Here is a 56,358-nt window from a genome sequence, read left to right on the forward strand (position 1 = left end):
GCCCGCATCGAGCAGGCACTGGGGCAGGCCGGCATCAAGCCGCTGGCCATCGCGGTCGACCCCAACTCGGTCAAGGCCCGGTTCGAGAACACCGACATCCAGCTCAAGGCCAAGGATGCGATCCAGCGTTCGCTGAACCCGGACCCGAACGACGCCGGCTACGTGGTGGCGCTCAACCTGCTGTCCAAGACGCCGCAATGGATGGCGTCCATCAATGCGGCGCCCATGTACCTGGGCCTGGACCTGCGCGGCGGCGTGCACTTCATGCTGCAGGTCGACATGCAGGCGGCGCTCACCAAGAAGGCCGAATCCTTCGCGGGCGACCTGCGCAGCATCCTGCGCGAGAAGAACATCCGCCACGCCGGCATCGAGCGCAGCAGCCAGGCGGTGGTGGTGCGCTTCCGCGACCCCGAGGCGCTGACGGGCGCCCGCAACGTGATCGCCGACCAGTTCCCCGACCTGCTGGCGGCGGAGAAGGTCGAGGGCGACACCACTGTCATCACGGCGACGATCAAGCCGGAAGCCGCGCGCCGCATCCAGGACCAGGCGCTCAAGCAGAACATGGTCACCCTGCACAACCGGATCAACGAGCTGGGCGTGGCCGAGCCCGTGATCCAGCAGCAGGGCGTGGACCGCATCGTGGTGCAGCTGCCCGGGGTGCAGGACACCTCGCGCGCCAAGGACATCCTGGGCCGCACCGCCACCCTGGAAGTGCGCATGGTGGACGAGAGCACCGAGGGCCGGTCCGCCGAACTCGGCACCGGCGCGGTGCCCTTCGGCGCCGAGCGCTACATGGACCGCGAAGGCCGCCCGGTGATCGTCCGCAAGCAGGTGATCCTGACCGGCGAGAACCTGACCGACGCCCAGGCCGGCTTCGACAACCAGACGCAGGAAGCGGCGGTGCACCTGACGCTGGACGCCAAGGGCGCGCGCATCTTCCGCGACGTGACGCGCGAGAACGTCGGCAAGCGCATGGCCATCCTGCTGTTCGAGAAGGGCAAGGGCGAGGTCGTGACGGCGCCGGTGATCCGCACCGAGATCGGCGGCGGCCGGGTCCAGATCTCCGGCCGCATGACGACCAAGGAAGCCAACGACGTGGCGCTGCTGCTGCGCGCCGGCTCGCTGGCCGCGCCCATGGAGATCATCGAGGAGATGACCATCGGCCCCAGCCTGGGCGCCGAGAACATCGCCAAGGGCTTCCACAGCGTGGCCTGGGGTTTCGCGGCCATCTGCGCCTTCATGATCGTCTACTACATGCTGTTCGGCGTGTTCTCCAGCGTGGCGCTGGGCGTGAACCTGCTGCTGCTGGTGGCGATCCTGTCGATGCTGCAGGCCACCCTGACGCTGCCCGGCATGGCGGCCATGGCGCTGGCGCTGGGCATGGCCATCGACTCGAACGTGCTGATCAACGAACGGGTGCGTGAAGAATTGCGCAATGGCGCCTCGCCGCAGGCGGCGATCCACGCCGGCTACGACCGCGCCTGGGCGACCATTCTCGATTCGAACGTCACGACGCTGATCGCGGGCGTGGCGCTGCTGGCCTTCGGCACCGGCCCGGTGCGCGGCTTCGCGGTGGTCCACTGCATCGGCATCCTGACCTCCATGTTCTCCGCGGTGTTCTTCTCGCGGGGTCTGGTGAACCTCTGGTACGGAAGGCAGAAGAAATTGAAGGCGGTCTCCATCGGCACGGTCTGGCGGCCGGGCGCCGATGGCGCTATAACCAAGGCAGAGTAGGCGTTGCGCCAACGGGCGGCTATCGCCTGCATAAGGACAAAGTAGTGGAGTTCTTCAAGATCCGGCGGGACATCCCGTTCATGAAGAATGCGCTGGTCTTCAACGTGATCTCCCTGGTCACGTTCCTGGCAGCCGTCTTCTTCCTCGTCACGCGGGGGCTGCACCTGTCGGTGGAGTTCACCGGCGGCACCGTGATGGAGGTCAGTTATTCGCAGCCGGCGGACGTCGAGAACGTGCGCCGCACGGTCAGTTCCCTGGGCTTCACGGACGTCCAGGTGCAGAACTTCGGCACCGCCCGCGACGTCATCATCCGGCTGCCGGCGCAGAAAGGCGTCAGTTCCGCGCAACAGAGCGAGCGCACCCTGCAGGCCCTGAAGGCGACCGATCCGGCCGTCACCCTGCGCCGGGTGGAATTCGTCGGGCCGCAGGTCGGCGAGGAACTGGTCTCCAACGGGCTGAAGGCCCTGGCCATGGTGGTCGCGGGCATCATGCTCTACCTCGCGGTGCGCTTCGAGTGGAAGTTCGCCGTCGCGGCCATCATCGCCAACCTCCACGACGTGGTGATCATCCTCGGCTTCTTCGCCTTCTTCCAGTGGGAGTTCTCGCTGGCGGTGCTGGCCGCGGTGCTGGCGGTGCTGGGCTACTCGGTCAACGAGTCGGTGGTGATCTTCGACCGGATCCGCGAGAACTTCCGGCGCTACCGCAAGATGAACACGGTCGAGACGATCGACAACGCGATCACGTCGACCATCAGCCGCACGATCATCACCCACGGCTCGACCCAGATGATGGTGCTGTCGATGCTGCTGTTCGGCGGCGCCACCCTGCACTACTTCGCCCTGGCCCTGACCATCGGCATCCTGTTCGGGATCTATTCCTCCGTGTTCGTCGCCGCGGCCATCGCCATGTGGCTGGGCATCAAGCGCGAGGACCTGGTGAAGGGCGACCGCAAGCGCGAAGGCGATCCCAACGACCCCAACGCGGGCGCCACCGTCTGAGGCAGGCCTGATGTCTTCCACGCTCGGTCCCGCAGCGGCACCCCTGGCACGGCAGGCGCGCGAGCGCTTCGTCACGCACATGGAAGGCGTGCTGCCGGAGATCTCGGAGGCGATCCGGACCTCGCTGAGCGAGCAGATGAACAACGCCGAGAGCAGCCGCGAGATGCAGCAGCGCCGCGATGCCCTGGTGGAATTCGAGCAGTCCGCCACCCGCTGGGTGGACCTTGCCGGCAAGGCGTGGCGGCGGGCGGTGGTGCCCCCGACGACCACCGGCCGGGCCCGGCTGGAAATGGGCACCCTGGAGCTGATCGGCGACGACGTCGTCGAGAACAAGATCCTGTCCTCCCGCCTGGCGATGGCGGTGCAGGAGAAGGCGGTCTGGGAACTCAACGACCTGAAGCTGCGCATCACGCACCTCGAAGGCGGCGAGGAACTCGCCAGCGAGGACGTGCTGCGGCCCGAGGCGCTGGCGCAGACGCTCGTGGAGCAGTGGACGGCGGCGGCATTGCCGCGCGACACGTGGGTGCTGGCCAAGGAGGTGATCCAGAAGCTCATCGTGCCGCGCGCCCTGGAGGGCTACAAGAAGGCCAACGAATTCCTGGTCCAGAGCGGCGTGCTGCCGCACATCGACCTGAAGTCGCGGGTGAAGCGCCCGCCGCGGGGCCCCGGCCGCGGGCCGGTGCCGCCGCATGCCGGCGAGGCGCCGCAGGGCGATCCGACGGCCGCGGGTGCCGACCTGGGCTACGGCGGCTACGGGGCCGCCGGCGGTCCGGCGGGTCCCGGCGGACCGGCCGGCGCCATGGATCCGGGGGCGGGCGGCGGCTACGGCGGCGGCCATGCAGGCGGAGCGGGCGCGTATGCCGGTGGAGCGGGCGCATATGCCGGCGGAGCGGGCGGCCATGGGGCCGCGGGGGGCGGCTGGGCGCCGGGTGCTCCCGGTGCTCCCGGTGCTCCCGGTGCTCCCGGCGGCGGAGCCTGGGGCCACGGAGCCGGCGGCGCCGCCGCGGGTGGAGGCGCTGGCTACCACGGTCCGGCCGGTGCGAACGGCGCACCGGGCATGGCCAACGGCAATGGCATGGGGAACGGCGGCGCGGTCGATTCCTTCTTCGGCCCCAGCCCGGCCACGGCCGCCGCGGGAGCGGGCGACACGATCAGCGCGACCGGCACCTCGCCGCTGGCGCGGGCGCGCATGCGCGCGACCGGCGTCATCGGCCAGCTGAAACGGCTGCTGCGCGAGCGGGTGGCCGGCTACGACAGCGTCGAGGTCGGGACGATGCAGCCCTCGGCCTCGCTGGTCCAGGCGGTCACGCACCACCAGACCCAGGTGCAGACCCAGGTCCAGACGCGCCAGAACGACGCGATCACGCACGGCGACGTGGTGATCTTCGACGACGACGCCGTCGAGGAAGTCGCCCTCGACCTGCGGCAGCGCACCCAGCAACTGAAGCGGCAGGCGGCCACCCATTCGGAAAAGGCCACCATCGAGATCGTGGCCCTGATGTTCCAGGCGATCCTGTCGGAGGAACGCATCCCGGCGGCCATCCGCGTGTGGTTCGCGCGGCTGCAGATGCCGGTGCTGCGCGTGGCCCTGTCCGAGCCCGAGTTCTTCGGCTCGCTGGAGCACCCGGCGCGCCAGCTGATCGACCGCATGGGCGCCTGCGTGATGGGATTCGACGCCAGCGCCATCAGCGGCAGCGCGCTGGAGACCGAGGTCAAGCGGGTGGTGCAGGTGATCGAGCAGTATCCCGAGACCGGCCGCCGCGTCTTCCAGCTGGTGTACGACGAGTTCCAGCGCTTCCTGGCGCGCTACCTGACCGAGAAGGGCCCGACGCAGAAGCTGGTCAGCGTCGCCCAGCAGGTGGAGCAGAAGGAGACGATGGCGGTCCAGTACACCATCGAGTTGCGCAAGATGCTCAACGACGTGCCGGTGCGCGAAGAGATCCGCGAGTACCTGTTCAAGGTCTGGGCGGAGGTGCTGGCCGTGGCGGCGGTGAAGAACGGCCCGCAGCACGAGGAAACGCTGGCGCTGAAGAAGTCCGCGTCCGACCTGGTGTGGGCGGCCAGCGCGAAGCCGAACCGCAACGACCGCGCGAAGGTGATCCAGGACCTGCCGGACCTGCTGACGCGCCTGCGCCGCGGCATGTCGCTGCTGGGGCTGGAGGCGGGCGAGCAGGAGAACCACATCAAGGTGATCGGCGACACCCTGGCCGACGCCTTCCTGTCCAAGACCGAGGCGATCCCGCACGCGCGCATCGAGGAGATGACGCGCCGGCTGGCGAACCTGGAGGACTTCGTGTCCGACGACGCGGCGGGCGAGCTGCCGCTGGACCAGGAAAGCATCGAGATGATGCTGGGCATCGACGCCTCGATGATCGAGGTGATCGGCTCCGGCGGCACGCAGCCGAGCGCGGCGATCATGTCCTGGGCCAACGAGCTGACCCTGGGCAACTGGTTCACGCTGGACCACAACGGCCGGATCGTCCAGGTGCAGTACGCCTGGTGCAGCGACCGCCGCCAGCTGCACCTGTTCGCCGCCGGCGACGGCTACTGCTACCTCATGCCGGTGCGGCGCCTGGCTTCCTACCTGCAGGCCGGCCTGCTGGTGCCGACCGAGGAGGAAGCGCTCACCGTCCGTGCCACGCGCGACGCGCTGGCGAAGCTGGATGCGAATCCGGAACGGCTGCTGCAGTAAGCGCGTCCTCCCGAAACGGAAAAGTGTTGACGTAACCGGCACAGACCGCACAGCACCTTGCTGTGCGGTCTTTCTCTTTGCTGAAGAAGCCTTCTCGGCAGCAGTACGCCATGGACGGCCGCTTTCAGCTGCTCAAGGGGCTACCGCGAAGGCCGGGCGAGTCTGGTCAGGCTACGCCGCGTACAAGCCGAGAACCCGTGGCTGACCCGTTTTCGGAAGTCGTGTTCTCGCATCGTCGGGTCTCGGTCAGGCCCTGCGCAGGGGGACCGTGACAAAAGTCCGCCGAATGCGCCGACAGGCGGGCACCTCCTGGTCGACCCAACTGACAACTGTCAACACAACGTCAATTGGTTCCCAAAGCCCATCCAGGTGCCGTGGAAACGCCAGTGCCAAGCTCAACAATGCGTGCGGCAAGTGCAAAAGGCACGACGCAAGCCCAAGAGGCATTCGATTAGAAGCGGAGAGTGTGCAGTGGCAGAAGGAAGTGGAAAGTCGAGAAAGGTGTCGCTCTATGCGGCAATATTGACGACGGCAATCGTATTGAGCGGTTGCGGCGGATCGGATGGAACGGATGGAGCGACCGGCCCGGCCGGCCCGGCCGGATCACCGGGCCCGTCCGGCCCCCCGGGAACGGGCGCCGTGACAACGGTCAAGGCCAATTTGCTGTCGGCCTCCCAGTGGCGAGTCCTCTCGCTTGGCGGGGAAGTCACCGCCGTCGACATGAGCAAGGGCGCGCCCGTCATCAGCTTCAAGGTGACCGACGCGGCGGGCACCCCGGTCAGCGGCCTGGCGCAGAAGAACGCCGCCGGCGCGTATCCCAACTTCAGCTTCGGCATCGCCAAGCTGATGCCGGCCACGGCAGGCGCACCCAGCCGCTGGGTCAACTACAACGTGTTCGGGGCCACCCCGGTCGCCGACAAGCCTCCAGTGTTGATGTTCCCGGAGCCGGAGAATTCCGGATCGATGGTGGACAACGGTGACGGCAGCTACGTCTACACGTTCGGCGTTGACATCACCAAAGTCAAGAGCTATGTGGATGCGGGCGCCTTCAGTGCCACCAGCATCAAGGCCGACCTGGACGACCTGAGCTACAACCCCAGCCTGCCGCACCGCGTGATCGTCGCCATCGGCGGCAAGATGCCCGACGCGACCACCCTGCTGAAGGGCTCAGCCAATTTCACCTACGACTTCGTCCCCGCGACCGGCAAGCCGACGACGGATGTAGACCCGCAGCGGCTGATCGTCACCACCGCGTCGTGCAACAGTTGCCACAGCAATCTGAGCTTGCACGCGAACATGCTTCCGGTGATGCACGACACCAAGATGTGCGTGGTCTGTCACACCGACCAGGTCAAGTTCGGCAGCGGCGAATCGGTGCCGGCCTCCGGCAACACGCTCGTGCCCGCTGGCAAGTACGCGGCCTACGGCGCCACCATGAAAGTGATGGACCGGGCGGTGGGCGTCTTCCCCAACATGGTCCACAAGATCCACATGGGGCAGAAGCTCTACTACAAGGGCTACAACCAGTTCGGCGTCAAGTACAACGAGATCACCTACCCGCAGTCGCAGACCAACTGCGTCAAGTGCCACGACGGATCGGCAACGGCCGCCAACCCGACGCCCCAGGGTGACAACTGGAAGACGAAGCCCAGCCGGGTGGCGTGCGGCGCCTGCCATGACGGCATCAATTTTGCAACCGGGCTGGGCAAGACCGTCACCGGCAAGTTCGACGCCTATGGACACGTGGGCGGCGCGCAGGCCGACGACACGAGGTGTGCGCAGTGTCACAGCGCGGCCGCGATCGAAAAGATCTACCACGTGACGGTCGACCGGACGGGCTCCGCAGACCGCGGCGGCTATCCGATCAACACGGCACCCAACGTCCCCACCCCCGGACTGCCTGCCGGCATGGGCCCGGCCATTCCGCTCGCCTCGCAGCTGGGCAACCTGCCGTCCGGCGTCTACAAAATCAACCTCGAGATCGCCAAGGCCACGGTGACCGGCGCCTCCGGCGCGAAGCACCTGAACGTGACCTACCGGATCCTCAAGGACGGTAGCCCGGTCACGCTGAATCCCAGCGGATTCCTGATCGACGGCGTCGACGGCTCACCCAGCATCATGGTGGCGTACGCGGTTCCTCAGGACGGCATCACGGAGCCGGCTGACTGGAACTTCGTGCAGGACCTCGGGGGCGGCGTCACGGTCAAGAACATCCGTGACGGCGTGGGCGGCAACGCGCAAACCGGCCCGGATGCCAATGGCTTCTACACCGCGACCCTGGCCCTGGTGATTCCCGACAACGCCAAGATGGTCACGGCTTCGCTGGGCGTTTCCTACCAGGGTTTCGTCCAGACGAACCTGGCGACCTATCCGAAGGGAATCCGCCTGCGCGAGCCAGCCTTCGTGATCAAGACGGCCGAGGGCTACACACCGCGCCGGCAGATCGTCTCGAAGGACAAGTGCAACAGCTGCCACGGCCAGCTGGGTGTCGAGCCTTCGTTCCACAGCGGTGCCCGCAACAACGGCGAAGGGTGCGCTGCCTGCCACACGGCCAACTACTCCACCGGCCACGGCGGCCCTGGCGACAAGGGCGGCGGCTGGAACGTGTCCGAGAAGAACATGGTCCACTCGATCCACGCCTCAGGCAAGCGCGAGCAGGCCTTCAACTGGATGGCCACCGCCGACAATCCCAACGGCTTCAAGGAAGTCACCTACCCTGGCGTGCTGAGCAACTGCGAGCAGTGCCACGTGCCGGGCAGCTATGACTTCAGTGCCGCGGCGAACAAGGCAGCCGTGCCCAACCTGCTCTGGTCGACCGATGCCAACAAGAACATGACCAACCCCGACGCCGCCACCCTGGGCCTTTCCCCGTGGGTGACGACGCTGGGCCTCGGCCTCATCGACTACTCGACGAGCCCCAATGCCAACCTGGTGTCCTCGCCGATCTCCTCGGCCTGCTTCGGCTGCCACGACAGCAAGGCGGCGGTGGGCCACATCCAGGGCAACGGCGGCACGCTGTACAAGCAAGCCTCCAGCGTCGCTGTCGGCGCCGACCGGGCGAAAGGCTTTGCCGTTACGGAGACGTGCCTGGTGTGCCACGGCACGGGTCGGGCGGCGGACATCAAGGCGATGCATGCCAAGTGACATGATCGAGTGAACGATCTCGGGCACGCAAAGCCGTGCCCCAACCCAGCGACTGAAAACAGCCATCGACCCGAACATCGCGAGATGTTCGGGTCTTTCCTAGCCGAGCATCAACACACTAAGTGAACGCCTAGCAGATGCAGCGATGCAGCGGCCTTGTCTTTGTAGGCTGGGCCTCAGCCCATCGACACGTCAAGTGAACGCCTAGGCCCTCGGCCGCTTTTTCTTTCTCCGGGTGAGGGGGCTAGTGCGCGATCCGGTCCTCCGCGTCGTCGCACAACTCGTCGAGGATCAGAGCGTCCGGCTCGTGGCCGAAGCGCCAGTACACCATCAGCACGACGATCTTCAGGGCGTCGAGGCAGACCGTGTCGCCCGGCGCGGCCATCGCGCGGTCCACCACGATCTCGCGCAGGGCCGGCGGCAGCACACCCGAGCTTTCCAGGAAGGTGATGAAGCCGAGGCACGCGGCGCCCAGCTTGTCCTGCTCGGCGACCGAGTAGACGCGCATGCTGGCCGTGCTCGGCTCGGGGGCCCATTCGAGCTCCAGATCCGCCGAATCGCAGACGTTTTGCGCCGCGAGATTGAGGCCGTCCAGCCAGGCCAGGGCCTCCTGGATCTCCTCGGGTTCGAAGCCATGGGCGCTGAGCTTGCGTTCGAGCGCGTGCGGCTCGGGACAGGCATCGCCGCGCCAGTAGTTTTCGTAAACGAATACCAGCACTTCAAACATGATCCCAATATAGAAGAGGAGCGCGGCGAACGCCATCGGTTTTACGCGGCCACGTTGCGCGTCGGCACCAAGGTGCCATGCAATCGCGAAGCTCAGGCGCTGGCCTGCCGCTGGAACCGGCCGCCCGGCAGGCGCGCGACCTCGCCCGCGAGCTCCAGTTCGAGCAGCCGCGCCTGCAGGCGCGGCGCCGGGATGCCGGTGCGCGCGATGAGGTCGTCGAGCCCGATCGGGTCGTAGCCCATGGCGGCCAGCAGCGGGTCTTCCGTGGCGGTCGTCCCGCCCTCGGGTCCTTCGGCCTCGCCATCCGGCGCGGGGGCTGGCGCTGCCGGCAGCACGAAGCGCAGGTCCTCCAGCACGTCCTGCGCGCTTTCCACCAGCTTGGCCCCCTGGCGCAGCAGCGCGTGGCAGCCGCGCGCATGCGGCGAGTGGATCGAACCGGGGATGGCGAACACCTCCCGGCCGCATTCGGCGGCCAGCCGGGCGGTGATCAGGGAGCCGGACTGCAGCGCCGCCTCCACCACCAGCGTGCCCTGGCCCAGGGCCGCGATCAGCCGGTTGCGGCGCGGAAAGTTGGGCGCCAGCGGCGGGGTGCCGATCGGGTATTCGCTCAGGATCATGCCGCGCGCGGCGATGCGGTGCGCCAGTTCCAGATGGGGCTTCGGGTACACGCGGTCGAGCCCGGTGCCGACGACGGCGATGGTGGCCACCGCGTCCGGTGCCGCGCCGTCCATCGCCCCTTCGTGGGCGGCGCCGTCGATGCCCAGCGCCATGCCGGAGACGACCGTCACGCCCGCTTCGGCCAGCGCGCTCGAAAAGCGGCGGGCGTTCTGCAGGCCCTGCGGGGTGGCGTTGCGGCTGCCCACGACGGCCACGGCGCGCTGCGGCGCCGCGGCGATGCGCCCCATGCGGTAAAGCATCAGGGGCGGGTCCGCGATCGTCAGAAGGGCGGTGGGGTAGTCCGGGTCGCCGAGGGTGAGCACCTGCCGGTGGTCGGGATCCGCGGCCAGCCACGCGAGCGTGGCCTCCAACTGCGCCTCGAAGCCTTCCGGCGGCTGGCGCAGCGCCTGCGCGAGCGGGCTGCCGACGGCCTTGGCCAGCGCCGCTTCGCCCTGCGCCAGGATCGCCTCCGGCAGCCCGAAGGCGGCGAGCAGCCGGCGCGCGGCGACGGGGCCGAGCTGCGGGGTCAGCGCGAGTCGCAGCCAGCCGGCCAGCTCGTCGCGCTGCACGGGATCAGCGCGGGTTGATCACGCGATCGCCGATCGCCACCGTGTCGTTGATCTCCAGCACCAGCGCATACGACAGGTGCTCGAAGGCGCGGAACACCATCAGGAACCCGCTGCGCTCGTCGGGCAGCTTGAGGTTGGCGCGCTCGCGCGGCTCGGAGCGGTCCAGCACCATGCGGCCGGCCTTCAGGATCGACAGCACGTGGCCGTTCTCCAGGCCTTCGGCCGTTCCGCGATTGAGCACCACGACTTGGTTCTGGCCGACCATGGCAACGGCGTCGCCGTAGACGGAAATGATGCTGCCGTCGACCGGCAGCGTCGGCGCCCGCGGCACGTAGGTGCTGAAGACCCGCGGCGGTTCCGGCAGCAGGCGGTCGCCCACGCGCATTTCTTCCTTCGCGCGGGTGATGTCGACCGTGGCCGGGACGATGGTGGGGACCAGCTTGCCGTTCGTCGCCTGGACCGGTTGCACCGACTCGCTGCGCACCAGTTCGGCGCTGCCCAGGTAGGCGGCCTGGTAGCCCAGCACCTGGCCGGTGACGGGGTCGTTCAGGGGCACGGCGTTGCGGAAGACCCGGAAGGCTTCGACCCGGCGCGGATCGTTCTCGACCATCGGCGTGCCGGCGCGGCCGCGCACGTAGGCGCGGTCGCCTTCGGTGATCAGGACGCGGTCTTCCGGGGCCGACACGATGCGCGGCGCGCGGTCGAGCAGGCCGGCGTCCTCCACCAGGATCGCCTCGTTCAGGAAGGGCTCGATCAGGTGCGGCGGCAGGGTCGGGATGGCCGTGTCCGGCAGCCCGTTCATGCGCACGCGGGGGGACACCCGCACGGTTTCGTCCACCGGCGGCATGCCCGAGGGCGGCACGCCCGCGCGCAGTCGCGCCCTTCCGTCGACCTTTTCCAGGTACAGGGTCTGGCCCGGGTAGATCCGGTGGGGGTTATGGATCTCGTCCATGTTCATCCCCCACAGCTCCGGCCAGCGCCACGGCGAGCGCAGGAACAGCCCGGAGATGCGCCACAGCGTGTCGCCGCGCTTGACCGTATAGGAATCCGGCGCGTCGGGCGCCAGCTCCGACAAGGGGACGCCAGCGGCGGCGACCTGCTCGGCCGTGGAACGCTGGGACGGGGTGATGGGGAAGTTCTGCGCTACCGTCGTGGAGGCCAGGCCGGCACCCAGGAGAAGCGCGGCACAAACCGCGATACTGCGGGTGGCCAGGCGCTTGGAAGAAGCCATCTGTGATGAGTCCGCTCTTGACAAGTTGCTGCCGATTCTGGGCCCAAGTCCTTGATCGGGCAATGAATATTCCGTTTGTCGCCGTCGGGCGGCAGCAAAAGTGGCGAAAATAAGCGACAACCCCATCTGTTCCCCATGGCCGTCCTGTCCATCCTGACCTATCCCGATCCCCGCCTGCACACCGTCGCCAAGCCGGTGCAGGCTGTCGACGCCCGCATCCGGGGCCTGATCGCCGACATGCTGGAGACGATGTACGACGCCAACGGCATCGGTCTGGCCGCCACCCAGGTGGATGTGCACGAGCGCCTGGTCGTGATCGATGTGTCGGAAGAACGCAACGAACCCCTGGTGCTGATCAACCCGGAGATCGTCTGGGCCAGCGAGGAAAAGCAGGTCGGCGACGAAGGCTGCCTGTCGGTGCCGGGCATCTACGACGGCGTGGAGCGGTCCCGGTCGATCAAGGTGCGGGCGCTGGACGGCGAGGGCCAGGCGCGGGAGATCAGCGCCGAGGGCATCCTGGCGGTCTGCATCCAGCACGAGATGGACCACCTGATGGGCAAGGTGTTCGTCGAATACCTCTCCCCGCTGAAGAGGAATCGGATCAAGACCAAGATGCTGAAGGCCCGCCGCGATCCCGAGCGGGTCTGAAGAGGAGGCTCGCATGCGTGCGTACGTCTTGGCTGCCGCCGCGGTGCTCGGCGGCTGCGCCCATCCCTGGAACACCATGAACATCCCGCCGGGCACCCCGCACGACGAGGTGATCGCCCGCGCCGGCCCGCCGATCCGCGAGTTGCCGCTGCCCGGCGGCGGCCAACGCATGCAGTACACGCTGCAGCCCCTGGGCCGCTATGCCTTCATGGTGGATCTCGATCCCTCCGGCCGCGTGGTGCAGACCCGCCAGGTGCTGACCCCGTCCGAATTCAACCGGATCCAGCCTGGCTGGACCCGCGATGACGTGCTGCGCGAGTTCGGCCCGCCGGCCGAACTCACCCGCGTCACCAGTTTCTACGGCGACGTGATGACCTATCGCTGGGCCGAGGGCAACAACCCCATGTTCTATTTCGTCTACGTCGATCCGAACGGTATCGTGCAGCGCTCGCACCAGGGCATGGAATTCATCAACTCCCCGGCCGATCGCAAGTAGATGCGGGTGATCTTCGCTGGCACCCCGGAATTCGCCCGGGTCGCACTGGAACGCCTGCACGCCGCGGGTTTCGTCATTCCCCTGGTGCTCACGCAGCCGGACCGGCCGGCCGGCCGCGGCATGAAGCTGCAGCCTTCGCCGGTGAAGCAGTTCGCCCTGGAGCACGGCATCGCCGTGGCCCAGCCGCGCAGCCTGCGCCTCGATGGCAAGTACCCGGAGGACGCCGCCGCCGCCCGGGCCGCCCTGCTGGAGGCCGGCGCCGACGTGATGGTGGTCGCCGCCTATGGTCTGATCCTGCCGCAATGGGTGCTCGACCTGCCGCGCCTGGGCTGCCTCAACATCCATGCCTCCCTGCTGCCGCGGTGGCGCGGCGCCGCGCCGATCCACCGGGCGATCGAAGCGGGTGATGCCGAGACCGGCGTCACCATCATGCAGATGGACGCGGGACTCGACACCGGCGACATGCTGGTGGACGAGCGCATCGCCATCGCGCCCGAGGACACCACCGCCACGCTCCACGACAAGGTGGCAGCGCTGGGCGGCCGGCTGATCGTGGAAGCGCTGGAACTCGCCGCCTGCGGCGGGCTGAAGCCCGTGAAGCAGCCGGCCGAAGGCGTGACCTACGCCCACAAGATCGAGAAGGCCGAGGCGGCGATCGACTGGAGCCAGCCGGCCGAGGCGCTCGCGCGCCGGATCCGGGCCTTCGACCCCTTCCCCGGCGCCACCGCGCAGGTCGGGGGGGAGACCGTGAAGTTCTGGAAGGCGCGCGCGCTGCCCGGTCGCGGCAGCGTGGAGCCCGGGACGATCGTCTCGGTGGACGCGGCCGGCATCGGCGTGGCCTGCGGCGACGAGGGCCGGCTCGAAGTCACCGAACTACAGCGCGCCGGCGGCAGGCGCCTGCCCGCTTCCGAGTTCCTGCGCGGCTTCCCGCTGCAGGCCGGCCAGCGCTTCGAGGCCTGATGTTCTTCCTGCGCGCCATCCGCAGTCATCCCGAGTTCCGCAGTGGCATGCGGGCCACCGCGCCGGTGGCGCCGGGGCTGGCCGCCTGGGGGCTCATGACCGGCGTGGCCATGGTCAAGTCCGGCATGAGCGTTGCCGAGGCGGTGGCGATGACGCTGTTCGTGTATGCGGGCAGCTCGCAGCTCGCGGCGATCCCGCTGATCGTCGCCGGCGCGCCCTTCTGGGTGATCTGGATGACGGGCTTCTGCGTCAACCTGCGCTTCGTGGTGTTCAGCCTGCACCTGCGCAACTACCTGATGCACCTGCCACGCTGGCGCCGTCTCGTGAACGGCTTCCTCACGGCGGACCTGAGCTACGCCCTGTTCACGAACCGCTTTCCGGAGCCGGCGACGGACGACCAAGGGCGGCTGGCGCAGGAGTCCTATCTGGCGGGCAACTACTTCCTGACCTGGCTGTCGTGGAACGTCGCCAGCCTGCTCGGGATCGCCCTGGGCAACTGGATCCCGAGCGCCTGGGGGCTCGGCTTCGCCGGGGTGCTGTGCCTGCTGGGCGTGCTCTGCTCGCTGGCCAACACGCGGCTGCGCCTGCTGGCCGCCGTTCTCTCCGGCCTGGTCGCGGTCGTCGCGTATGCGCTGCCGCTCAAGCTGAACATCGTGGCCGCGATCGTGGTGGCGGTGCTCGCCTGCTTCTGGCTCGACGGCCGGCGCCCGGCGCCGCCGCGGGAGAAACTGGCATGAGGGGCGCCACCGACCTGTGGACGCTGTTCGTGATCGCCGGGCTGGCCGGCGTCACGGTGCTGGCGCGCTGCTTCTTCTTCATCCTCGACCGGCCCTGGACGCTGCCGCCCTGGGCCCACCGCGCGCTCTACTACGCGCCGGTGGCGGCGCTGGCCGGCGTGGTCCTGCCGGAGGTCGTCATGACCAACGGGCACGTGGTGCCCGACTGGCAGGACGCGCGGCTGTTCGGAGCGGCGGTCGGGGCGGCGCTCTACTTCTGGCGGCGCAGCGTGTTGCTGACGCTGCTGGCGGGCATGGCGGTGTACCTCCCGCTGCACCTGATGCTCGGCTGGTGACGCCTGCGCGGATGGCGCCGCGTGATCCGAGTAGGGTCGGTCAGCTCCCCGTTCGCCAGCCTTCCTAGAATGACGGGTTTCCCCTCATTCGAAAAAGACCCGCCATGAATGTCCTGCGCTTTTCCGACCTCTGCGACGAAGGCCGTGCCCGCGGCCGCCGCGTCTTCATCCGGGCCGACCTGAACGTGCCGCAGGACGACGCCGGCAACATCACCGAGGACACCCGCATCCGCGCTTCGGTGCCCTGCATCGAGATGGCCCTGGCCGGCGGCGCGGCCGTGATGGTCACCTCGCACCTGGGCCGCCCGACGGAGGGCGAGCTGAAGCCGGAAGACTCGCTGGCGCCGGTGGCAAAGCGCCTGTCCGAGCTGCTGGGCCGCCCGGTGGCGCTGAAGCAGGACTGGCTGGCCGGCGTGGACGTGCAGCAGGGCGAAGTCGTGCTGCTGGAGAACTGCCGCGTCAACAAGGGCGAGAAGAAGAACAACCCCGAGCTGGCGCAGAAAATGGCCGCCCTGTGCGACATCTACGTCAACGACGCCTTCGGCACCGCGCACCGCGCCGAGGCGACCACCTACGGCATCGCCCAGTACGCCAAGGTGGCCTGCGCCGGCCCGCTGCTCGCCGCCGAGATCGACGCGATCTCCAAGGCGCTGGCCAACCCGAAGCGGCCGCTGGTCGCGATCGTCGCGGGCTCCAAGGTCTCGACCAAGCTCACCATCCTGCAGTCGCTGGCGAAGAACGTCGACCAGCTGATCGTCGGCGGCGGCATCGCCAACACCTTCCTGCTGGCCGAGGGACTGCCGATCGGCAAGTCGCTGGCCGAGGCGGACCTCGTCGACGAAGCCAAGTCGGTCATCCAGGCCATGAAGGCGCGCGGCGCCGAGGTGCCGATCCCCACCGACGTGGTCGTGGCCAAGAGCTTCGCGGCCGATGCGCCCGCCACCGTGAAGAAGGCTGCGGAGGTCGCCGCCGACGACCTCATCCTGGACATCGGTCCCGAGACGGCGCAGCGCCTCGCTACGCAGCTGAAGGCCGCCGGCACCATCGTGTGGAACGGCCCGGTGGGCGTGTTCGAGTTCGACGCCTTCGCCAAGGGCACCGAAACGATCGCTCGCGCCATCGCCGGATCGAACGCCTTCAGCATCGCGGGCGGCGGCGACACGCTGGCGGCGATCGCCAAGTACGGCATCGAGAAGGACGTGGGCTACATCTCCACCGGCGGCGGCGCCTTCCTCGAGGTGCTGGAAGGCAAGAAGCTGCCGGCCTTCGAGATCCTGGAAAAGCGCGCGCAGGGCTGACCGGGGCCCTCAGGGCGCCTCGATCTCGCGCGAGGTGGCGAGCAGCGGCTCGGGCGCCGGCGCGGGTGGCGGCGGCACGGGTTCCAGCGTGGGCTCCGGCACGGGGCTGGCGGGCTTCTGCCTGCGCGCCGACTTCGCGGCGGGGGACTTCGCGGGGACCTGCCTGGGCGCGGCCTGTTTCGCCACCGCCGGCCGCGGCGCGGCCACGGGCGGGAGAGGCTCCCTCCACGCGCTGTCCTGCGGCGCGTCCTGCGTGGCCGCAAGCTCCGTCGCGGCATCCTTCGCCGGCGGCGCGTAGACGCACTGCACGTCCTGCTGCACCGCGAACTGCCGCAGGATCGCGCACCGTTCCCAGAACCGGCGCTCGTGCTCGGTGTCGTCCCAGGTCTTCAGGCCCCAGGCCGCGCCGAGCGCGAGGCAGGCGGGCGCGAGGCCGCCGCCGGTGAGGAACACCACGGTGATGCACACGTTGCTCACGGCGCTGCCCAGCCACATCGCCGAGGCGGCCGAATAGGCCGCGGGCTGCTCGGTTTCCGGCAGCGTGCTGGCGTGGTGGAAGGTGACCGCCTTGGTGGCGATGGTGAGCAGGCCGCCCAGGGGGTTGATGGCGCCGCTGCTGGCGGCCACGCCGAAGGCGGTGGTCATGCCGTCCGCGAGCGCGGCTTCGACCGCGTTCTCGCGCGGGTCCAGCGCGAAGGCCGGCGCAACGCCCAGCGCCAGCACGGCTCCCGCCAGCCGCCTCGCGGCCGCGCCCCCGCGTCGCCGGAATGCGGCGTTCCTGTTGCTCGCTCCCTCGCGCATCGCGCCCTCCCAGGTCATCGATGACGCATTGCAACCTGCTCATCCGCCGGACGCCAAGGTCCTTTTCCGCGGTCGTTGGTACGGAGTCACCGATCCTTGTAAGGGACCGCGTCCGCACGCCGCCCATCCCTGCATGGCTCCCGCCCGTCCGACTGCTTTGGTAACCGGTGCGTAACTCGTTCATGTGAGAATCGGCGACGTTCACGAGGAGATCGCCTTTTATGGCCCGTCGCGCCACCAAGATCGTTGTCACCCTGGGTCCCGCGTCCAGCGAGCCCGCCGTCCTGGAGCGCATGATCCGCGCCGGCGTGAACGTGGTGCGCCTGAACTTCAGCCATGGCAGCGGGCAGGACCACATCGACCGGGCGCGCCTCGTGCGCGAAGTCGCGCAGAAGGCCGGCCGCGAAGTGGCCATCATGGCCGACCTGCAGGGCCCCAAGATCCGCGTCGGCAAGTTCGCCGAAGGCAAGGTGATGCTGGAGGCGGGCGCGAAGTTCGTGCTCGATGCCGGGCGCGCGGAACCGGGCGACATCAACGCGGTGGGCCTCGACTACAAGGAGCTGCCCCGCGACGTGAAGCCCGGCGACCACCTGCTGCTGAACGACGGCCTGATCGTGCTGACGGTGGATGCGGTCAAGGGCGACCAGATCCGCACGACGGTCAAGCTCGGGGGCGTGCTGTCCAACAACAAGGGCATCAACAAGCAGGGCGGCGGCCTCACCGCGCCGGCGCTGACCGCCAAGGACATGGAGGACATCCGCACCGCGATGAGCTTCCAGGCCGACTACGTGGCCGTGAGCTTCCCCAAGAACGCCACCGATATGGAGATGGCGCGCCAGCTGTGCAACGTGGCCGCGGCGGAGTTCCGCCACAAGCCGGCGCTGATCGCGAAGATCGAGCGGGCCGAGGCGATCCCGAACCTGGAGCAGATCCTCAAGGCCAGCGACGCCATCATGGTGGCGCGCGGCGACCTCGCGGTGGAGGTCGGCAATGCCGCCGTCCCGGCGCTGCAGAAGCGCATGATCCGGCTCGCGCGCGAGCACGACAAGGTCGTGATCACGGCGACGCAGATGATGGAGTCGATGATCTCCGCCCCGGTGCCCACGCGCGCCGAGGTGAGCGACGTCGCCAACGCGGTGCTCGATGGCACCGACGCCGTGATGACCAGCGCCGAGACGGCCACCGGCAAGTACCCGGTGGAAGTGGTGCAGCAGATGGTCGCGATCTGCGCCGAGGCCGAGATGGCGGAGGACGTGCGGCTCGATGCCGACTTCACCGGCATGGCGTTCTCGCGCATCGACCAGTCGATCGCGATGGGGGCGCTGTTCACGGCCTACCACCTCGGTTGCAAGGCGATCGTGGCGCTGACGGACTCGGGCTCGACGCCGCTGTGGATGAGCCGCCACCGCATCCACATCCCGATCTACGCGCTCACGCCCAAGCTGGTGACGCAGCGGCGCATGGCGCTGTACCGCAACGTGCGGCCGCTGCTGATGGACCAGAGCGCGGACCGCGACACGGCGCTGCACCAGGCCGAGGAGCACCTCAAGAGCCGCGGCATCGTCACTTCGGGCGACATCTACGCGATCACCTGCGGCGAGCCGATGGGAGCGCCGGGCGGCACCAACATGCTGAAGATCGTGCGGGCGGCGTAAGCCCTGCCGCAGGGGCGGGGCGCTAGAATCTCCGGCAGTTACCGCGCGGTTACGTCGACCGTGCGCCTCCTCGTTGTCCCTCCCCAGGAACTGCCATGCCTCTCGTTTCCATGCGCGAACTGCTGGACCATGCCGCCGCCAATGGCTACGGCATCCCGGCTTACAACGTCAACAACCTCGAACAGGTGCAGGCCGTCATGGAAGCGGCCAAGGAAGTCGGGGCGCCGGTCATCCTGCAGGCCAGCGCCGGCGCGCGCAAGTACGCGGGCGAGGCTTTCGTCAAGCACCTGATCCAGGCCGCCGTCGAGGCGTACCCCACGATCCCGCTGGTGATGCACCAGGACCACGGCCAGAGCCCCGAGATCTGCAAGGGCGCCATCGACCTGGGCTTCACCTCGGTGATGATGGACGGCTCCCTGCAGGCCGACGGCAAGACCATCGCCAGCTACGACTACAACGTCGACGTGACCAAGAAGGTCGTCGACCTGGCGCACCGGCTGGGCGTCACCGTCGAGGGCGAGCTGGGCTGCCTGGGCTCGCTGGAGACCATGAAGGGCGACAAGGAAGACGGCCACGGCGCCGAAGGCACCATGACGCGCGAGCAACTGCTGACCGATCCCGAGCAGGCCGCCGACTTCGTCAAGAAGACGCAGTTGGACGCGCTGGCCATCGCCATCGGCACCAGCCACGGCGCCTACAAGTTCACGCGCAAGCCCACCGGCGACATCCTGGCCATCGAGCGCATCAAGGAAATCCACCGCCGCATCCCCAACACCCACCTGGTGATGCACGGCTCCTCCTCGGTGCCGCAGGACCTGCTGGAGATCATCCGCCAGCACGGCGGCAAGATGAAGGAAACCTACGGCGTGCCGGTCGAGGAGATCCAGGAAGCGATCAAGCACGGCGTGCGCAAGATCAACATCGACACCGACATCCGCCTGGCGATGACCGGCGCCGTGCGCAAGTTCCTGGCGGAGAACCCCGACAAGTTCGACATGCGCGAGTGGATGAAGCCCGCCCGCGAGGCCGCGAAGCAGATCTGCAAGCAGCGCTACCTGGAGTTCGGCTGCGAAGGCCAGGCCGGCAAGATCAAGGGCGACGCGCTGCAGGTCGTGGCCGGCAGGTACGCGAAGGGCGAACTGGCCCAGGTCGTGAACTGAGTCCCGCCCGCTTGCCATAATGGACGGCCCGCCGCGACGCGGGCCGTTTTCTTTCGGACCGAGCCATGCCCACCGCCCTCCACACCTCCAACATCACCTCCCTCCCGCTGCTGGCGCGCGGCAAGGTGCGCGACAACTACGCGGTCGGCAACGACCGCATCCTGATGGTGGCGAGCGACCGGCTCTCGGCCTTCGACGTGATCATGGGCGAGCCGATCCCCGGCAAGGGCGAGATCCTCACCAAGATGGCCCTGTTCTGGTTCGCGCGCCTCGGCAAGGTCTGCCCCAACCACCTGACCGGCGCGGCGCCGGAGAGCGTGGTGAACCCGGCGGAGGTGCAGCAGGTGCAGGGCCGTTCCATGCTGGTGAAGCGCCTGAAGCCGATCCTGGTGGAGGCGGTGGTGCGCGGCTACCTCGCGGGCAGCGGCTGGAAGGAGTACCAGCAGACGCAGTCCGTGTGCGGCGTGCCGCTGCCGGCCGGCCTGAAGAACGCCAGCAAGCTGCCCGAGCCGATCTTCACGCCGGCCGCCAAGGCGGCCTCCGGCCACGACGAGAACATCAGCTACGAGAAGGTGGTGGAGACGATCGGCCCGGACCTGGCCGCGCAGATCCGCGACCTGAGCATCCGCATCTACCGGGAAGCCGCGGATTTCGCCCTGACCAAGGGCCTGATCATCGCGGACACGAAGTTCGAGTTCGGCCTCGACGAGAACGGCAAGCTGGTGCTGATGGACGAGGTGCTGACGCCCGACTCCTCGCGCTACTGGCCGGTCGAGGGCTACCAGTCCGCGTTCGCGAAGGGCGAGAACCCGCCCAGCTACGACAAGCAGTTCGTGCGCGACTGGCTCGAGGGCGTCCGGGTCGACGGCCAACCCTGGGACAAGACGCCGCCCGCGCCGCGCCTGCCCAGGGACGTGATCGAGAAGACCGCGGCCAAGTACCGCGAAGCGCTCGACCGCCTGACCGCGCCCTGAGCGGCCCGCCTCGGGCCCCGCGGCGCGCCCGGGCGCGCTATGCTGGCCCGATGGAAGCGAGTCGGCTCCTGCTGGCCGCGGCCACCCTGGCCGCGTGCGCCTGTGCGCACGCCGACCTGCCCTGCGGCGGCTGGGTGGAGCAGGGCGACAGCCTGGAGCTGCACGGCCCGCGCGGCCACCTGGTCCTGCGCGCGGCGCCCGACATGCTGGCCGCCCTGCGCGACACACTCCTGTTCCGCTGCACGAACCCCGATCCCGCGGCCGTGCGGCCGCCCCTGGACATCGGCCCGCTGGAGATCGATGCGGTCCTGCAGCCGCCCCCCGAGACGGCCGACGGCGTCGTCGAGTTGCGGCTGAAGATGCGCGCGCAGCGCCTCCTGATGCAGATCCGGTAACCGATGGGCGCGCCGCTGCGCGCGGTGCCGGGTCGATGAAGCTCCCTCGTCGAGCGCCGGCCCCGGCACGCCGCGCGGGCGCGGCTCAACTGAGCACGACGCTCGACAGCCGCCGCCGGTACGTCGCCACCGTCGGATCCTCCGGCGGCACCTGGCCTTCGGCGACCTTGGGCTTGGGCGGCTCGATGATCTCCAGGATCGCGATGTAGGTCTTGCGCGCCAGGTCCCCGCTCCAGGACTTGTCGCGCATCAGGATCTCCAGCAGCTCGTCCATCGCGGCCGTCCAGCGCTGCTGCGCGACCAGCAGGCGGGCACGGTCGAAGCGGGCCTGGAAATCGCGCCGGTCCGCGGCGATCCTGGCATCGAGGTCGGCCGGGGAGGCCTGCGTGGCGGCGAAGTCGATCGCGTCGAGCCAGCGCGCCAGCGCGTCGATGCGGCGCGACAGCGCAACCTTGTTGGCGACCGGCTCGAACGCGCGCCGCGCGTCGGCCTCGCGGCCGGCCAGCAGCAGCGCCTTGGCGTAGTCGAAGCGGGCGTCGTCGTTCGACGGGTCGGTGGCCACCGCGTGCTGCAGCTTCTCGAGCTGGCCCTCCGGCGACTCCGGCACTTCGTCCGGCGGCATTTCCTCTTCCTCGGGCTCGCCCGCCAGCGCCTGCACGTGCTTGTCGAGGAACTCGCGCACCTTGCCTTCCGGCAGCGCGCCCATGAAGCCGTCCACCGGCTGGCCGTTCTTCATCAGGACGACCGTCGGGATGCTGCGCACGCCGAACGCGGAGGCGAGCTGCTGCTCCTCGTCGGAATTGATCTTCGCCAGCGTGAAGCCGCCTCCGTATTCGACCTCGAGCTTCTCAAGGATCGGGCCGATGGCCTTGCACGGGCCGCACCAGGGCGCCCAGAAGTCCACCAGCACGGGCTGGCTCATCGAGGCCGCAATGACGTCCTGTTCGAAGTTCTCGATGGTGATGTCGATCATGACCGGGGTGCCTCCGCTCTCAAAAGTAAAATTCGGGCTCTTTACGGGAATTCTATGGACATGAGCGCAGGCGGCGTGACCGTCGGGGTCGTGATGGGCTCCAGCAGCGACTGGGACACCCTGCAGAACGCAGTGGCGATCCTGCAGGATTTCGGGATCGCCCACGAGGCGAAGGTCGTTTCGGCGCACCGGATGCCGGACGACATGTTCGCCTATGCGGAGGCGGCGGCCGGCCGCGGCCTGAAGGCCATCATCGCCGGCGCGGGCGGTGCCGCCCACCTGCCCGGCATGCTGGCCGCCAAGACCACGGTGCCGGTGCTGGGCGTGCCGGTCGCCAGCCGCCACCTGCAGGGCGTCGATTCGCTGCACAGCATCGTGCAGATGCCCAAGGGCATCCCGGTGGCCACCTTCGCCATCGGCGCGGCCGGGGCCGCCAACGCGGCGCTGTTCGCGGTCGCCATGCTCGCCACGGGCGATGCGGATCTGCGCGCCAGGCTGGAGGCCTTCCGCACCCGGCAGACCGAGGCGGCGCGCGCCATGACGCTGCCGCCGCCGCGGGACCCGGCATGAGCGCCGCACGGCCGCCCGAAGGCGCTCGCCCCCTCCGCTTGCGGAGGGGGGAGGCGGAGCACGCAGTGCGGAGCCTGGGGGAGGTTATCCAGTGACCGTGCTCCTGCCCGGCTCCACGCTCGGCGTGATGGGCGGCGGCCAGCTCGGTCGCATGTTCGTGCACGCCGCCCAGCGCATGGGCTACTTCACCGCGGTGCTCGACCCGGACGAGGGCAGCCCCGCCGGCCGCGTGAGCCACCACCACGTGCGCGCCGACTACCTCGACGAACTGGGTCTTGCCGCGCTATGCGGCCACAGCGACGCCATCACGACCGAGTTCGAGAACGTGCCGGCGGAGGCGCTCGCGCGCCTGGCGGAGCACCGACCGGTGGCGCCGGCCGCCGACGCCGTCGCCATCGCCCAGGACCGCGCCGCGGAAAAGGCGCACTTCACGCGCTGCGGCGTCGCCTGCGCCCCGTACGCGGTGATCGCCGGCGGGAAGCTGCCCGCCGCCGTGGGCGACGACCTGTTCCCCGGCATCCTCAAGACGGCGCGCCTGGGCTACGACGGCAAGGGCCAGGTCCGCGTGAATTCGCGCGCCGAGCTCCAGGCCGCCTGGGACGGCCTCAAGCGCGCCGACTGCGTGCTGGAAAAGATGCTGCCGCTGGCCTTCGAGTGCTCGGTGGTGGTGGCGCGCGGCCGCGACGGCGCCGTGGTGCACCTGCCGGTGCAGCGCAACCTGCACCGCGGCGGCATCCTCGCCGTGACCGAGGTCCACGAGACCTGCGTGCCGGCCGCGCAGGCCCTGCGCGCCATCGAGGCCGCCAAGGCGATCGCCGAGGGCCTGCAGTACGTCGGCGTGCTGTGCATCGAGTTCTTCGGGCTCGAGGATGGCGCGCTGGTCGTCAACGAGATGGCGCCGCGGCCGCACAACAGCGGCCACTGGAGCATCGAAGGGGCCGACGTCTCGCAGTTCGAGTTGCAGGTGCGCACGCTCGCGGGCCTGCCGCTGGTGCAACCGCGGCAGCACAGCCCCGCCGTGATGCTCAACCTGCTGGGCGATCTCTGGTTCCCCGACGGCGCCACGGCGGCGCGCACGCCCGACTGGGCCGGCGTGCTGTGCCTGCCCGGCACCCACCTGCACCTGTACGGCAAGACCGAGGCACGGCGCGGCCGCAAGATGGGCCACCTCACCGTGACCGGGCCGAGCGTGGAGTCCGTCCGCGACACGGCGCTCGAGGCCGCGCAGCGCCTGGGCATCGAGCCGTTCTGAGCCCATGATCCTCGACGGACGACAGGACAGCTCCATCGCCGAAGCCGCGCGCGTCCTCGCCGCCGGCGGGCTGATCGCGTTCCCCACCGAAACCGTCTACGGCCTCGGCGCCGATGCGGGCAGCGACCGCGCGGTGGCCGGCATCTTCGCCGCCAAGGGCCGGCCCAGCGACCACCCGCTGATCGTGCACGTGCCGGATGCCGCGGCCGCCGGCCGCTTCGCCGCCGGGATCCCGCCGGTCGCCCAGCGGCTGATGGACGCCTTCTGGCCCGGGCCGCTCACGCTGATCCTGCCGCGCCGCCCCGACGTCGGACGCGCGGCGGCGGGCGGCCAGGACACGATCGGGCTGCGCTGCCCGGCGCACCCGGTCGCCCACGCGCTGCTGCTCGCCTGCGCCGGCGGCACGCCGCCGGTGTACGGCCTCGCCGGCCCCAGCGCCAACCGCTTCGGCCGGGTCAGCCCCACCACGGCGGCGCACGTGCAGGGCGAGTTCGGCGACACCCTGCCGGTGCTCGATGGCGGCCCGACGGCCGTCGGCATCGAGTCGGCCATCGTCGACTGCACGCGCGGGGTGCCGGTGCTGCTGCGCCCGGGCATGCTCACCCGCGCGCAGATCGAGGCCGCCTGCGGCGAACGGGTCTGGTTGCCGGAAGAGCGCTCCGAAGCGGGCCCGCGCGCCTCCGGCACGCTGGCCTCGCACTACGCCCCCGAGGCGCGGGTGCGGCTGATGGACGGCAGGAGCCTGCAGACCGCGCTGGACGTGCTGGGCCCCGACTCCGTCGCGGTCGCGGTCTACGCCCGCAGCGCCCTGCGCACCCGCACCCCGCACTACCGGCGCATGCCCGACGACGCGGCCGAGACCGCGCGCCAGCTGTTCGCGGTGCTGCGCGATTTCGACGCCGCGGGGGTCAAGCTGATCTGGGTCGAGACGCCGCCGGAAGGGCCGGAGTGGGACGGCGTGCGCGACCGGCTGCACCGCGCGGCGGCCGGCTGAGCGGCGCCCCGGCTGGGCGGCGCCCGGCCGCCGCTTACGAGTGCTTCACGTGCCCTCGCTAAACTCACCGGTTTCATCGGAGATTCAAATGGCTTTTCAGTGGTTGCGCCGGGCGTGCCTGCTCGCCGCCTGCGCGTCGGCCCTGGTGGTAGCCGCCTGCGGCGGCGGCTCGATCGTGTCCGGCTTCACCCCCGCGCGCGTCGTCGCCTTCGGGGACGCCATGGGCGACCTCGGCCAGAACGGCAGCCGCTACACCATCAACGACGGCTCGGGCAACAACAACTGGACGCTCCAGGTGGCCAATTCCTATGGGCGCCCGCTGGCGGCCAGCGCCGCCGGCGGCCTGTCCTTCGCCACCGGCAATGCGCGCGTGGTCGCCACGCCCGACGCGGCCGGCAACGCCGCCACGCCGACGATCCAGCAGCAGATCGACGGCTTCCTGGCGTCCGGCACCCTGAGCGAGACGGACCTGGTCCTGGTGAGCGGCGGCACCTCCGACCTCATCGTGGAAGTCCAGGCGGTCCTCGCGGGGACCCAGACCGAGGACCAGATGCGGGCCAAGCTCGAAACCGCCGCCCGCGCCCTCAGTGCGCAGGTGCAGCGGCTGGTGGATGCCGGCGCCCACCACGTCGCCATCGCGGGGCCCTACAACCTGGGGCGCTCGGCCTGGGCGAACCCCGCCCAGACGGGCCAGAGCGGACTGATGGAAAACGCCACCCGGACGTTCAACCGGCGCCTGGTGGCGTCGATGGTGAATCTCGGCGCCAATGTCCTGTACGTGGACTTCGAGCAGCAGATCAACCTGGCCACCGCCAACCCGGGCGACGGCGCCTTCGCGCTCAGCAACGTGACCACGGTGGTATGCACCTCGGTCGATCCGGGCCCCGGCATCGGCACGGGCGCGGGCCAGGTGAATTCCAACCTCTGCACGCCGTCCACGCTGGTTGCCGGCGCGGATTCCACGCGTTTCCTGTGGGCCGACCGGGTCTACCCGACGCCGCGCGGGCACCAGATCCTCGGCGAATTCGCCTTCAACCAGATCCACAACCGCTGGTAGCGCCTCATTGCTGGCGCGCCGCCCATTCGACCAGCGCCTGCACGGCGGGCCGGATGGCGGAGGCGCGGCGCGGGTGGTTGGCGATGGCCACCAGCACCCAGCGACGGCCCTGCTGGCCATGGACGTAGCCGGCCACGCCGGACACCTCGTTCAGGCTGCCGGTCTTCAGGTGCGCCAGGCCGACGTTCTGGCGCTGCCGGCGCAGCGTGCCGTCGAGCCCCAGCGCGGGCAGGGAGGCGGCGAGGTCCGGCATCAGCGGCGACACCCACGCGACCTGCAGCAGCTGCCCGAGCTGGCGCGCCGTGAAGCTCTCGGTGCGCGACAGGCCGGAGCCGTTCTCCGTCACCGGCGGCTCGCTGCCGATGCGCTCGCGCCACCAGGTGCGCAGCACCTCGCGCGAGGCCTCGAAGCTGCCGGTGCCGCGCTGCTGCAGGCTCAGGGTGAGGAACACCTGCTGGGCCATCACGTTGTTGCTGAACTTGTTGATGTCGCGGATCACCTCCGCGAGCGGCGGCGAGGCGAACTCGAAGGCCGGCTTCAGCCCCGCCGGCACCGTGCCGTCGCGCACTTGGCCCCCCAGGCGGCCGCCCATGTCGCGCCAGCTCGCCGCGATCGCGCGCGGCGTGTAGGCCGCCGGCTCCGGCCAGGCCAGCTGCCAGACCCGCTCGCCGCAGGCGGCGGGGAAGCGGCCGCCGAAGCGCACCTGCGCGGGGTTGCGGAAATCGGCGGCCAGCGCGGTGATCCAGTCGCCGCATTCGGCGCCGTTGGCCAGGGGCACGCTGGCAGGCCATTGCACGCCGGCCAGCGGCGGCTCGGCGCGCACGCGCGCGGCGCCGCCCTCGGGCGTGAAGCTGAGGGTGACGGCCTTGTAGTTCACCAGCAGGGCGTCCGGGCTGGCGTTGTAGGGGCGCAGGGGCTGGCCGTCGAAGGCCGCGGGGTCGTGCGGCGGCAGCGCGAAGGCGCTGCGATCCAGCACGATGTCGCCGGTGATGCTGCGCACGCCGAGCGACTGCACCTGGTGCAGCAGCAGCCAGAGCCGCTCCATCACCAGCTTCGGGTCGCCCTGGCCCCGCAGGACCAGGTTGCCCTGCAGCACGCCGTCGCGGACCGGCCCGTCGAAGTAGACCGGCGTCGTCCAGGCGAAGGTCGGGCCCAGCAGCTCCAGCGCCGCGAAGGTGGTCGCCAGCTTCGCCACCGACGCCGGATTGACGGGCGCGTCCACCCGGTGGGCGATGCGCGGCGGGCCGCCTTCGGCGGGGGCCAGCAGCACCACCACGGAGTCCCGCGGCAGCTCGCCCTGGGCCAGCACCGCCTCGATCTCGGGCGGCAGAGGCTGGGCCAACAAGGGGGCGGCGGCCCAGGCCAACAGGCAGCAGGCGAGGCGGAACCAGCGCGGCATGCGCGCCATGATACGAACCTTCGATAATGGCGGGCTCGCCGGAACCGCCTTGAAACTGCTCGCCTTCGATACCAGCACGGAAACCCTCTCCCTCGCCGTCGGCCGCGGGGGCGGCCAGCCGGTGCTGGAGCGGACGGGGCCGGGCGGCGCCCAGGCCTCGGCCTCTCTGATCCCCGCGATCGAGGACTTGCTGGCGCAGGCCGGGCTGGCGCTGGACGAGCTGGATGCCATCGTCTTCGGTTGCGGCCCGGGCTCCTTCACCGGCTTGCGCACGGCCGCCGCCGTGGCGCAGGGCCTGGGTTTCGGCGCCGGGGTGCCGGTGCTGCCGGTCGAGACGCTGCTCGCGGTGGCCGAGGAGGCGCACGGCCGCACGGGGCTGGCGCGGGTGGTCGCGATGCTCGACGCGCGCATGGGGGAGGTCTACTTCGCCAGCTACGAACGGGTCGGCGCCGCCTGGATCACCCGCTCGCCCCCGGCGCTCGGCCGGCCCGAAGACGCCCCGGTGCCCGCCGGCTGGGGCATCGCCGGCAACGTGTTCGACTTGCACGCGGCGCGCTTGCCCGGCGCGGCCACCCATGTCCCGGCCCTGCCAACCGCGGCGGCCCTGCTGCGGCTGGCGCCCTCCTTGCTGGCCGCCGGGGGGCCGCACGCGCCCGCACAGGCACTTCCGCTCTACATTCGCGACAAGGTGGCGCAAACTACCGAAGAGCGCGCCGCCGAACGGGCGCGCAAGGACCAGCGCCGCATCGCAGCCGATTCCCCATGAGCGCAGTCTTCAAGACCATCGAAGCGGGCTTCGAGCCCATGACCGAGGCCCGGCTCGACGAGGTGGTGGCCATCGAACGCCGCGCCTACGACCACCCTTGGACCCGCGGCAACTTCTCCGATTCGCTGCGTTCCGGCTACCGGGCCCAGCTGCTGTGCGCCGGCGAGACGACGCTGGGCTACTTCGTGGCCATGCAGGGCGTCGACGAGGTGCACCTGCTGAACATCACCGTCGACGTGCCCTACCAGGGCCAGGGCTGGGGCCGCATCCTGCTGGACGCCGTGGCGCTGTGGGCGCGCTCGGAGAACGCGCACTGGGTCTGGCTGGAGGTGCGCACCAGCAACACGCGGGCGCAGGACGTGTACGAGCGCTACGGCTACCGGCGCGTGGGGGAGCGCAAGAACTACTACCCCGCCGCGCAGGGCCGCGAAGACGCGATCGTCATGAGCTACAAGCTATGAGCCTGGACCTCGACGAGCGCCAGCGCGCGATGCTCGCGGAAATTGGCGTGCGGGTCTTCGCCCCGGACGCCAATTTCGTCGAGCACCGCCCTGCGCCTGCTGACGGCACCCCCCCTGGTCCCCCCCGCCAAGCGGGGGGGAGTGCGGACCTTCGGCCCGCAGGACTGGGGCAACCGTCTTCGGAATCGGCTTCCCGCCCGGCACCCGTCGTCGCCGAAGCCCCCATGCGGCAGCGCATGCCCGGCGTCACGGAGATGGACTGGGACGCCCTCGGCCAGTCCGTGGCCGCCTGCCGCGCCTGCCGCCTGTGCGAAGGCCGCACCAACACCGTCTTCGGCGTCGGCGACCTGCAGGCGGACTGGATGGTGATCGGCGAGGCCCCCGGGGAGAACGAGGACCTGCAGGGGGAGCCTTTCGTCGGCCAGGCCGGCAAGCTGCTGGACAACATGCTCGCCGCGCTGGCCATCGGCCGCCGCAAGGGCGTCTACATCGCCAACGTGCTGAAGTGCCGGCCGCCCGGCAACCGCAATCCGCTGCCGGAGGAGATCGCGCAATGCGAGCCCTTCCTGCGCCGGCAGGTCGAGCTCCTGCAGCCCAAGATCATCCTGGCCATGGGGCGTTTCGCCGTCCAGACGCTGCTGCAGACCACCGAACCCTTGGGCCGCCTGCGCGGCCGCGTCCACCGCTACCACGACGTGCCGGTGGTCGTCACCTACCACCCCGCCTACCTGCTGCGCAACCTGCCGGACAAGGCCAAGGCCTGGGCCGACCTGTGCCTGGCGCAGGAGGTCATGCGCAAGTTGTCCTAGGAGCCTGGGCGGCAGAGAAACGGGCCCGTTTCTCTGCCGCCCAGGCTCCTCGGCAGCCAGGCGCTTGGCGCCAGCGTCCGCCGGGCGTAGTCGATCCCGCTGAAGCGGGCGAAGTCGGCGAGGCTGCGCACGCGGCCAAGCCCGTACACGCCCAGGTCGTCGCCCGCCACCAGCGCCGCCAGGCGCACCCGCGAGCGCTGCTCCAGCGTCTGCCAGTCCACTTCGTGCAGGGCGTCGTGCGGCGCGTCCCAGTGCAGGGGACGGCTGGCGGCTCCCGGGCCGCTCTCGTTGTACTGGTGGTGGATCGGCAGGTCGGGCATGTGGAACAGGTCCCAGCCGTGCGTGTACAGGCGCAGCGCCAGGGCCTGCTCCTCTCCGTGGAAGTAAAGCCAGGGGTCGTACGGGAACTGCTGCACGATGCGCCCCGGCGCGAACAGGCAGCCCGCGCCCAGGTGGAACGCGGGCAGGGGAGCGCGAGTTTCCACCGGATGGGCCTCGAAGGGCAGCACGGGGTGGGCGGCGTCGAAGGCGGCGCCGGGCCGCAGCACCTGCGCCAGCACGCCGCGGGTGAGCGTCTCGCGCCGCGGCCGGCCGTCGACGAGGCGGAACGCCGCCGGGTAGGTGGAGATCGCGAGGCCCCGCTGCGGCGCGCCGAGCGCGCGCGCCTGCGCCACCAGGCGCGCGTCCCAGCCCGGGTCGAAGTCCATGTGGGCATCGAGCTGCAGGAACCAGTCCTCGCCCTCGTGCAGCGACATCGCGATGGCGCGGGCCCAGCACGGCCCGCGCGCATGCTCGATGGCGATCTGCACCTGCGACAGCCGGCAGCCGCCGCCCGGATGCGCCGCCGGGGCAGACCCGCGCGGCGACTGGTCCACCACGCCGAAGTGCAGCCGCTGCGGCGCCGCCGCCGTGGCGACCGCGCGCCGCAGGGTGAAGGGCAGGACCGGGTCGCAGTAGGATGCGACGCTGACGAAGAGGCTCATCGACGGTTTCGTGGCTCCGGGGAAGTTAGGGAAACCCTGGCCCCCGCGTCAAGCCCCACCAAGCACGATGCGGGATCGCGTGAGCTCTCTACACTGGGCAGGCCAGCGCAACGCACGCCGGGAAGCGGGCGTTGCCGTTTCGGTTCAGGGTGCGTCGCAGGACGAACGGTCTCCGGCCCCCGCAGCATCGCCGGCAGATGGAGAAAACGCATGAGCAGGAATTTCCGCCGTTGTCACGGAATCCCGCAGGGCGTGCGGCCCCTCCGCGCGCCGCACCCCATGGCAGCCGGCTTCCGGCCCGCGGGGGCGCTGCTCGCCCTGGCCACGGCTTTCGCCCTGCCGGCGCCGCCCGCGGGGGCGCAGCCGGTGCCGCTGCAGGCGATCCACGGCGGCGCGACCTTCACCCGCAACGGCGCGAACCTGCTGGTGACCACGCGCAACGGGGCCGGGACCAACCACTCGGCGATCGACTGGAGGAGCTTCTCGGTCCCGCAGGGCAGCGTGACGCAGTTCCTGCAGCCCTCGGCCAGCAGCACCTCGATCAACCGGGTGGTGGAGGCCAATCCTTCCTCGATCCTCGGCCAGCTGAGGTCCAACGGGCGGCTGGTGCTGGTGAACCCGTCGGGCATCACGGTGGGCGGCAGCGCGGTGATCGACACGGCCGGCTTCACGGCCTCGACGCTCGCCATGAGCCCCGAGGACGCGAAGGCGGGCCTGCTGCGCTTCGGTGGCCCCGGCGCGCTGCTCAAGGTGGAGTCGGGCGCGGTGGTGCGGGCGCAGGGCGGCGACCTGGTTCTGATCGCGCCGCACGTGCAGACGGCGGACAAGGCCCTGCTCCAGAGCGACGGCGCCACCCTGCTGCTCGCCGGCCAGCGGGTGGAGATCACCGGGCGCGGCCTGGAAGGCATCCACATGGAAGTCCAGGCCGGCAACGAAGCCGTGAACCTGGGGACCCTCCAGGGCGATGCGGTCGGCATCTTCGCCGGCACGCTGAAGCACAGCGGCCTGGTGCAGGCGCAGTCGGCGAGCGTCGAGGGCGGCAAGGTGGTGCTCAAGGCGACCGGCGACGCCCTGGTGGACGGGCGCATCACGGCGCGCGCGGGCGAGCGCGGCGGCCGCGTCGACGTGCTCGGCGAGCGCGTGGGCCTGCTGGCGGGCGCGCGCGTGGACGCGAGCGGCGCCGCGGGCGGCGGCCAGGTCCGCATCGGCGGCGACTCCCAGGGGGGCAATCCCGATGTGCCCAATGCGCGGCGCACCTCCGTCGATGCCGGCGCGAACATCCAGGCCGATGCCACGCGCGAGGGCGACGGCGGCCGCGTCATCGTGTGGGCCGACGAGGGCACGCGCATGCACGGCACGATCTCGGCGCGCGGCGGCGCGTGGGGCGGCGACGGCGGCTTCGCCGAAGTGTCGGGCCGGCAGTCGCTGCAGTTCACGGGCCAGGCCGACCTGCGCGCGCCGCGCGGGAAGACGGGGACCTTGCTGCTGGACCCGGTCGACATCACCATCCGGCCGGCGGACTCGTCCGACCCGCTTCCGGAAGGCGAGTCGATCCTCACGACCGAGTCGTTGAACAAGCAGCTGGAACAGGCGAACGTGACCGTGGCGACGAGTCCCTCCGGGCTCCAGGGCGAGGGGCACATCAGGCTGGCAGGGGATGCCGCGGTCGCCTGGAAGTCCGGCAACCAGCTGACCCTGTCCGCGGACCACGGCATCGACCTCCTGGGCCAGATCACGGCGACCACCACCGGCGGCGCGCAGGGCGCCACGAACGGTGCCCTGCGCCTGATCGCGGGCGCCGGCGACATCGTGCAGGGACCGGACTCCGTGGTCCGCGTTGCCCGTCTTCACGCCGAGGCGCAAGCCGGCAGCGTCGGCATGGGAGGCGCCAACCGCGTCGGCCTGCTGTCCGGGGGCGCTCTCGGCGACTTCTCGTTCCGCAACGCCGACAACCTGGGCATCCAGGACGACGTCGTCCTGGCCGGCGGCAAGGTGAGCCTGCACTCGGACGGCGACATCGTCCTGGGCGGGAGCCGGCCGGTGGCGGGAGTCGCCCTCGCCGGGGTCGCGGGCAAGGAAGTCGAGCTTACGGCCGGGGGCTCGCTACGGCCCGTCGCCCCGAACACCGCCGCCACCATCTTCGGCCTGGCCGGCGTCAGGGTCGACGTCGGCGGCGATGCCGACTTGGGCAGCACCCTGGTGCTCAGCGCCGGCGCGCCGATCACGGTGCTTGCCGGCGGCCGCATCGGCTTCGGCGAGATCCTTTCGGCCGGAACCACGGGGGCCGGCGGCGCGGTGACGCTGCAGGCCGGGGGGAACATCGACGGCGGGACGATAGGCGCGAGCGGACTGAACGGCGGACGGGGCGGCACGGTCACGATCACCGCCACGGCGGGCGACATCGCCGTGGACGCGGTCGCGGCGGACGGCGGCAGCAGCCTCGACGCCAACGGCGGCGCCGGCGGCAGCATCGCGCTGACGGCCGGCGGGCAGGTCCGTGTGCGCAGCCGGCTGTCGGCGGTGGGGGGCCAGGTCTTCTCCGGGACGGCCGCCACGACGGCGAGCCCTGCGTTCGCTGCGGGCGCGGGTGGGAATATCGCCGTCACGGCGGCCGGCGACGTCGTGATCGGCGCGCGCGGCGGGCTGTCGGCGAACGCCGCCCAGGTCCGCGCGGATGGCGGCGCGGCCTTCACCACGCTGGGCGCCGCGGATGGCGGCGCCGGAGGCGTCGTATCGCTCACCTCGACCGGCGGCGGCATCGACCTGTTCGGCACGGTCGGGGCCAACGGCGGCAGCCCCCTCAACGGAGCCGCCGCGGGGGGCGGCCAGGTGACGCTGTCGGCGCTTTCCAGTGCGCCGGGCCAGGGCCGGATCCTTCTCTCGGGCGAACTGTCCGCCACCGGCTCGTCCGCGCGCTCCGGAACCGGCGGCGCCGGCGGGGCGATCACGGTCGAGGCCGGCGGCAACATCACGACCAACCCGGCGGAGGGCGCGCGGCTGTCCGCCCGCGGCGGCAGCAGCACCCTGGAGACCGGCGGGCGCGGCGGCACGATCACGTTGCGCACGGTCACAGGGTCCCTCCGCGCGGCCAATGCGACCGTCGAGGCGCAGGGCGGCGAGGGCCGTGACGGCGGCCGGGGCGGCGATCTCGTCGTCCAGTCCGCGGGCGACGGGCTGGTCTCCCGGCTGGACGCGCAGGGTGGGGCGGGCAACGGCAGCGTCCCGGCGCCAGGCGGCACCGGGGGCGCGGGTGGTACGGTCACCGTGGGGGTGGACGGCATCCTCGACGTCCCGGAGATCCTCGCCCGCGGGGGCCAGGGCGGCGTGGCGAGCGCCACGGTCGCCGGCGGCAGGGGCGGCGCGGGCGGCTCCGTCGACATCAGCTTCACCGGCGCGACGGGCGTCCTGGACCGCGTGGCGAGCATCGACGCCGAGGGCGGCGTGGGCGGCTCCAACGCAGGCGGCGCCACCACGAGCGCGCTTGCCGGAATCGGCGGCGACGGTGGCGCGGTCACGGTCCGCGGCAACGCGCTGGCGGTCGGCCGCGCCGGGACCAACTCCATCCGCATTTCCGCGCGAGGCGGGGCGGGCGGGGTGGCGGAACTCGCGACGGGGCGCAGCGCCGATGCGGGCGCCTCGGGCCGCACGCTGCTCACGGGCGGGAGCGTCGTCCTGCGCACCGTGGAGTTGTCCGGCGACACCGAGGTACGGGCCACGCAGGGCACGGTGGAGACCGCGGCCGGCACCTTCCAGCTCTGGCGGGCGGGCAAGGGCTTCCACCTGGGGGCCACGGAAGGCATCACGCTGGCCAGCACCCTCGCCGCCTTCGGCGACCCGGGTTCGGCGCTGAGCCTGCACAGCACCGGCGGAGACATCCGCCAGGGTCCCGGCGCCGGCTTGCTGGCCGCTTCCGGCCTGATCGCGCAGGCGGATGGCGGGGACGTGAACCTGACGCGATCGAACGTGCTGCGCTCGGTGACGGGAAGCGCCAGCGGCCGTTTCGACCTGGTGAACGCCCTCGGCCCCGTGGGAATCGATGCGCTCGCGACGCCGTACGCCCGCAGCAGTGGCCTCAGCGGCAACGCCGGCGTGTCGGTCCGCTCGGCCGGCGACATCGTGGCCCTGGCGCTGGTCACCAGCAGCGCCGGATCCGTGTCGCTGGTCGCGGGCGACACCCTGCCGCCGATCAACGTCGGCGAGCTGCCGCTCCCGCCCATCGAGTTGCCGACCTCCGGCGCGGGAGGCTCGGCGCTCGCCCGCGGCCGGATCGCTGCGCAGGGCGACATCGTCCTGCGCGGTTCCCAGGCCGTGGAAAGCACCACCGCGGGCGGCGTGGTCCTGCAGGGCGCCACGCTGGACGCCGGCGGCGACATCCTGATGGAGGGCGCGAGCCCCGGCGTCGTCGGCGTCGCCGTGGACGCTTCGCACGTCGCCAGCAGCGGCGGCAGCGTCACCTTCCGGTCGCCGCAGGCGGTGCGCGTCGCGTCCTCCACGCTGCAAACGGCGGCGGGCGGGGTCTTGCACGCGGAGGGCTCCTCCGTGCTCCTCGAGGAAGTCTCGATCGGCGGGGGTGCGCTCTCGGGCCAAGCCTCCGCCGGCGACTTCCGTGTCCTCGCCACGCAGCCGAGTCCCGCGCCGCTGCGGCTCGGCGCCCGCGGCATTTCGGCCACCGGCGCGGTGTTCGTTCGCACACCCGGCCTGCTGCAACTCTCGGGCGTCGTGCAGGCGGGGGCGGGCGGCGACGCCCTCACGCTGGTGGCTGCCGACCTGCTGCGCGACGGCGCCGGCGCGCTGGAGACTCCCAACGGCCGCTGGCTGGTCTACCTGCCGGACACCAGCGCCAACCTCGCCACCGCTGCGCCATCCGGCAACCTCGCGCTGTGGGGCCGCAGTTTCGCGCTCGACCCGCCGCCCACCATCACCGCCCCGGGCAACCGCTACGTGTTCGCGCGCCGGCCCGTCGTCGACGTGGCGGCCGAGGCCACGAGCAAGGTGTACGACGGCAGCAGCAGCTTCGGCACCCTGGGCTTCACCGTCACCGGGCTGGTGGATGCCGCCAGCTTCGGCAACGTGTTCCTGCAGGACACCCTCACGGGAGCGCTCGCCGTGCCCGCTGCCACGAAGAACGTGGGCAGCTACGCCATCGCGCGCGGGACGCTGCAGGCGCCGGACGGGTATGCCTTCGGCAGCTTCACGCCGGCGCTCGCCAGCATCACGCCCGCCACGCTGGGGGTCGGCGGCCTGGTGGCGCGGGACAAGGTGTACGACGGCACGGTGAGCGCATCGCTGGGCGGCAGCGCGCGCTTCGACGGCCTGGTGGCCGGCGACGTGGTCTCCCTGGGCAGCGTGGACGCCCGCTTCGGCAATCCGGACGTGGGCAGCGCCAAGCCCGTCACGCTGCAGGGAGGTACGCTGGCCGGGGCGGACGCGGGCAACTACACCCTGGTGCTGCCCACCGGCCTGAGCGCCAGCATCACGCCGGCGGCGCTGGTGATCGCCGCCAACAACCAGAGCAAGCCCGAAGGCAACGTGCTGGTGTTCAACGGCACCGAATTCACCGCGCAGGGCCTCGTCGGGGGCGAGAAGGTCGATCGCGTGTCGCTGGCCAGCGCCGGCGCGGCGGCGAGCGCGGCCCCCGGTGCCTACGCGATCACGGCCAGCGGGCCGGTGGGCAGCGGCGGGTTCCGCGCGGGCAACTACAGCGTGTCGTTCCGCGATGGCGCGCTGGCCGTGGTCGGCGCGGGCGCGCCGAGGCCGCCGGCGGTGCAGGTCGCGGAGGTGCAGGTGAACAACCAGGTGGTTACCTTCGCCGACCTGTTCACCGAGGCGACGCAGGCGCATCCGGCCTTCGATACGCCGCGCCGCGGGACCGACCGCGACAAGGACGGCCGGAACCGGGACGCCATCGTCCTCACCGACTCCGCCTGCGTGCGCTGAGGGCCCTCAGAAGCGCGGCAGATCCGGTCGCACGAGCCGGCCGCCGCGCACGAGCATCTTGCCGTACTCGGCGCAGCGGTTGAGCGTCGGGATCACCTTGCCGGGATTGAGCAGCTCCCGCCCGTCGAAGGCGCGCTTCACGCCGCGCATCTGCTCCAGCTCCTCGGGGCTGAACTGCACGCACATCGAGTTGAGCTTCTCCACGCCCACCCCGTGCTCGCCCGTGACCGTGCCGCCCATCGCGACGCTGGTCTCCAGGATCTCGGCGCCGAACTGCTCGCAGCGATGCAGCTGGTCGGCGTCGTTGGCGTCGAACAGGATCAGCGGGTGCAGGTTGCCGTCGCCGGCGTGGAACACGTTGGCGCAGCGCAGCGCGTACTTCTTCTCCATCTCCTGGATCGCGAGCAGGATGTCGGCCAGCCGCTTGCGCGGGATGGTCGAATCCATGCACATGTAGTCGGGGCTGATGCGGCCCGAGGCGGGGAAGGCGTTCTTGCGGCCGCTCCAGAAGCGCAGGCGCTCGGCCTCGTCGCGGCTCACCGCGATGGCGGTGGCGCCGGCGTTGCGCAGCACCTCGCTCATGCGGACGATCTCTTCCTCCACCTCCTCCGGCGTGCCGTCGCTCTCGCACAGCAGGATCGCTTCGGCCGTGAGGTCGTAGCCGGCGTGCACGAAGTCCTCGACGGCCGCCGTCATCGGCTTGTCCATCATCTCCAGGCCGGCGGGGATGATGCCGGCGGCGATCACGGCCGCGACCGCGTCGCCCGCCTTGCGCACGTCGTCGAAGCTGGCCATGATGCAGCGCGCCAGCTGCGGCTTGGGCACCAGCTTCACCTTGACCTCGGTGACCACCGCCAGCATGCCTTCGCTGCCGATCATCACCGCCAGCAGGTCGTAGCCCGGCGCGTCGAGCGCGTCGCTGCCGAATTCCACCGGTTCGCCGGCGGCGGTGTAGCCGCGCACCTTCAGCACGTTGTGCACCGTCAGGCCGTACTTGAGGCAGTGCACGCCGCCCGAGTTCTCGGCGACGTTGCCGCCGATGGTGCAGGCGATCTGGCTGGAAGGGTCGGGCGCGTAGTAGAGGCCGTAGGCCGCGGCCGCCTCGCTGATTGCGAGGTTGCGCACGCCGCACTGCACGTCGGCCGTGCGCGCGACCGGGTCCACCCGCAGGATCGCGTTGAACTTCGCCAGCGAGAGCGTCACGCCCAGGGCGTGGGGCATCGCGCCGCCCGAGAGGCCCGTGCCGGCGCCGCGCGCGACCACCGGGACCTCCAGCGCGTGGCAGGCCTTCAGCACCGCCTGCACCTGCAGCTCCGACTCGGGCAGCGCCACCACCAGCGGCCGCTGCCGGTAGGCCGTGAGGCCGTCGCACTCGTAGGGCGTGGTGTCCTCGTTGTGCCACAGCAGCGCCCCCGGCGGCAGCACCTTCTGCAGGGCGTTCACGACCTGGGCCTGGCGCTCGGCGCGTTGCAGGACGTCGGCGGATCCGGGTGCGTTCATGCGCGCCTCCTGCGCTAGCGGAAGATCACCGTCTTGTGCCCATCGAGCAGCACGCGGTGTTCGCTGTGCCACTTCACGGCCCGCGCCAGCACCATCGCCTCGGTGTCGCGGCCGGTGGCGGTCAGGTCTTCCACCGTGTCGCTGTGGTCCACCCGCGCCACGTCCTGCTCGATGATCGGGCCCTCGTCGAGGTCCGCCGTCACGTAGTGCGCGGTGGCGCCGATCAGCTTCACGCCGCGGTCGTGCGCCTGGTAGTAGGGCTTGGCGCCCTTGAAGCTCGGAAGAAAGCTGTGGTGGATGTTGATCGCCCGCCCGGACAGCTTGCGGCACAGGTCGTCCGACAGGATCTGCATGTAGCGCGCCAGCACCACCAGCTCCGCGCCCTCGGTCTCGATCACCTCGTACTGGCGCGCCTCGGCCTGCGCCTTGGTGGCGGCCGTCACGGGGATGTGGTGGAAGGGCACGTTGTAGCTGGCCGCGAGCTGGTAGAAGTCGCGGTGATTGGAGACGATCGCGCGGATGTCCACCGGCAGCAGGCCCGTCTTCCAGCGGAACAGCAGGTCGTTCAGGCAGTGGCCTTCCTTGCTCACGAAGATCACCGTCTTCATGGGCTGGGCCGACGCGTGCAGCTTCCATTGCATCTGGAACGAATCGGCGAACAGCTTCAGCTGCGCGCGCAGGTCCTCCTGCGTGAGCTGCCCGAGCGCGAAGCGCACCCGCATGAAGAACAGGCCCGTGCCGTGGTCGTTGTACTGGGCGGCTTCCTCGATGTTGCCGCCGCGTTCCAGCAGGAAGCCGGAGACGGCGTGGACGATGCCGGGACGGTCGGGGCAGGACAGGGTGAGGATGTAGGCTGCGGACATATCCTTGCAATTGTGGCAGGGGCATGATTGACCTTGCCGGAGCGCGTCCGGCATCATGCCTCAGCCTTGGAGTTCAGGCCCTTCCATGCAGCGTCGCCAGTTCGCTTCCGCCCTCCCCGTCCTGCTCCTTCCCTTCGCCCTCCCGCGCGCCCGCGGCCAGGCCGGCCTGGCCGGGATCAGCGAGCTCGACGCCAGCAAGGGCGTGCGTGCCGCGCTGGAGAAGGGCGCCCTCGCCGCGGTGCAGCTGCTCGGGCGCCAGGACGGCTTCCTGGGCAATCCGCAGGTGCGCATCCCGCTGCCCGAGGCGCTGCAGCAGGTCGCCGGCCTGCTTTCCACCCTGGGTTTCCGCCGACAGTTGGAGGAGCTGGAAGTCTCCATGAACCGCGCCGCCGAGGCGGCCGTTCCCATGGCGAAGCCCCTGCTCGTGAACGCCGTGCAGCAGATGTCGGTCGACGATGCCCGGCGGATCCTCGGCGGCGGCGACACCTCGGTCACCGACTTCTTCGCCCAGAAGACCCGCCAGCCGCTGACCGAGACCTTCCTGCCGGTGGTGCACCAGGCGACGGCCAAGGTCGGCGTGGTGGAGCAGTACGAGCAGGTTTCCAGGAAGGCGCAGGGCCTGGGCTTCTACCGGCCGCAGGATCCCACCGTGGACCACTACGTCACGCGCAAGTCGCTCGACGGCCTCTTCTTCATGATCGGGGAAGAGGAGAAGAAGATCCGCCGCGATCCGGTGGGGACGGGCAGCGCGCTGCTGCAGAAGGTCTTCGGCTCGCTGAGGTAGGGGCGGCCGGCGCCCCGGGCGCAAAATGGCGGTCCGTCCCAGGAGTTCTCGCATGGCCTACAACGACTTCAACATGGACAGCCACTGGCTGCCCTTCACGCCCAACCGTGCCTTCCGCAAGGACCCGCGGGTGTTCGTCGCCGCCGACGGCATGACGTTCACGACCCACGACGGTCGCCAGGTGATCGACGGCATCTCCAGCCTGTGGTGCGTCGGCGCCGGCCACAACCGCAAGCCGATCAACGACGCGATCAAGAAGCAGCTCGACACGCTCGACTACGCCACCGCCTTCCAGGCGAGCAACGACCAGGCCTTCAAGGCGGCCGAGATGATCGCGCAGATGGCGCCCGGCGACCTGAACAAGGTGCTGTTCTGCAACTCGGGCTCGGAAGCCGCGGACACCTCGCTGAAGGTGGCGCTGGCCTACCACCGCGCCCGCGGCGAGGGGCACCGCAACGTCTTCATCGGCCGCGAGAAGGGCTACCACGGCGTCGGCTTCGGCGGCATGAGCGTGGGCGGCATCCCGGCCAACCGCAAGGTGTACGGCACGGCGCTGCTGCCGCGGGTGGACCACCTGCGCTTCATCCACGACCCGGCCAACGCCTACATCCACAACCGGGAACCGGAATCGCAGGAAGACTTCCTGCTGGAACTGGAGAACCGGATCCTGCCCCTGCACGACCCGAGCAACGTGGCCGCGATCATCGTCGAGCCGGTGGCGGGTTCGGCCGGCTGGTACATCCCGCCCAGGGGCTACCTGAAGCGCCTGCGCGAGATCTGCGACAAGCACGGCATCCTGCTGATCTTCGACGAGGTGATCACCGGCTTCGGCCGCATGGGCACGGCCTTCGGCGCGGACTTCTACGGGGTCGTGCCGGACATGCTGAACTTCGCCAAGTGCGTCACCAACGGCGTGATCCCGCTGGGCGGCGTGATCTGCCGCGACAGGATCTACGACCAGATGATGAAGACCGACGCGGCGGAGCACGTGATCGAGTTCTTCCACGGCTACACCTACTCGGGCCACCCGGTGGCCTGCGCCGCGGCGGTGGCGACTCTGGACGTGTACCGGCAGGAGAACCTGTTCGCACGTGCCGGCGAAATGGGCAAGGTGCTGGGCGACGCCTTCCATTCCACCTTCAAGGGCCTGCCGAACGTGATCGGCATTCGCAGCCTGGGCCTGGCCGCCGCCGTGGAACTGGCGCCGATCGCCGGTTCGCCCGGCAAGCGCGCCTACGACATCTTCGTGGACTGCTTCAAGAAGGGCGCGCTGGTGCGCCCGGCCGGCGACGTGCTGGTGATCGCGCCCCCGTACGTGGTGGAGAAGGAGCACATCGACCGGCTGGTGAACACGCTGGCCGATTCGGTGAAGGCGCACGCCTGAACGTCACCCCCCGCCTGCGCGGGGAGGCCGCTCAGGAAGCCACCTGCGGGCGCTTCTTCTCCATGTCCTTGCGGAAATCCTCGCAGTAATCCTTGCCCGTGTCCTGCGCGGGCAGCAGCACCGACCTGGCGACCAGCGTCGCCGGCAGGTGCTGCGGCACGCCGATGTCCGGCAGCACGTGGCCCGAGCCGGCCAGCAGCAGCACCGTCTTGCCCGGCGCCGCCGACGAGGAGATGGTGCGCGCCATCGAGATGTCGCGCGCGATCTGGACCCGCGTCATCGGCTGGACCTGCGTCTCCGGCAGCATGTCGCAGTGGCCGCGGCGGATCGCCTGCTGCTGCGCCTTCAGCGCCGGCCCGGGCAGCAGCACGTCCAGCGTCTCGTCCTTCATGGCCTGGCGCATCTCCTCGCGCGGCAGGTTGCCGCCCACCACGGGCACCCCGGCCCGCACGGCGGCCATGATCGCGGGTCCGTAGCGGTCCCAGGCCCAGCCGGTGCCCTTGTTCCACTTCAGCGCCTGCTTGACCTCGTCGTCCGATGCGCCGGGTGCCAGCCCCGCCGTGGTGGTGCCGCGCTCCGCCATCTCCAGGGCGACGGCGCCGAGCTGGCCGCGCTGCGCCAGCGTGCTCACCCAGCGCTCCTGGAGCCGGGGATGCGCCGCGGCGTCGTGCTGCTCGCCGATCAGGACCGCGTCGATGCCCTGGGTCTCCGGCACCGGCACCGGGGCGATCGCCGCGCAACCGGCGAGGAGAAGCGGGACGACGGCAAGGGTCAGGCGCATGGCCCCATACTAACGGCCCGCCGGCGCCGGGATGGGCGCCGTTCGTTGCCCGTTCTCAATGTCCCTGCCTTTTTTCCTGCGGGCGGCCGCCACGCTGTTGCTGGCCCTGGCCGCCGCCCTGCTCTGCGCCTGGCTGCGCACGCCCCTGCCCTGGATGATCGGCCCCCTGCTAGCCACCTCCATCGCCTCCATCCTCGGCGCGCCCACGCGCAACTGGCCGCCCCTGCGCAACGCCGGCCAATGGGTGATCGCCGCCGCGCTGGGCCTCTATTTCACGCCCCAGGTGACCGCGCTGGTGGCGAGCCTGTGGTGGGCAATCCTGCTTGCGATCGCCTGGGCGCTGGGCCTGGGCTGGGCCTTCGGCCGCTGGCTGCACCGTCGCCACGCCGGACGCATCGGCGGCGACGAACGGTGCCAGCGGGCCACCACCTACTTCTCGGGCTCGATCGGCGGCGCTTCCGAGATGACCCTGCTGGCCGAGCGGGAACACGGTCGCAGCGACCTGGTGGCGGCGGCGCACACCGTGCGACTGATCATCGTGACGCTGGTGATCCCGCCGGCCATGCTCTATTCGGGCCTGCACGGTCTGGATGCGACGCTGCCCGGGCCGCGCACGGTGCACGTGCCCGGCCTGCTGCTGCTGGCGGCGGCCACCGGTGCCGGGGCCTGGCTGATGGCGCGCACCGGCCGCGCCAACCCGTGGTTCATGGGGGCGCTGCTGGTGAGCATGGGCTTCACGATGGCGGGGCTGGAACTGTCGGCCCTGCCCAATGGGGCGACCAACGTGGCGCAGCTCCTGATCGGCATCAGCCTGGGCGTGCGCTTCCGGCGCGAGTTCCTGCGGGCGGCGCCGCGCTGGCTGCTGGACGTGGCGCTCGGCACGGTGGCCATGATCCTGCTGTGCGCCGGCTTCGCCTGGCTGCTCGCCTGGGGCACGAAGCTCCATGCCGCCACGCTGGTGCTCGGGACTTCGCCCGGCGGCATCGCGGAGATGGCCATCACGGCCAAGGTGCTCCAGCTGGGGGTGCCGGTGGTGACCGCGTTCCAGGTCTGCCGGCTGGTGGCGGTGCTCCTGCTGGTGGAGCCGCTTTACAAATGGATCGGGCCGCGCTGAGGCGGCCCGCGGTCCGAAGCCCGGCCTGGCGGCCGGGCGGGGAAGTTCTTCAGTGGATGACCAGCGGGTTCTGCGCCAGTTCGGCGTAGCCGTCGAGGGTGGCTTCCACCTCTTCCTGGGTCGGGGTGTTCAGCTGCCAGGCGTTGATCTGGCGCTGGAAGGCATCCGCCCAGGAACCGTCGAGATAGACCTCCTTGTTGGACCGCTTGTCGACGATTTCGAATCCGTGCCGCACGATCTGGGGGTGCGCCTCTCCCTCCGCGGGCTCGTTGGCCTGCAGGTGCACCACCACGAAAGAATCGGAGTCGTAAAGCATTTGCATGATGTATTCCTTCTGCCTTAGCTGGCTGCGGAAGACTTCGATTCAAGTGTCGCACTCAAAGTGAAGTGCCGCAGGCACCGGCCGGATTGGCCATGACTCCAATTTAGGTACCGCCTGTCTCAACCCTTGTCGGTAGAGGACCACCGGTTGTCCACTGCGTCACCGTTGGGGTTTGTCAGACGCAGGCGCACGGGGGCGTAATCCATGGAGGGGGCGAACCACAGTTCGAGCTTCTGGTCGTACTCGCGGCGCGGAAGTCGCTGCACCTTGAGCGCGCGGACCTGGCCGCCCGGAAGCGCGAGGTCCTCCTCGCCTTCGACCGAGAAGATCCACGTGTCGGCCTCGCGCGTGCCGGCAGTCGGGAGGGCGAGCTGCGTGCCCGGCGGGAAGTTCGCGGGCCGCGCGGCCAGCAGCGCCGCCACCTGCACGATCACGCTCAATCGATCCTGAATGCCTTCGGCGAGCGGCGCCACGGGTTGGTTGTTGCTGAAGACGATGCGGCCCTGCGCGCGGTCGAAATGCGTGGCCTGCTCGCTGCGCGACTTGTCCGAGAAATAGTCCGGCACCAGGCCTTCCGGCGCGATGCGGCCGGTGCTGCGCTGCACGCGGCTGCCCGCGACGCTGGTCGCTTCGAGCCGGGCTTCGTACGCGCGGCCGTCGTGGCGCCAGTCGAAGACGGCCCGGCCGGCCAGGGAGAACGGGCCCTTCTGCACGGTGACTTCGTAGTGCAGGCGAATGGAGGGCGGGACGGACACGGCCGCCGTGTCCGTCGAGGCCGGAACGGGCGACGGAGCCGAGGCCGCGCCGAGGGCGGCGCGCAGCAGCGAAGGCGCGGGGCGGCGGGGCGGCACGTGCTGGACACGCCGGATCGGCGCCGGCGCGGGCTCCGCCGGTCGCTCGGCCGCTGGCGTCGGCGTGGGCGTGGGCGCTGGCGCAGCGGCCACCACGACGGGCGGCAGCACGACGCTGCGCGTGGCGAACTGCACCGGCACCTGCCGCGCCGGAACCACTCGCCGCGCACCGCCCTGCAGCAGCGCAAGGTGCACCGCGAGCACGCAGGCCGCCAGCGGCGCGAGCCGGCGCCAGGGGGCTGCGCTCGCGCGCTTCATCCCCGGAAGCCCCTCGTAGAATGACGCTTCATGAAGCTGGCAACGTACAAGGATGGCTCGCGCGATGGGCAACTGGTGGTGGTCTCGCGCGACCTGCAGTCGGCCCATTATGCGACCGGCATTGCCGCGCGCCTGCAGCAGGTGCTGGACGACTGGAACTTCCTCGCCCCCCAGTTGCAGGACCTCTCCGAAACGCTGAACGGCGGCAAGGCGCGCCACGCCTTTCCTTTCGATCCCGCGCAGTGCATGGCGCCCCTGCCGCGCGCCTTCCAGTGGGCCGACGGCTCCGCCTACATCAACCACGTGGAGCTGGTGCGGGCCGCGCGCAACGCGGAAGTGCCCAAGAGCTACTATGAGGACCCGCTCATGTACCAGGGCGGCAGCGACGACTTCCTCGGCCCCATGGAGGACGCGAAGTTCTTCAACGAGGAGTGGGGGATCGACTTCGAGGCGGAAGTCGCGGTCGTCACCGGCGACGTCCCCATGGCCGCCACGCCGGAGCAGGCGCTGGACGGCGTGCGCCTGCTGATGCTGGCCAACGACTGGAGCCTGCGCAACCTGATCCCGGCGGAACTGGGCAAGGGCTTCGGCTTCTTCCAGAGCAAGCCCGCCACCGCCTTCAGCCCGGTGGCCGTCACGCCCGACGAGCTTGGCGAGGCCTGGGAAGGCGGCCGCGTGAACCTGGTGCTGCAAAGCGCCTGGAACGGCCGCAAGGTGGGCATGTGCGAGGCGGGCCCCGACATGACCTTCCACTTCGGCCAGCTGATCGCGCACATCTGCAAGACGCGCAACGTGCGCGCGGGCAGCATCGTCGGCTCGGGCACGGTGAGCAACCGCGGCGTGCCGGGCGCCGGCGGCAGGACCGAGTGGCCCAAGGGCTACAGCTGCATCGCCGAGAAGCGGGCGATCGAGACGATCCAGGACGGCAAGCCGACGACGGAATTCATGCGGTTCGGGGACACGATCCGGATCGAGATGAAGGGGAAGGACGGGCAGAGCGTGTTCGGGGCGATCGAGCAGAAGCTGGTCGGGCCCTGATCTCCTCCCTCCCCCGCGGGGGAAGGAGCAGGACATACTGCGCGGCATGAGCGCCGCGTTTCCGGCAGAGAAGAACACCCAGCGCTGGTCCTGGCTGCCCGCCCAGGGCTCCTGGCGCTACCACCTCCTGCTCGCCGCCACCGGCATGCTGGTCCTCGGGCCGCTCGCCGGCGTCACCGCGGCCTACATGAACTTCTCGCTGGGCTTCTTCGTCGGCGGCCAGGTGCTCGCCGGCCTGCTCGGCTCCGCCGTCACCGCGGGCTACGGCGCGGAGGGCAAGCATGGCGCGAACTACATCCAGACCGCGGCGGCCTCCGTCGCCAGCATGAGCGGCATGGCGGTGCTGGTGCAGGCGATGGTCTGGATGGGCCTGCCGCAGCCGCCGGCGTGGCAGCTGGTGGCGTACTTCGTGTGCGTCGGCATGTTCGGCGTCGGCGTGGGCATGCTCTACACGCCGGTGCTGGTCGACCGGCTGCGGCTGGCCTTTCCCTCGGGGCTGGCGGTGGCCAACATCCTGCGCGCCCTGACGGACACGACCCTGCTGCGGCACTCGGTGAAGCAGCTCGCGAGCGGCGGCCTCGCGGGTCTCGCGTCGGGCCTGGCCGCGAGCCGGCTGGCCTTCCTCGGCGCCATCGAGTTCTCCGCCCCCACCTTCGGGGCCGGGCTCGTGGTCGGTGCGCGCATCGGCGTGCCGGCGGTCCTGGGCGGCGTGATCAGCTGGGCGCTGCAGCCCTTCTTCGTCTCCATCGGCTGGCTGCAGGCCGGCGACCCGTTCCGCAAGATCACCTTCCTGATCGCGCTGGGCGCCATCCTCGGCGCGGCGATCGTCGACCTCGCGCTGATCTTCTGGCGCGCGTGGCAGGGCGCCCGCCAGGCGCGTGCGGTCGAAGACGACCCGGAGTGGCGCCGGGTGCACCGCGGCCGCCTGTGGCTGTGGGTCGTCGCGTGGGCCGCCGCGATCCTCGCCACCGGGCACCTCCTGCTGAAGCAGCCGCTGTTCTTCCTCGCCCTGGCCATCGCGCTGGTGTTCCTGTTCGCCCTCGTCAACGGCATTTCGGCGGGCGTGAGCGACTCCAACCCGATCTCTTCCGCCTTCGTCGTCTCGGTGGTGGTGATGGCGCTGCTGGGCCTCACCGATCCCGGCGTCGGCCTGATGGCGGGCGCGATCCTGCTCGTGTCCACCAGCGTCGCCTGCGACATGCAGCAGGACCGCTCGACCGGCTGGCGCCTGGGCACGCCGCGCACGCTGCAGTTCCGCTACCAGGTGCTGGGGATCCTGGTGGGCGCCGTGCTGGCGGTGGTGTTCGCGCGCCTGTTCATGGCGGCCTATCCCGTGCTGCTGCAGGACCAGACGCTGATGAAGGCGGGGCAGCAGCCGGCGGAGTGGAGCTCCGCGATGACCTACAAGTTCGTGGGCGTGCTGCGCAGCCTCACCGACGACAAGCCCTACCAGCGCACCGCGATCCTCGTGGGCATCGCCCTCGGCTTCGCCATCGAGCTGCTGCGCAAGTGGCTGAAGCCTCGGCACTTCGTGCTGGATGCGATCGTGCTGCCCTCGCCCTATGCGCTGTCGTTCGGCGGCTTCGTCAACCTGCCGACCTCCCTGTGGCTCGGTGCGGGCGGCGTGGTGGCCAGCCTCGTCGAGCGCTTCGCGCCCAGGAAACAGCGCGCCCTGCCGGAAGACATGAGCGGCACCTCGCTGTTCGGCGGGGGGCTGATCGCCGGCGATGCGATCGCGGCGCTGGCCATCGGGGCGGCGGGCCTGCTGTCGACGGTGTTCTGACCCCGCAAGTCACAGCCGCAGCCAGGACGTTCCCTTCTCCTCCGCCATCGTCCGCTCCAGCGCCACCAGGAAGCCGTCGCACCACCAGTGCACGTCGTAGCGCCGGATGGTTTCCATCAGCGCCCGGTGCCTGTTTCGCCGCTCTTCCAGCGGCATCTGCAGCGCCAGCAGGATCGCCGCGGCCGTGCCTTCGGTGTCGTAGGGATTCACCAGCAGCGCCTCGCGCAGCTGTTCCGCGGCGCCCGCGAAGCGCGAGAGCACCAGCACCCCGGGATCCTCTTCGTTCTGCGCGGCGAGGAACTCCTTGGCGACCAGGTTCATGCCGTCGCGCAAGGGCGTGACCAGGGCCACGCGGCTCGCGCGGTAGAGGCCGGGCAGGCGCGCCCGCGCCACCGTGCGGTGGATGTAGCGCACCGGCATCCAGTCCAGCTCGCCGAAGTTGCCGTTGATGGAGCCGCACAGCGACTCCAGCTCGTGCAGGATCTCGGTGTAGGCGCCGACGTTCTCGCGGCTCGGCGAGGCGATCTGGATCAGCGTGGCGCTGGACCGCAGGTCGGGGTTCTTGGTGAGGAACTCGCGGAACGCGCGCATGCGCTGCGGCAGCCCCTTGGAGTAGTCGAGCCGGTCCACGCCCACCAGCAGCTTGCGGCGCGAGTATTCCATGCGCATGCGCTCGTACATCTCCACCGCCTCGGGCGCGCGGGCGAGTTCGTTGAACTCCTGCACGTCGATGCCGATCGGGAAGGCGCCGGCCTGCACCGTGCGGCCGAAGGCGCGCCAGCGGCCGTCGTCCACTGGCTGCGCGTGCGCCTCGGTCTCCACGTAGCGGGCGAAGTGGTCGAGGTCCGCCTTGCTCTGGAAGCCGACCAGGTCGTAGGCGAACAGGGCGCGGATCAGCCAGTCGTGGCCCGGGATTGCCGCCAGCATCAGCGGCGGCGGCAGCGGGATGTGGAGGAAGAAGCCGATGCGCTGCCTGCAGCCCAGCGCGCGCAGTTCCGCCGCCAGCGGGATCAGGTGGTAGTCGTGCACCCAGAGGATGTCGTCCGGCCGCAGCAACGGCAGCAGCTTGCGCGCGAACAGCTGGTTCACCCGCCGGTAGCCGGTGATGTAGCCGGCGTCGAAGTCCGCCAGGTCCAGCCGGTAGTGGAACACCGGCCACAGCACGCCGTTGGAGTACCCGAGGTAGAAGGCGTCGTGGTCCACCTGCGAGAGATCGACCGTGGCCAGCGTCACCGGCCCGGCGCGCTTGAACACGACGTCGTCGCTCTCGGTCGCGTCCACGATCTTGCCGCTCCAGCCGAACCACATCCCGCCCGTGCTGTTCAGGACTTCCGCGAGCGCAACCGCGAGGCCGCCCGCCGCCGTCTGGCGCGGGTCGGCGATGCGATTGGAGACGACGACGAGACGGCCCATCCGGCGCCTAGATCACGTTGTCCCACGGTGCCGACAGGCGCACCGCGGCATTGATGGTGCCGACCATGGAATAGGTCTGCGGGAAGTTGCCCCACATCTCGCCGGTGATGGGGTGGATGTCCTCCGACAGCATGCCCAGGTGGTTGCGGTGCTTCAGCATCACCTCGAAGATCTCGCGCGCCTGGGCCTTGCGGCCGATGCGCGCCAGCGCGTCGATGCGCCAGAAGGTGCAGACGTTGAAGGAGGTCTCGGGCTTGCCGAAGTCGTCGGCCGCCTCGTAGCGGCGCATGAACGGGCCGTCGCACAGCGACTTCTCCAGGGCGTCGACGGTTGCCACGAAGCGCGCGTCGTTCGGGTCGATCATGTTCACTTCCGCCATCAGCAGCGCGCTGGCATCGAGGTCGCGGCCGCCGAAGCTCTCGGCGAAGGCCTGGCGCTCCTCGCTCCAGGATTCCTTCAGGATGCGGTTGCGGATGATGTCGGCCCGCTCGCGCCAGTAGCGGATGCGTTCCGGCAGGCCTAGCGAGCGCGCCACCTTGGCGAGCCGGTCGCAGGCCACCCAGCTCATGAGGGCCGACGAGGTGTGGATGCGCGCGCGGGTGCGCAACTCCCACATGCCGGCGTCGGGCGAGTCGTAGATCCTGAAGGCCTGCTCGCCCACCGCCTCCAGGTGCACGAACTCGGCGCGGCCGGCGCGGCGGAACAGGCGGTGGTCGTGGAAGGCCTGCGCGGCCGCCAGGATGATGTTGCCGTAGACGTCGTGCTGGAAGTGCTCCTGCGCCTGGTTGCCCACCCGCACCGGCCCCATGCCGCGGTAGCCGGGCAGGTGCTCCAGGATCGCTTCCGGCAGCTTCTCCTCCTGCCCGATGCCGTACAGCGGCTGGATGTGGCCGCCGCCGGTGCGGATCACGATGTTCATCAGCCAGCGCAGGTACTCCTCCATCGTCGCGACTTCGGAGATCGAGTTCAGCGCCCGCACGACGAAGAAGGCGTCGCGCAGCCAGCAGTAGCGGTAGTCCCAGTTGCGCCCGCTGTTGGGCGCCTCCGGGATCGAGGTGGTCATTGCGGCGACGATGGCCCCCGTGTCCTCGAACAGCGACAGCTTCAGCGTGATGGCGGCGCGGATCACCGCGTCCTGCCACTCCAGCGGCACTGCCAGCGCGCGTGACCACTGCTTCCAGTAGGCGATCGTCTCCTGCTCGAACAGGCGGGCGGTGTCCTCGATGCCGGAGGCGAGCGTCTCGTCCGGGCCCATGATGAAGTTCATCGGCCGGTCGACCACGAAGAAGGTCTCGGCCAGGATGTACGAGACCGGCGCGTCGGTGTTCACGCGCAGCGTCAGGCCGGGGCCGACGAAGCGCAGGTGCGAGCTGCCCTGCGTCACCTGCGGCGGCTGGCGGCCCCATTCGAAGCGCGGCCGCAGCACCACGCGCATGCGCGGCGAGCCCTGCAGCACCTTCACGCGGCGAATCAGCGTGGTGGGCCGGAACATGCGGCCGCGACTCCAGAAGCGCGGCGCGAAGTCGACGATCTCGATGCCCTGGCCGCGTCCGTCGTACAGGCGCGTGCGCAGGACGGCCGTGTTGGGCTCGTACTCCTGCTCGCTGCGTTCCAGGCCTTCCAGCTCGAACTGCCACACCGCGCCGTTCTCGCTCGGGTCGAGCAGTGCGTTGAACACCGGCTCGCCGTCGAAGCGGGGCAGGCAGCACCACATGAGGCGGCCTTCGCGGTCGATCAGGCCGCTGTAGGCGCAGTTGCCGATCATGCCCAGCGAGAGCGAGTTGGGGTACGTTGTCTTGTTCATTTCGTTCGCGTGAGACGGGCGGCGACAGCCGCCTCCAGTTCTTGTCGGAGGGCTTGCGGGTCGCGCAGGCGGCGCCAGGCGCAGGTGGCGCCCTCGCCGACCTTGATGCCCATGCCGCCGAGGCGCTGCACGGTGGAGAAGCCGACTTCGTCGGTGATGTCGTCGCCGATGAACACCGGGATGCGGCTGGCGAAGGGCGGCTCCGCGAGGAAGGCCTCGATCGCGCGGCCCTTGCTGGCGCCGCCCGGCTTGGCTTCGACGACCATCTTCCCGAGCTGCAGGGTGATGCCGGGCGATTCGTCGACGGCCTGCTGCATCGTGCGCCGGCACAGGTCCTCGAGGTCGGGCCGCTGGCGGTAGTGCAGCGCCAGCGAGCCGCGCTTGTTCTCCACCAGCAGGCCGGGGTTCTGCGCCGCCAGCAGGCAGGCGGCTTCCTCCACCGCGTCGAGCGGCTGCGTGTGCAGCAGGTGCACAGCGCCGTCGGCGCCGCGGCGCTCCGCGCCGTGCACGCCGGCCACGGGCAGCTTCAGGGGATCGAGGAAGTCGTCGATCTGCGCGATCGGGCGCCCCGAGATCACGGCGATGGCGCCCTGCAGCCGGCCGTGGAGATCCTGCAGCACGCCGATCAGCGGCTCCGGCACGTGCACGGCGCTCGGTTGCGGCGCGATGTCGACCATGGTTCCGTCGAAGTCGAGGAACAGGGCGCAGGAGGGATGGAGGATCTCCGCAAGCGTCATGCGACGGAACCGTAGCAGAACCCGCAGCGCTGCGGCGAGACGTTCGGACCGTCGGCCGACGTAGGAGCGGGCCGACACCGTGCTGGGGTGTGCGCGGGCGACCAGCCCATCCACGCCCAAAGGCCGAGGTGCCGGCGCGGGCGCGCGGGGTGGACTAAGCTCCCGCCCCATGGACTACACCCGCTACGAAACCCTGCGCATCGCGCGCCGCGGCCCGGACGACTCGGTGCTCGACATCCAGATGAAGGCCGCCAACGGCAAGCTGCCCACCGCCGGCCATGCCGGCCACCGCGAACTCGCCGAGATCTGGCGCGACGTCGGCGCGGACGAGACGGTGCGCTGCGCCGTGCTGCGCGGCGAGGGCCTGGGCTTTTCCGGCGGCGGCGACTTGGCGCTGGTGCAGGACATGGCCAGCGACTTCGACACCCGCACCCGCGTGTGGAAGGAGGCGCGCGACCTGGTCTACAGCGTCATCAACTGCGACAAGCCGATCGTCAGCGCCCTCCACGGACCGGCCGTGGGCGCCGGGCTGGTCGCCGGCCTGCTGGCGGACATCTCGGTCGCGGCGCGCGACGCGAAGATCGTCGATGGCCACACCCGCCTCGGGGTGGCGGCGGGCGACCATGCCGCGATCGTCTGGCCGCTGCTGTGCGGCATGGCCAAGGCCAAGTACTACCTCCTGCTCTGCGATCCGGTCAGCGGCGAGGAGGCCGAGCGCATCGGCCTGGTGTCCCTGGCGGTCGACGGGGAGCAGTTGTTGCCCCGGGCCTACGAGATCGCGGACCGGCTGGCGCAGGGCAGCCAGAGCGCGATCCGCTGGACCAAGTATTCGCTGAACAACTGGCTGCGGCAGGCGGGCCCGGCCTTCGACACTTCGCTGGCGCTCGAGTTCATGGGCTTCGGCGGCCCCGACGTGCAGGAAGGGATCGCCTCCCTGCGCGAGCGGCGCGCCCCCAACTTCCGCTGAAGGGACCCGCGATGAAGAAACTTCTAGCCTCCCTGCTGCTCGCCGTCCCGGTGGCGGTACTGGCCGAATCCGGCGTGCCCGTGAAGGTGGAAGGGGCTTGGGCACGGACCATCGTGCCCGGCCAGCAGTCCAGCGGCGCCTACATGACGCTCACGGGAAGCGAGCCGCTCACGCTGCTGGGCGCCGAGACGCCCGCCGCCGGCATCGTCGAGATCCACCAGATGAAGATGGAAGGCGACATCATGAAGATGCGCGCGGCCGACACCCTGCCGCTGGCCGCCGGCCAGCCGCTGCAGCTGGCGCCGGGCGGCTACCACTTCATGCTGATGGACCTGAAGAATCCGTTCAAGGCCGGGTCGCAGATCCCGTTCACGCTGCGTTTCCGCGACGCCAAGGGCAAGCTGCGCACCCTGCCGCTGCGCGTGCCGGTCCAGGCGGCGCCACCCCGCGAGTCGCGGCAGTAAGTGCCGCCCGGGGGCGCATTGGGGTAAGCTGTCCGCACGACAACTACCCGAGGAGCGCGCGGCCATGAGCGATGAGAACAACTTCGGCTTTGCGAAGCTCGTCCCCGGCTTCGACTTCCTGCAGAACCTCGCCAAGGGGGCATCGCAGACGATGTCGCAGATGCCGGGCCTGTCCAACTGGGTGGCACCGACGCTGAGCGTCGAGGAGCTGGAAAAGCGCATCGCCGAACTGAAGGCGGTGCAGTTCTGGCTGGAACAGAACGGCCGGGCGCTGGCGGCGACCATCCAGGCGCTCGAAGTGCAGAAGATGACCCTGGCGACGCTGAAGGGCATGAACTTCAGCATGGGCGAACTGGCCAACGCGCTGCAGGTGAAGACCGGCGAGACGATGGCGAGCGGTGCCCGCAAGATGGGCGAAGCCGCGGAGGCGGCCGCCGGCGCCGTGTCCGGTGTCGCCGAGGCGGCGGCCGAAGCGGCGAACGCGGTGCGCAGGAAGGCCGGCGGGAAGAAGGCCGAGGAGCCCGCCGCCACCGAGGAGGGGAGCGCCGGCGTCAAGCCGGTCGATCCGCTGCAGTGGTGGGGCGCGCTCACGCAGCAGTTCCAGGAAATCGCGGCCAACGCGATGAAGGACGCGATGCAGAAGACCTCGGTGGACACCGCCCGCAACATGGCCATGAAGGCGGCCACCGGCATGGCCAAGGCGGCGGCGGGCGTGGCCAAGACCGCGGTGGCGCCAGGCTCCGCGCCGGCTCCGGCCCGCAAGGCCGCGGCCCGCAAGGCGACCGCGCGCAAGACGCGCGCGAAGAAGACCGCGACCTAGGAGCCGCCGTGCAGCTCTTTCCCTTCGGCCATGCCACGCATCCGCAGTGGCAGATGGCGGCTGGCCTCGTGCTCGCGCAGGTGCGGGCCCAGATGGCCCTGCACGGCTACGCGGCCGCGCCCACGCTGGGGCTGCTGTACATCACGGACCATTACGCCGCGGCGGCCCAGGACATCCTGGACCACCTCGGGGCCGAACTGCCCGAGGTGACCGACTGGGCCGGCACCGTCGGCGTGGGCATCGCCTCCTCGAACGTGGAGTACTTCGACGAGCCGGCGATGGCGGTGATGCTGTGCGCCCTGCCCTCCGACCAGTTCCGCGTCTTTTCCGGCGTCGCCCCGCTGGCGGCAAGCTTCCGCGCCCACACGGCGCTGGTGCATGCGGACGCGGCCACCCCCGACGTCGCCGAACTGATCGCGGAGATGGCGGACCGCACGGCCACCGGCTACCTGTTCGGCGGCCTGGCCTCCAGCCGCAGCGACGTGGTGCAGTTCGCGGTCGGCGGCAATGGCAACCTGAGCGGGCACGGCCACGCGGGGGGCGTGTTCCGTGGCGGGCTGTCGGGCGTGGCCTTCGCCGAGGGCGTGCAGGTCGTGTCGCGCATCACCCAGGGCTGCCAGCCGGTGGCGCTGCCGCGCAGCATCACCGGCGCGGACGGCAACCTGGTGACGGAGCTCGATGGCGAGCCGGCGCTGGATGTGCTGCTGGAGGACCTGCGCCTCTCGCTGGACGAGCCGCAGGCCGCCATGGCGACCCTGCGCACGACGCTGGTGGGGCTCACGCAGGCCAGCGAGGACGTCGTGGGCCGCACCGGGCACTTCGGCAGCGACGTGGTGGTGCGGCACATCCTCGGGCTCGATCCGCGCCGGCGCGGCGTGGCGGTGGCGAACAAGGTGGACGAGGGCATGCGCCTGGCCTTCTGCCGCCGCGACGCCGAGGCCGCGCGCGCGGACCTGGTGCGCATCTGCGCCGAGATCCGCGAGGAGTTCGAGCCGGAAGAACTGCCGCTGGCCGCCGCCGCGGCGCTGGCCACCCCGGATCCGCTGGCGCCACCGAGCCCGGCGACGTCGACCATGGCGGGCGCGATCTACGTCAGCTGTGCGGGCCGCGGCGGCCCGCACTTCGGCGGCCCCAGCGCGGAAATGCAGATCGTGCGCCGCGCGCTGGGCGACGTGCCGCTGGTGGGGTTCTTCGCGGGGGGCGAGATCGGGCGGAAAAATCTGTACGGCTATACGGGCGTGCTCACGGTTTTTCGCTGAGCGCCGCAAAGAAAACCAGACAGCCGAACGCAGAGGGCGCAAAGGTTCGCAGAGAACGCAGAAGAACATCCATTGAATGGATGTCCGCTTTCTTCTGCGTCCTCTGCGCCCTCTGCGTTCGGCCGTTAGGTTTTGTCCCCTACCGCCGCAACTGCGCGAACGCCCCGAACTCCCAGCTGCGCATCGCCAGCACCAGCGTGTAGCCCTCGCGTTCCCGCCCCGCCAGCTTCTGGTCCGCCTGGTGCTGCTGCGCGAAGTCCTGCGCCACGCGCTGCAGCCGCTCCAGGAAGGAGGGCGCGATCGCCCGGCTCACCGCGCCGTGCACCAGCAACAGGCCCTCGGCGTGGCCGTCGAAGCCGCCGTTGAAGTAGTCCAGCACCGCGTGGTCGCGGAAGTAGTGCATCACGGGCCCGTGCGGGCGCCAGCGGAAGGTCTTCGCGAGCTTCAGGCGGTAGCGGTTCAGCGGGCGCAGCTCGATGATGCCGATGCGGTCCAGCGCGGCGAAGTACTTGATGCACTCCGCTTCCGTCAGCCGGTACTCCGTCGTGATCTGGTCCAGCGTCCACTGGCTCAGCACGCAGATCGCGCACAGCAGCAGCTTCTTGTCGGCGACCACCGCGCGTTCCTGCTCCTGCGTGAGCTCCTTCAGCAGCGGCTGCGCATCCGCCACGCGCCGGGCCAGCTCGGCGAAATCGAGCTTCAGCACGCGGCAGATCGCGTCGATGCGCGACAGGGCCATGTCGCCCTTGGCCAGCATGCGCTTGACGCTCGACTCCGCCATGCCCAGGCCCGCGGCGAGGTCGGCATACGTCATCTGCGCGGCCTTCAACTCCTTCTTGAGGGCGAGGACCAGATCGGCGGTGGTGCTCATGGAAGTACAGGAATGCGATACCAGCGGGGCAATGGATCGACAATGTAGCCGCAATTGGGCACCCTTCCGGGGCAGGCGGCGAACACTGCACTCCTCGTCAACGAAGGAGACTCCATGCGGATCACGCTCACCCGGGCCGAGCTGCTGCTCGCAACCCTCTGCGCCCTGCTGCTGCTGGCGGCCCTGGCCGGCCCGCCCGTGAACCAGCCGGCGCACTTCCATGCGTTCGCGGACCAGCGCGCCTTGTGGGGCGTGCCGCACGCGCTCGATGTCCTGTCGAACCTGCCATTCGCGCTCGCGGGCGGCGCCGGGCTGTGGCTGCTGCGCGCGGGCGGGGGGCTGCCCCTCGCGCCCACGCAGCGGGCCTGCGCGCGCCTGTTCTTCGCCGGCCTGGTGCTGACCGCGACCTGCTCCGGCGGGTACCACCTGCAGCCAAGCGACCTGGGGCTGGCCGTCGATCGCGCCGGCATGAGTGTCGCCTTCGCCGGCCTGCTGGGGCTGCTCGTCGCGACGAAGGTGAGCGAGCGCTCCGGCGGGCTGCTCGCGCTGGGCGTGCTGCTCGTCTCCCCCGCGGCCATCGCCGTGTGCCTGCGCACCGGCAACGTGCTCCCCTGGGCCCTGGTGCAGGGCGGTGGACTCCTGCTGATCCTGGCGTTCGGCTTTGGCGCCACCCGGCCGGCCGCGCTGGACGTCCGCTGGGCCGGCGTGCTCATCGCCTATGCGGTGGCCAAGCTGCTCGAGGCCGGCGACCACGCCGTCTTCGACGCAAGCGCGCAGTTGCTGTCCGGCCACACGCTGAAGCATGTGGTGGCGGCCCTGGCCGCCTGGCCGGTCCTTGCCGCGATCAGGGCCCTGCGCCCCGTGCAGAATGCGCCGAGCAGCGCGGCGACCGTCCGCGCCTGAAGGAGGAGAGGGACGCTCATGACTACGGAG

Annotated in this window: 49 protein-coding genes (2 of these 49 only partly in view); 33 read left to right on the forward strand and 16 right to left on the reverse strand. The window is 70.6% G+C overall.

Going from position 1 to position 56,358, the window contains the following annotated elements; genetic code table 11:
- The 4 genes from secD to JJ685_RS26660 form a co-directional block, all read left to right on the forward strand.
- Positions 1-1,734 carry the 3' portion of a protein translocase subunit SecD gene (gene secD / locus JJ685_RS26645; protein ID WP_201677411.1) on the forward strand. The gene continues 150 nt to the left of window position 1, outside the view, so the window shows 1,734 of its 1,884 coding nt (coding positions 151-1,884); its start codon lies beyond the left edge, outside the window; the stop codon is at positions 1,732-1,734.
- Between the two features lie 44 nt (positions 1,735-1,778).
- On the forward strand, positions 1,779-2,732 hold the full coding sequence (gene secF, locus JJ685_RS26650; protein WP_201677412.1) for a protein translocase subunit SecF: 954 nt from the start codon (positions 1,779-1,781) through the stop codon (positions 2,730-2,732).
- 10 nt (positions 2,733-2,742) lie between these two features.
- Positions 2,743-5,424 carry a DUF1631 family protein gene (locus JJ685_RS26655; protein ID WP_201677413.1) on the forward strand — a complete coding sequence of 894 codons (2,682 nt, stop codon included), beginning with the start codon at positions 2,743-2,745 and terminating at the stop codon, positions 5,422-5,424.
- 639 nt (positions 5,425-6,063) lie between these two features.
- Entirely contained in the window at positions 6,064-8,568 is a 2,505-nt protein-coding gene (locus tag JJ685_RS26660; RefSeq protein ID WP_201677414.1) for an OmcA/MtrC family decaheme c-type cytochrome, read from the forward strand.
- Positions 8,569-8,812: 244 nt separating this feature from the next.
- Here JJ685_RS26660 and JJ685_RS26665 read toward each other — a convergent pair whose 3' ends face one another.
- The 3 genes from JJ685_RS26665 to JJ685_RS26675 form a co-directional block, all read right to left on the reverse strand.
- The gene (locus JJ685_RS26665; RefSeq protein ID WP_201677467.1) at positions 8,813-9,295 is read right to left on the reverse strand and encodes a DUF494 domain-containing protein; all 483 of its coding nucleotides are present in this window, start codon (positions 9,293-9,295) and stop codon (positions 8,813-8,815) included.
- A gap of 92 nt (positions 9,296-9,387) precedes the next feature.
- Positions 9,388-10,521: a DNA-processing protein DprA gene (dprA, locus tag JJ685_RS26670; RefSeq protein ID WP_201677415.1), complete on the reverse strand. Its 1,134-nt coding sequence runs from the start codon at positions 10,519-10,521 to the stop codon at positions 9,388-9,390.
- A gap of 4 nt (positions 10,522-10,525) precedes the next feature.
- Entirely contained in the window at positions 10,526-11,752 is a 1,227-nt protein-coding gene (locus JJ685_RS26675) for a LysM peptidoglycan-binding domain-containing protein (RefSeq protein WP_201677416.1), read from the reverse strand.
- Positions 11,753-11,887: 135 nt separating this feature from the next.
- Between JJ685_RS26675 and def the strand changes: the two genes are divergently transcribed.
- From def to JJ685_RS26705, 6 genes are all read left to right on the forward strand, one after another.
- Entirely contained in the window at positions 11,888-12,400 is a 513-nt protein-coding gene (gene def, locus JJ685_RS26680; RefSeq protein ID WP_201677417.1) for a peptide deformylase, read from the forward strand.
- Between the two features lie 13 nt (positions 12,401-12,413).
- On the forward strand, positions 12,414-12,896 hold the full coding sequence (locus JJ685_RS26685; RefSeq protein ID WP_201677418.1) for a hypothetical protein: 483 nt from the start codon (positions 12,414-12,416) through the stop codon (positions 12,894-12,896).
- Entirely contained in the window at positions 12,897-13,856 is a 960-nt protein-coding gene (fmt, locus tag JJ685_RS26690; RefSeq protein ID WP_201677419.1) for a methionyl-tRNA formyltransferase, read from the forward strand.
- A complete protein-coding gene (locus JJ685_RS26695; protein ID WP_201677420.1) occupies positions 13,856-14,593 on the forward strand; it encodes an AzlC family ABC transporter permease in 738 nt (245 codons plus the stop codon). Before fmt ends, JJ685_RS26695 begins: the two co-directional genes overlap by 1 nt.
- Entirely contained in the window at positions 14,590-14,928 is a 339-nt protein-coding gene (locus tag JJ685_RS26700) for an AzlD domain-containing protein (protein ID WP_201677421.1), read from the forward strand. The genes JJ685_RS26695 and JJ685_RS26700 overlap by 4 nt, the downstream gene beginning before the upstream one ends.
- Before the next feature lie 104 nt (positions 14,929-15,032).
- Positions 15,033-16,226 (forward strand): phosphoglycerate kinase, encoded by a 1,194-nt coding sequence (locus tag JJ685_RS26705; protein ID WP_201677422.1) that lies wholly within the window; start codon positions 15,033-15,035, stop codon positions 16,224-16,226.
- Between the two features lie 9 nt (positions 16,227-16,235).
- Here the strand turns inward: JJ685_RS26705 and JJ685_RS26710 are convergent, their stop codons facing one another.
- Entirely contained in the window at positions 16,236-17,045 is an 810-nt protein-coding gene (locus JJ685_RS26710; RefSeq protein WP_201677423.1) for a hypothetical protein, read from the reverse strand.
- 203 nt (positions 17,046-17,248) lie between these two features.
- Between JJ685_RS26710 and pyk the strand changes: the two genes are divergently transcribed.
- The 4 genes from pyk (at position 17,249) to JJ685_RS26730 (ending at position 21,211) form a co-directional block, all read left to right on the forward strand.
- Complete coding sequence (gene pyk / locus JJ685_RS26715; RefSeq protein ID WP_201677424.1) at positions 17,249-18,682, forward strand: pyruvate kinase; 1,434 nt, start codon at positions 17,249-17,251, stop codon at positions 18,680-18,682.
- A 95-nt stretch (positions 18,683-18,777) separates the two neighbouring features.
- On the forward strand, positions 18,778-19,842 hold the full coding sequence (gene fba, locus JJ685_RS26720; protein WP_201677425.1) for a class II fructose-bisphosphate aldolase: 1,065 nt from the start codon (positions 18,778-18,780) through the stop codon (positions 19,840-19,842).
- Positions 19,843-19,907: 65 nt separating this feature from the next.
- On the forward strand, positions 19,908-20,816 hold the full coding sequence (locus tag JJ685_RS26725; RefSeq protein WP_201677426.1) for a phosphoribosylaminoimidazolesuccinocarboxamide synthase: 909 nt from the start codon (positions 19,908-19,910) through the stop codon (positions 20,814-20,816).
- 50 nt (positions 20,817-20,866) lie between these two features.
- Positions 20,867-21,211, forward strand: a complete 345-nt coding sequence (locus tag JJ685_RS26730; protein ID WP_201677427.1) for a hypothetical protein — start codon at positions 20,867-20,869, stop codon at positions 21,209-21,211.
- Between the two features lie 85 nt (positions 21,212-21,296).
- Here JJ685_RS26730 and trxA read toward each other — a convergent pair whose 3' ends face one another.
- Positions 21,297-22,184 carry a thioredoxin gene (gene trxA, locus JJ685_RS26735; protein WP_201677428.1) on the reverse strand — a complete coding sequence of 296 codons (888 nt, stop codon included), beginning with the start codon at positions 22,182-22,184 and terminating at the stop codon, positions 21,297-21,299.
- A gap of 60 nt (positions 22,185-22,244) precedes the next feature.
- Here trxA and purE point away from each other — a divergent pair, with 60 nt between their 5' ends.
- From purE to JJ685_RS26755, 4 genes are all read left to right on the forward strand, one after another.
- Positions 22,245-22,754: a 5-(carboxyamino)imidazole ribonucleotide mutase gene (gene purE / locus JJ685_RS26740; RefSeq protein ID WP_201677429.1), complete on the forward strand. Its 510-nt coding sequence runs from the start codon at positions 22,245-22,247 to the stop codon at positions 22,752-22,754.
- Between the two features lie 97 nt (positions 22,755-22,851).
- Complete coding sequence (locus tag JJ685_RS26745; RefSeq protein ID WP_201677468.1) at positions 22,852-24,006, forward strand: 5-(carboxyamino)imidazole ribonucleotide synthase; 1,155 nt, start codon at positions 22,852-22,854, stop codon at positions 24,004-24,006.
- Positions 24,007-24,010: 4 nt separating this feature from the next.
- Positions 24,011-25,000 carry an L-threonylcarbamoyladenylate synthase gene (locus tag JJ685_RS26750; protein WP_201677430.1) on the forward strand — a complete coding sequence of 330 codons (990 nt, stop codon included), beginning with the start codon at positions 24,011-24,013 and terminating at the stop codon, positions 24,998-25,000.
- A gap of 88 nt (positions 25,001-25,088) precedes the next feature.
- Positions 25,089-26,057 (forward strand): SGNH/GDSL hydrolase family protein, encoded by a 969-nt coding sequence (locus tag JJ685_RS26755; RefSeq protein WP_201677431.1) that lies wholly within the window; start codon positions 25,089-25,091, stop codon positions 26,055-26,057.
- Positions 26,058-26,061: 4 nt separating this feature from the next.
- Here JJ685_RS26755 and dacB read toward each other — a convergent pair whose 3' ends face one another.
- Positions 26,062-27,456 carry a D-alanyl-D-alanine carboxypeptidase/D-alanyl-D-alanine endopeptidase gene (gene dacB, locus JJ685_RS26760; RefSeq protein ID WP_201677469.1) on the reverse strand — a complete coding sequence of 465 codons (1,395 nt, stop codon included), beginning with the start codon at positions 27,454-27,456 and terminating at the stop codon, positions 26,062-26,064.
- Positions 27,457-27,505: 49 nt separating this feature from the next.
- Between dacB and tsaB the strand changes: the two genes are divergently transcribed.
- From tsaB to JJ685_RS26775, 3 genes are all read left to right on the forward strand, one after another.
- Positions 27,506-28,222, forward strand: coding sequence for a tRNA (adenosine(37)-N6)-threonylcarbamoyltransferase complex dimerization subunit type 1 TsaB (gene tsaB, locus JJ685_RS26765; RefSeq protein WP_201677432.1), 717 nt, complete (start codon positions 27,506-27,508; stop codon positions 28,220-28,222).
- Positions 28,219-28,683, forward strand: coding sequence for a ribosomal protein S18-alanine N-acetyltransferase (rimI, locus tag JJ685_RS26770; RefSeq protein WP_201677433.1), 465 nt, complete (start codon positions 28,219-28,221; stop codon positions 28,681-28,683). The genes tsaB and rimI overlap by 4 nt, the downstream gene beginning before the upstream one ends.
- A 224-nt stretch (positions 28,684-28,907) precedes the next feature.
- Positions 28,908-29,492, forward strand: a complete 585-nt coding sequence (locus JJ685_RS26775; protein ID WP_408015502.1) for a uracil-DNA glycosylase — start codon at positions 28,908-28,910, stop codon at positions 29,490-29,492.
- On the opposite strand, the gene JJ685_RS26780 is transcribed toward JJ685_RS26775, so the two are convergent.
- Positions 29,489-30,475, reverse strand: coding sequence for a GlcNAc-transferase family protein (locus JJ685_RS26780; RefSeq protein WP_201677435.1), 987 nt, complete (start codon positions 30,473-30,475; stop codon positions 29,489-29,491). The genes JJ685_RS26775 and JJ685_RS26780 overlap by 4 nt on opposite strands.
- A 210-nt stretch (positions 30,476-30,685) precedes the next feature.
- Between JJ685_RS26780 and JJ685_RS26785 the strand changes: the two genes are divergently transcribed.
- Positions 30,686-36,412 (forward strand): two-partner secretion domain-containing protein, encoded by a 5,727-nt coding sequence (locus tag JJ685_RS26785; RefSeq protein WP_201677436.1) that lies wholly within the window; start codon positions 30,686-30,688, stop codon positions 36,410-36,412.
- A gap of 6 nt (positions 36,413-36,418) precedes the next feature.
- Here the strand turns inward: JJ685_RS26785 and JJ685_RS26790 are convergent, their stop codons facing one another.
- Together JJ685_RS26790 and purU are read right to left on the reverse strand one after the other, a co-directional pair.
- Positions 36,419-37,912, reverse strand: a complete 1,494-nt coding sequence (locus JJ685_RS26790; RefSeq protein WP_201677437.1) for an FAD-linked oxidase C-terminal domain-containing protein — start codon at positions 37,910-37,912, stop codon at positions 36,419-36,421.
- Between the two features lie 14 nt (positions 37,913-37,926).
- The gene (gene purU / locus JJ685_RS26795; RefSeq protein ID WP_201677438.1) at positions 37,927-38,775 is read right to left on the reverse strand and encodes a formyltetrahydrofolate deformylase; all 849 of its coding nucleotides are present in this window, start codon (positions 38,773-38,775) and stop codon (positions 37,927-37,929) included.
- Between the two features lie 85 nt (positions 38,776-38,860).
- Between purU and JJ685_RS26800 the strand changes: the two genes are divergently transcribed.
- The gene (locus tag JJ685_RS26800; protein WP_201677439.1) at positions 38,861-39,559 is read left to right on the forward strand and encodes a DUF4197 domain-containing protein; all 699 of its coding nucleotides are present in this window, start codon (positions 38,861-38,863) and stop codon (positions 39,557-39,559) included.
- 52 nt (positions 39,560-39,611) lie between these two features.
- On the forward strand, positions 39,612-40,943 hold the full coding sequence (locus JJ685_RS26805) for an aminotransferase class III-fold pyridoxal phosphate-dependent enzyme (protein ID WP_201677440.1): 1,332 nt from the start codon (positions 39,612-39,614) through the stop codon (positions 40,941-40,943).
- A gap of 31 nt (positions 40,944-40,974) precedes the next feature.
- Here the strand turns inward: JJ685_RS26805 and JJ685_RS26810 are convergent, their stop codons facing one another.
- Positions 40,975-41,724 (reverse strand): ChaN family lipoprotein, encoded by a 750-nt coding sequence (locus JJ685_RS26810; protein ID WP_201677441.1) that lies wholly within the window; start codon positions 41,722-41,724, stop codon positions 40,975-40,977.
- A 58-nt stretch (positions 41,725-41,782) separates the two neighbouring features.
- On the opposite strand from JJ685_RS26810, the gene JJ685_RS26815 reads away from it, so the two are divergent.
- Positions 41,783-42,838: an AbrB family transcriptional regulator gene (locus JJ685_RS26815; protein WP_201677442.1), complete on the forward strand. Its 1,056-nt coding sequence runs from the start codon at positions 41,783-41,785 to the stop codon at positions 42,836-42,838.
- A gap of 49 nt (positions 42,839-42,887) precedes the next feature.
- Here the strand turns inward: JJ685_RS26815 and JJ685_RS26820 are convergent, their stop codons facing one another.
- On the reverse strand, positions 42,888-43,160 hold the full coding sequence (locus tag JJ685_RS26820; RefSeq protein ID WP_201677443.1) for a BTH_I0359 family protein: 273 nt from the start codon (positions 43,158-43,160) through the stop codon (positions 42,888-42,890).
- A gap of 119 nt (positions 43,161-43,279) precedes the next feature.
- The gene (locus tag JJ685_RS26825; RefSeq protein WP_201677444.1) at positions 43,280-44,269 is read right to left on the reverse strand and encodes a DUF3108 domain-containing protein; all 990 of its coding nucleotides are present in this window, start codon (positions 44,267-44,269) and stop codon (positions 43,280-43,282) included.
- A 30-nt stretch (positions 44,270-44,299) separates the two neighbouring features.
- Here JJ685_RS26825 and JJ685_RS26830 point away from each other — a divergent pair, with 30 nt between their 5' ends.
- Together JJ685_RS26830 and JJ685_RS26835 are read left to right on the forward strand one after the other, a co-directional pair.
- Complete coding sequence (locus tag JJ685_RS26830; RefSeq protein WP_201677445.1) at positions 44,300-45,307, forward strand: fumarylacetoacetate hydrolase family protein; 1,008 nt, start codon at positions 44,300-44,302, stop codon at positions 45,305-45,307.
- 46 nt (positions 45,308-45,353) lie between these two features.
- Positions 45,354-47,090, forward strand: coding sequence for an OPT/YSL family transporter (locus JJ685_RS26835; RefSeq protein ID WP_236599304.1), 1,737 nt, complete (start codon positions 45,354-45,356; stop codon positions 47,088-47,090).
- A gap of 9 nt (positions 47,091-47,099) precedes the next feature.
- Here the strand turns inward: JJ685_RS26835 and otsA are convergent, their stop codons facing one another.
- The 3 genes from otsA to otsB are packed head-to-tail and all read right to left on the reverse strand — an operon-like array spanning position 47,100 to position 51,044.
- Positions 47,100-48,503, reverse strand: a complete 1,404-nt coding sequence (gene otsA / locus JJ685_RS26840; RefSeq protein ID WP_201677446.1) for an alpha,alpha-trehalose-phosphate synthase (UDP-forming) — start codon at positions 48,501-48,503, stop codon at positions 47,100-47,102.
- Between the two features lie 7 nt (positions 48,504-48,510).
- Positions 48,511-50,307, reverse strand: a complete 1,797-nt coding sequence (locus JJ685_RS26845; protein ID WP_201677447.1) for a glycoside hydrolase family 15 protein — start codon at positions 50,305-50,307, stop codon at positions 48,511-48,513.
- Entirely contained in the window at positions 50,304-51,044 is a 741-nt protein-coding gene (otsB, locus tag JJ685_RS26850) for a trehalose-phosphatase (RefSeq protein ID WP_201677448.1), read from the reverse strand. Before otsB ends, JJ685_RS26845 begins: the two co-directional genes overlap by 4 nt.
- Positions 51,045-51,213: 169 nt before the next feature.
- Between otsB and JJ685_RS26855 the strand changes: the two genes are divergently transcribed.
- The 4 genes from JJ685_RS26855 to JJ685_RS26870 all read left to right on the forward strand — a co-directional run bounded on the left by JJ685_RS26855 (position 51,214) and on the right by JJ685_RS26870 (position 54,554).
- The gene (locus tag JJ685_RS26855) at positions 51,214-52,011 is read left to right on the forward strand and encodes an enoyl-CoA hydratase/isomerase family protein (RefSeq protein ID WP_201677449.1); all 798 of its coding nucleotides are present in this window, start codon (positions 51,214-51,216) and stop codon (positions 52,009-52,011) included.
- An 11-nt stretch (positions 52,012-52,022) separates the two neighbouring features.
- On the forward strand, positions 52,023-52,475 hold the full coding sequence (locus JJ685_RS26860) for a copper chaperone PCu(A)C (protein WP_201677450.1): 453 nt from the start codon (positions 52,023-52,025) through the stop codon (positions 52,473-52,475).
- Positions 52,476-52,539: 64 nt separating this feature from the next.
- Complete coding sequence (locus JJ685_RS26865) at positions 52,540-53,295, forward strand: PhaM family polyhydroxyalkanoate granule multifunctional regulatory protein (RefSeq protein ID WP_201677451.1); 756 nt, start codon at positions 52,540-52,542, stop codon at positions 53,293-53,295.
- An 8-nt stretch (positions 53,296-53,303) separates the two neighbouring features.
- Positions 53,304-54,554 (forward strand): FIST signal transduction protein, encoded by a 1,251-nt coding sequence (locus JJ685_RS26870; RefSeq protein ID WP_201677452.1) that lies wholly within the window; start codon positions 53,304-53,306, stop codon positions 54,552-54,554.
- Between the two features lie 139 nt (positions 54,555-54,693).
- On the opposite strand, the gene JJ685_RS26875 is transcribed toward JJ685_RS26870, so the two are convergent.
- On the reverse strand, positions 54,694-55,425 hold the full coding sequence (locus tag JJ685_RS26875) for a helix-turn-helix domain-containing protein (RefSeq protein ID WP_201677453.1): 732 nt from the start codon (positions 55,423-55,425) through the stop codon (positions 54,694-54,696).
- A 114-nt stretch (positions 55,426-55,539) separates the two neighbouring features.
- On the opposite strand from JJ685_RS26875, the gene JJ685_RS26880 reads away from it, so the two are divergent.
- Both JJ685_RS26880 and JJ685_RS26885 read left to right on the forward strand, forming a co-directional pair.
- Positions 55,540-56,328, forward strand: coding sequence for a hypothetical protein (locus tag JJ685_RS26880; protein WP_201677454.1), 789 nt, complete (start codon positions 55,540-55,542; stop codon positions 56,326-56,328).
- A gap of 18 nt (positions 56,329-56,346) precedes the next feature.
- A protein-coding gene (locus tag JJ685_RS26885) for an MFS transporter (protein ID WP_201677455.1) crosses the window boundary here: on the forward strand, positions 56,347-56,358 show its beginning. Its footprint extends 1,935 nt past the window's final position; the window shows 12 of its 1,947 coding nt (coding positions 1-12); it begins with the start codon at positions 56,347-56,349; its stop codon lies beyond the right edge, outside the window.

The organism is Ramlibacter monticola, assembly GCF_016722785.1.
Classification (GTDB): domain Bacteria; phylum Pseudomonadota; class Gammaproteobacteria; order Burkholderiales; family Burkholderiaceae_C; genus Ramlibacter; species Ramlibacter monticola.

Excerpts from the sequence above, each read along its gene's own strand:
- pyk (WP_201677424.1), top strand. The coding sequence starts at position 17,249 with ATGGCCCGTCGCGCCACCAAGATCGTTGTCACCCTGGGTCCCGCGTCC.
- JJ685_RS26655 (WP_201677413.1), top strand. The coding sequence starts at position 2,743 with ATGTCTTCCACGCTCGGTCCCGCAGCGGCACCCCTGGCACGGCAGGCG.
- JJ685_RS26810 (WP_201677441.1), bottom strand. The coding sequence starts at position 41,724 with ATGCGCCTGACCCTTGCCGTCGTCCCGCTTCTCCTCGCCGGTTGCGCG.
- JJ685_RS26815 (WP_201677442.1), top strand. The coding sequence starts at position 41,783 with ATGTCCCTGCCTTTTTTCCTGCGGGCGGCCGCCACGCTGTTGCTGGCC.
- def (WP_201677417.1), top strand. The coding sequence starts at position 11,888 with ATGGCCGTCCTGTCCATCCTGACCTATCCCGATCCCCGCCTGCACACC.
- fmt (WP_201677419.1), top strand. The coding sequence starts at position 12,897 with ATGCGGGTGATCTTCGCTGGCACCCCGGAATTCGCCCGGGTCGCACTG.
- dacB (WP_201677469.1), bottom strand. The coding sequence starts at position 27,456 with ATGCCGCGCTGGTTCCGCCTCGCCTGCTGCCTGTTGGCCTGGGCCGCC.
- JJ685_RS26790 (WP_201677437.1), bottom strand. The coding sequence starts at position 37,912 with ATGAACGCACCCGGATCCGCCGACGTCCTGCAACGCGCCGAGCGCCAG.
- JJ685_RS26830 (WP_201677445.1), top strand. The coding sequence starts at position 44,300 with ATGAAGCTGGCAACGTACAAGGATGGCTCGCGCGATGGGCAACTGGTG.
- JJ685_RS26780 (WP_201677435.1), bottom strand. The coding sequence starts at position 30,475 with ATGAGCCTCTTCGTCAGCGTCGCATCCTACTGCGACCCGGTCCTGCCC.
- JJ685_RS26785 (WP_201677436.1), top strand. The coding sequence starts at position 30,686 with ATGAGCAGGAATTTCCGCCGTTGTCACGGAATCCCGCAGGGCGTGCGG.
- JJ685_RS26820 (WP_201677443.1), bottom strand. The coding sequence starts at position 43,160 with ATGCAAATGCTTTACGACTCCGATTCTTTCGTGGTGGTGCACCTGCAG.
- JJ685_RS26825 (WP_201677444.1), bottom strand. The coding sequence starts at position 44,269 with ATGAAGCGCGCGAGCGCAGCCCCCTGGCGCCGGCTCGCGCCGCTGGCG.
- JJ685_RS26695 (WP_201677420.1), top strand. The coding sequence starts at position 13,856 with ATGTTCTTCCTGCGCGCCATCCGCAGTCATCCCGAGTTCCGCAGTGGC.
- rimI (WP_201677433.1), top strand. The coding sequence starts at position 28,219 with ATGAGCGCAGTCTTCAAGACCATCGAAGCGGGCTTCGAGCCCATGACC.
- JJ685_RS26865 (WP_201677451.1), top strand. The coding sequence starts at position 52,540 with ATGAGCGATGAGAACAACTTCGGCTTTGCGAAGCTCGTCCCCGGCTTC.
- otsA (WP_201677446.1), bottom strand. The coding sequence starts at position 48,503 with ATGGGCCGTCTCGTCGTCGTCTCCAATCGCATCGCCGACCCGCGCCAG.
- JJ685_RS26705 (WP_201677422.1), top strand. The coding sequence starts at position 15,033 with ATGAATGTCCTGCGCTTTTCCGACCTCTGCGACGAAGGCCGTGCCCGC.
- fba (WP_201677425.1), top strand. The coding sequence starts at position 18,778 with ATGCCTCTCGTTTCCATGCGCGAACTGCTGGACCATGCCGCCGCCAAT.
- JJ685_RS26875 (WP_201677453.1), bottom strand. The coding sequence starts at position 55,425 with ATGAGCACCACCGCCGATCTGGTCCTCGCCCTCAAGAAGGAGTTGAAG.
- JJ685_RS26800 (WP_201677439.1), top strand. The coding sequence starts at position 38,861 with ATGCAGCGTCGCCAGTTCGCTTCCGCCCTCCCCGTCCTGCTCCTTCCC.
- JJ685_RS26665 (WP_201677467.1), bottom strand. The coding sequence starts at position 9,295 with ATGTTTGAAGTGCTGGTATTCGTTTACGAAAACTACTGGCGCGGCGAT.
- JJ685_RS26675 (WP_201677416.1), bottom strand. The coding sequence starts at position 11,752 with ATGGCTTCTTCCAAGCGCCTGGCCACCCGCAGTATCGCGGTTTGTGCC.
- purE (WP_201677429.1), top strand. The coding sequence starts at position 22,245 with ATGAGCGCAGGCGGCGTGACCGTCGGGGTCGTGATGGGCTCCAGCAGC.
- JJ685_RS26730 (WP_201677427.1), top strand. The coding sequence starts at position 20,867 with ATGGAAGCGAGTCGGCTCCTGCTGGCCGCGGCCACCCTGGCCGCGTGC.
- trxA (WP_201677428.1), bottom strand. The coding sequence starts at position 22,184 with ATGATCGACATCACCATCGAGAACTTCGAACAGGACGTCATTGCGGCC.
- JJ685_RS26835 (WP_236599304.1), top strand. The coding sequence starts at position 45,354 with ATGAGCGCCGCGTTTCCGGCAGAGAAGAACACCCAGCGCTGGTCCTGG.
- otsB (WP_201677448.1), bottom strand. The coding sequence starts at position 51,044 with ATGACGCTTGCGGAGATCCTCCATCCCTCCTGCGCCCTGTTCCTCGAC.
- JJ685_RS26700 (WP_201677421.1), top strand. The coding sequence starts at position 14,590 with ATGAGGGGCGCCACCGACCTGTGGACGCTGTTCGTGATCGCCGGGCTG.
- JJ685_RS26755 (WP_201677431.1), top strand. The coding sequence starts at position 25,089 with ATGGCTTTTCAGTGGTTGCGCCGGGCGTGCCTGCTCGCCGCCTGCGCG.
- JJ685_RS26845 (WP_201677447.1), bottom strand. The coding sequence starts at position 50,307 with ATGAACAAGACAACGTACCCCAACTCGCTCTCGCTGGGCATGATCGGC.
- JJ685_RS26880 (WP_201677454.1), top strand. The coding sequence starts at position 55,540 with ATGCGGATCACGCTCACCCGGGCCGAGCTGCTGCTCGCAACCCTCTGC.
- purU (WP_201677438.1), bottom strand. The coding sequence starts at position 38,775 with ATGTCCGCAGCCTACATCCTCACCCTGTCCTGCCCCGACCGTCCCGGC.
- JJ685_RS26860 (WP_201677450.1), top strand. The coding sequence starts at position 52,023 with ATGAAGAAACTTCTAGCCTCCCTGCTGCTCGCCGTCCCGGTGGCGGTA.
- JJ685_RS26805 (WP_201677440.1), top strand. The coding sequence starts at position 39,612 with ATGGCCTACAACGACTTCAACATGGACAGCCACTGGCTGCCCTTCACG.
- JJ685_RS26775 (WP_408015502.1), top strand. The coding sequence starts at position 28,908 with ATGCGGCAGCGCATGCCCGGCGTCACGGAGATGGACTGGGACGCCCTC.
- JJ685_RS26855 (WP_201677449.1), top strand. The coding sequence starts at position 51,214 with ATGGACTACACCCGCTACGAAACCCTGCGCATCGCGCGCCGCGGCCCG.
- JJ685_RS26725 (WP_201677426.1), top strand. The coding sequence starts at position 19,908 with ATGCCCACCGCCCTCCACACCTCCAACATCACCTCCCTCCCGCTGCTG.
- JJ685_RS26750 (WP_201677430.1), top strand. The coding sequence starts at position 24,011 with ATGATCCTCGACGGACGACAGGACAGCTCCATCGCCGAAGCCGCGCGC.
- JJ685_RS26710 (WP_201677423.1), bottom strand. The coding sequence starts at position 17,045 with ATGACCTGGGAGGGCGCGATGCGCGAGGGAGCGAGCAACAGGAACGCC.
- JJ685_RS26685 (WP_201677418.1), top strand. The coding sequence starts at position 12,414 with ATGCGTGCGTACGTCTTGGCTGCCGCCGCGGTGCTCGGCGGCTGCGCC.